The organism is Paraburkholderia sp. BGA-UO-ETr-F21 (assembly GCF_059567925.1).
Map to the genome: position 1 here is coordinate 1 of NZ_JCAQOY010000002.1, position 49130 is coordinate 49130.

The 49130-nt window shown below is 59.9% G+C and carries 39 protein-coding genes and 5 pseudogenes; 25 read left to right on the top strand and 19 right to left on the bottom strand.

Annotated elements, in window-relative coordinates; all coding sequences use genetic code 11:
- Nucleotides 1-684 precede the first annotated feature (684 nt).
- Entirely contained in the window at nucleotides 685-1536 is an 852-nt protein-coding gene (locus AC57B1_RS00395) for a LysR substrate-binding domain-containing protein (RefSeq protein ID WP_046565351.1), read from the top strand.
- 89 nt (nucleotides 1537-1625) lie between these two features.
- Here AC57B1_RS00395 and AC57B1_RS00400 read toward each other — a convergent pair whose 3' ends face one another.
- Entirely contained in the window at nucleotides 1626-1919 is a 294-nt protein-coding gene (locus tag AC57B1_RS00400) for an MFS transporter (RefSeq protein ID WP_496416258.1), read from the bottom strand.
- Between AC57B1_RS00400 and AC57B1_RS00405 the strand changes: the two are divergent.
- The 11 genes and pseudogenes from AC57B1_RS00405 to AC57B1_RS00455 form a co-directional block, all read left to right on the top strand.
- Nucleotides 1893-2573, top strand: a pseudogene (locus tag AC57B1_RS00405) (M24 family metallopeptidase); the annotation flags it as partial. The gene AC57B1_RS00400 and the pseudogene AC57B1_RS00405 sit on opposite strands and share 27 nt — an antisense overlap.
- A gap of 69 nt (nucleotides 2574-2642) precedes the next feature.
- Complete coding sequence (gene glyA, locus AC57B1_RS00410) at nucleotides 2643-3902, top strand: serine hydroxymethyltransferase (protein WP_183804539.1); 1260 nt, start codon at nucleotides 2643-2645, stop codon at nucleotides 3900-3902.
- Nucleotides 3903-3912: 10 nt separating this feature from the next.
- Nucleotides 3913-5289: an L-serine ammonia-lyase gene (locus tag AC57B1_RS00415; protein WP_183804537.1), complete on the top strand. Its 1377-nt coding sequence runs from the start codon at nucleotides 3913-3915 to the stop codon at nucleotides 5287-5289.
- Nucleotides 5290-5300: 11 nt separating this feature from the next.
- Nucleotides 5301-6545 (top strand): sarcosine oxidase subunit beta family protein, encoded by a 1245-nt coding sequence (locus AC57B1_RS00420; protein ID WP_183804543.1) that lies wholly within the window; start codon nucleotides 5301-5303, stop codon nucleotides 6543-6545.
- Nucleotides 6546-6559: 14 nt separating this feature from the next.
- The gene (locus tag AC57B1_RS00425; protein ID WP_183804534.1) at nucleotides 6560-6841 is read left to right on the top strand and encodes a sarcosine oxidase subunit delta; all 282 of its coding nucleotides are present in this window, start codon (nucleotides 6560-6562) and stop codon (nucleotides 6839-6841) included.
- Nucleotides 6838-9834 (top strand): sarcosine oxidase subunit alpha family protein, encoded by a 2997-nt coding sequence (locus AC57B1_RS00430; RefSeq protein WP_183804531.1) that lies wholly within the window; start codon nucleotides 6838-6840, stop codon nucleotides 9832-9834. The genes AC57B1_RS00425 and AC57B1_RS00430 overlap by 4 nt, the downstream gene beginning before the upstream one ends.
- On the top strand, nucleotides 9824-10411 hold the full coding sequence (locus tag AC57B1_RS00435; RefSeq protein WP_183804527.1) for a sarcosine oxidase subunit gamma: 588 nt from the start codon (nucleotides 9824-9826) through the stop codon (nucleotides 10409-10411). Before AC57B1_RS00430 ends, AC57B1_RS00435 begins: the two co-directional genes overlap by 11 nt.
- A 43-nt stretch (nucleotides 10412-10454) precedes the next feature.
- On the top strand, nucleotides 10455-10898 hold the full coding sequence (locus AC57B1_RS00440; RefSeq protein WP_088176927.1) for a dihydroneopterin aldolase: 444 nt from the start codon (nucleotides 10455-10457) through the stop codon (nucleotides 10896-10898).
- A complete protein-coding gene (gene purU / locus AC57B1_RS00445; RefSeq protein ID WP_088176928.1) occupies nucleotides 10895-11782 on the top strand; it encodes a formyltetrahydrofolate deformylase in 888 nt (295 codons plus the stop codon). The genes AC57B1_RS00440 and purU overlap by 4 nt, the downstream gene beginning before the upstream one ends.
- Before the next feature lie 215 nt (nucleotides 11783-11997).
- Entirely contained in the window at nucleotides 11998-13239 is a 1242-nt protein-coding gene (locus AC57B1_RS00450) for an MFS transporter (RefSeq protein ID WP_311733186.1), read from the top strand.
- Nucleotides 13240-13429: 190 nt separating this feature from the next.
- A pseudogene (locus AC57B1_RS00455) lies at nucleotides 13430-13655 on the top strand (IS6 family transposase); the annotation flags it as partial.
- A 68-nt stretch (nucleotides 13656-13723) separates the two neighbouring features.
- Here AC57B1_RS00455 and AC57B1_RS00460 read toward each other — a convergent pair.
- The 9 genes from AC57B1_RS00460 to AC57B1_RS00500 form a co-directional block, all read right to left on the bottom strand.
- Entirely contained in the window at nucleotides 13724-14455 is a 732-nt protein-coding gene (locus AC57B1_RS00460) for an IS6 family transposase (RefSeq protein ID WP_088176930.1), read from the bottom strand.
- Nucleotides 14456-15263: 808 nt separating this feature from the next.
- Entirely contained in the window at nucleotides 15264-16487 is a 1224-nt protein-coding gene (locus AC57B1_RS00465) for a site-specific integrase (RefSeq protein ID WP_183804515.1), read from the bottom strand.
- Between the two features lie 974 nt (nucleotides 16488-17461).
- Nucleotides 17462-18196, bottom strand: a complete 735-nt coding sequence (locus tag AC57B1_RS00470) for an IS6 family transposase (RefSeq protein ID WP_046565325.1) — start codon at nucleotides 18194-18196, stop codon at nucleotides 17462-17464.
- Nucleotides 18197-18287: 91 nt separating this feature from the next.
- Nucleotides 18288-19127 (bottom strand): class II aldolase/adducin family protein, encoded by an 840-nt coding sequence (locus AC57B1_RS00475; RefSeq protein WP_496416259.1) that lies wholly within the window; start codon nucleotides 19125-19127, stop codon nucleotides 18288-18290.
- A gap of 77 nt (nucleotides 19128-19204) precedes the next feature.
- A complete protein-coding gene (locus AC57B1_RS00480) occupies nucleotides 19205-20269 on the bottom strand; it encodes a porin (protein WP_046565327.1) in 1065 nt (354 codons plus the stop codon).
- Between the two features lie 81 nt (nucleotides 20270-20350).
- A complete protein-coding gene (locus AC57B1_RS00485; protein ID WP_046565329.1) occupies nucleotides 20351-21757 on the bottom strand; it encodes an MFS transporter in 1407 nt (468 codons plus the stop codon).
- 255 nt (nucleotides 21758-22012) lie between these two features.
- A complete protein-coding gene (locus AC57B1_RS00490) occupies nucleotides 22013-22813 on the bottom strand; it encodes an alpha/beta fold hydrolase (RefSeq protein ID WP_046565330.1) in 801 nt (266 codons plus the stop codon).
- 23 nt (nucleotides 22814-22836) lie between these two features.
- On the bottom strand, nucleotides 22837-23721 hold the full coding sequence (locus AC57B1_RS00495; RefSeq protein WP_052719582.1) for a fumarylacetoacetate hydrolase family protein: 885 nt from the start codon (nucleotides 23719-23721) through the stop codon (nucleotides 22837-22839).
- A 26-nt stretch (nucleotides 23722-23747) separates the two neighbouring features.
- Entirely contained in the window at nucleotides 23748-24986 is a 1239-nt protein-coding gene (locus AC57B1_RS00500) for an FAD-dependent monooxygenase (RefSeq protein ID WP_046565331.1), read from the bottom strand.
- 435 nt (nucleotides 24987-25421) lie between these two features.
- Here AC57B1_RS00500 and AC57B1_RS00505 point away from each other — a divergent pair, with 435 nt between their 5' ends.
- Nucleotides 25422-26387, top strand: a complete 966-nt coding sequence (locus AC57B1_RS00505; protein WP_046565333.1) for a LysR substrate-binding domain-containing protein — start codon at nucleotides 25422-25424, stop codon at nucleotides 26385-26387.
- A gap of 113 nt (nucleotides 26388-26500) precedes the next feature.
- Here AC57B1_RS00505 and AC57B1_RS00510 read toward each other — a convergent pair whose 3' ends face one another.
- From AC57B1_RS00510 to AC57B1_RS00525, 4 genes and pseudogenes are all read right to left on the bottom strand, one after another.
- Nucleotides 26501-27406, bottom strand: a complete 906-nt coding sequence (locus tag AC57B1_RS00510) for a VOC family protein (RefSeq protein ID WP_046565335.1) — start codon at nucleotides 27404-27406, stop codon at nucleotides 26501-26503.
- Between the two features lie 205 nt (nucleotides 27407-27611).
- Nucleotides 27612-28013 (bottom strand): annotated as a pseudogene (locus AC57B1_RS00515) (ABC transporter substrate-binding protein); the annotation flags it as partial.
- Between the two features lie 447 nt (nucleotides 28014-28460).
- On the bottom strand, nucleotides 28461-29267 hold the full coding sequence (locus AC57B1_RS00520) for an alpha/beta fold hydrolase (protein WP_046565337.1): 807 nt from the start codon (nucleotides 29265-29267) through the stop codon (nucleotides 28461-28463).
- Nucleotides 29268-29388: 121 nt separating this feature from the next.
- Entirely contained in the window at nucleotides 29389-30786 is a 1398-nt protein-coding gene (locus tag AC57B1_RS00525) for an MmgE/PrpD family protein (protein ID WP_046565339.1), read from the bottom strand.
- Between the two features lie 289 nt (nucleotides 30787-31075).
- Between AC57B1_RS00525 and AC57B1_RS00530 the strand changes: the two genes are divergently transcribed.
- The 12 genes and pseudogenes from AC57B1_RS00530 to AC57B1_RS00585 all read left to right on the top strand — a co-directional run bounded on the left by AC57B1_RS00530 (nucleotide 31076) and on the right by AC57B1_RS00585 (nucleotide 42980).
- Nucleotides 31076-32140 carry a CapA family protein gene (locus AC57B1_RS00530; RefSeq protein WP_052719583.1) on the top strand — a complete coding sequence of 355 codons (1065 nt, stop codon included), beginning with the start codon at nucleotides 31076-31078 and terminating at the stop codon, nucleotides 32138-32140.
- Nucleotides 32141-32152: 12 nt separating this feature from the next.
- Nucleotides 32153-33496 (top strand): MmgE/PrpD family protein, encoded by a 1344-nt coding sequence (locus AC57B1_RS00535; protein WP_046565340.1) that lies wholly within the window; start codon nucleotides 32153-32155, stop codon nucleotides 33494-33496.
- A 38-nt stretch (nucleotides 33497-33534) separates the two neighbouring features.
- Nucleotides 33535-35259, top strand: a complete 1725-nt coding sequence (locus tag AC57B1_RS00540; protein WP_082094234.1) for an FAD-dependent monooxygenase — start codon at nucleotides 33535-33537, stop codon at nucleotides 35257-35259.
- Between the two features lie 210 nt (nucleotides 35260-35469).
- Nucleotides 35470-36909 carry an MFS transporter gene (locus AC57B1_RS00545; RefSeq protein ID WP_046565342.1) on the top strand — a complete coding sequence of 480 codons (1440 nt, stop codon included), beginning with the start codon at nucleotides 35470-35472 and terminating at the stop codon, nucleotides 36907-36909.
- Between the two features lie 130 nt (nucleotides 36910-37039).
- A pseudogene (locus AC57B1_RS00550) lies at nucleotides 37040-37303 on the top strand (dimethylsulfonioproprionate lyase family protein); the annotation flags it as partial.
- A 229-nt stretch (nucleotides 37304-37532) separates the two neighbouring features.
- The gene (locus AC57B1_RS00555) at nucleotides 37533-37826 is read left to right on the top strand and encodes a response regulator (protein WP_496416260.1); all 294 of its coding nucleotides are present in this window, start codon (nucleotides 37533-37535) and stop codon (nucleotides 37824-37826) included.
- 729 nt (nucleotides 37827-38555) lie between these two features.
- On the top strand, nucleotides 38556-40058 hold the full coding sequence (istA, locus tag AC57B1_RS00560; protein ID WP_496416261.1) for an IS21 family transposase: 1503 nt from the start codon (nucleotides 38556-38558) through the stop codon (nucleotides 40056-40058).
- Nucleotides 40045-40812 (top strand): IS21-like element helper ATPase IstB, encoded by a 768-nt coding sequence (gene istB / locus AC57B1_RS00565; protein WP_496416262.1) that lies wholly within the window; start codon nucleotides 40045-40047, stop codon nucleotides 40810-40812. Before istA ends, istB begins: the two co-directional genes overlap by 14 nt.
- Nucleotides 40809-41027 carry a hypothetical protein gene (locus tag AC57B1_RS00570; RefSeq protein WP_496416263.1) on the top strand — a complete coding sequence of 73 codons (219 nt, stop codon included), beginning with the start codon at nucleotides 40809-40811 and terminating at the stop codon, nucleotides 41025-41027. Before istB ends, AC57B1_RS00570 begins: the two co-directional genes overlap by 4 nt.
- A gap of 96 nt (nucleotides 41028-41123) precedes the next feature.
- Nucleotides 41124-41315: pseudogene (locus AC57B1_RS00575) on the top strand (response regulator); the annotation flags it as partial.
- A 430-nt stretch (nucleotides 41316-41745) separates the two neighbouring features.
- Nucleotides 41746-42597 carry a LysR substrate-binding domain-containing protein gene (locus tag AC57B1_RS00580; RefSeq protein ID WP_046565346.1) on the top strand — a complete coding sequence of 284 codons (852 nt, stop codon included), beginning with the start codon at nucleotides 41746-41748 and terminating at the stop codon, nucleotides 42595-42597.
- A gap of 134 nt (nucleotides 42598-42731) precedes the next feature.
- Nucleotides 42732-42980: a DUF4148 domain-containing protein gene (locus tag AC57B1_RS00585; protein WP_046565348.1), complete on the top strand. Its 249-nt coding sequence runs from the start codon at nucleotides 42732-42734 to the stop codon at nucleotides 42978-42980.
- 340 nt (nucleotides 42981-43320) lie between these two features.
- Here AC57B1_RS00585 and AC57B1_RS00590 read toward each other — a convergent pair whose 3' ends face one another.
- From AC57B1_RS00590 to AC57B1_RS00610, 5 genes are all read right to left on the bottom strand, one after another.
- Nucleotides 43321-43503, bottom strand: a complete 183-nt coding sequence (locus AC57B1_RS00590; protein ID WP_496416264.1) for a hypothetical protein — start codon at nucleotides 43501-43503, stop codon at nucleotides 43321-43323.
- Between the two features lie 52 nt (nucleotides 43504-43555).
- Nucleotides 43556-44998 (bottom strand): MFS transporter, encoded by a 1443-nt coding sequence (locus AC57B1_RS00595; RefSeq protein WP_046565353.1) that lies wholly within the window; start codon nucleotides 44996-44998, stop codon nucleotides 43556-43558.
- A gap of 328 nt (nucleotides 44999-45326) precedes the next feature.
- Nucleotides 45327-46646 (bottom strand): substrate-binding domain-containing protein, encoded by a 1320-nt coding sequence (locus AC57B1_RS00600; protein WP_496416265.1) that lies wholly within the window; start codon nucleotides 46644-46646, stop codon nucleotides 45327-45329.
- Nucleotides 46647-46765: 119 nt separating this feature from the next.
- Nucleotides 46766-47956 carry a 2-methylaconitate cis-trans isomerase PrpF gene (gene prpF / locus AC57B1_RS00605; protein WP_046565355.1) on the bottom strand — a complete coding sequence of 397 codons (1191 nt, stop codon included), beginning with the start codon at nucleotides 47954-47956 and terminating at the stop codon, nucleotides 46766-46768.
- A 39-nt stretch (nucleotides 47957-47995) separates the two neighbouring features.
- Nucleotides 47996-48883: a VOC family protein gene (locus AC57B1_RS00610; protein WP_046565357.1), complete on the bottom strand. Its 888-nt coding sequence runs from the start codon at nucleotides 48881-48883 to the stop codon at nucleotides 47996-47998.
- Between the last annotated feature and the right edge of the window lie 247 nt (nucleotides 48884-49130).

Genomic DNA, 49130 nt, shown 5'->3' on the forward strand with positions numbered 1-49130 from the left:
CCGCGGTGGCATTCATACCCAGCGAGTGACGCGTGATCATGAAGCGTTCACCCGGCAGGCGCACGCTGATATGGCCGAAGCCTTCGATGAAGCCGCGGCGGTACAGGAACCGCCATGCCTTCAGTGTGTTTGTGATCAGATCCGACATAGGTTGTCCTCGCTGCGTCAATGCAATGGAAGCAGCATGGTGTTGTCCGTGGTATGCGTTGACCGATGTGTCGACCGATGCGTCAGCCGGTCGCCGTGCCCGCCAGCCCGCCGCCAACGATCGCTATGCGGCATTTCGTGCTCATGCATGTCTCCATTAGTAACGCTACGTATTTCTGTCTGCCCCAAGCAGTGCCAATCAAGGCGCTTCATCGGTCCTCGATCGATTCTTCACGGCGTGGATGACTTCTCAGCGCAGGGAAACTATAGTTTCCGAGTCACATCGCAAACAATCCAACAATTCGGAGAAATCCATTAGGGACGTTTATGTTTTTCAGGTCCCGCTTAGCAAGTACGGCAACGCGATTCGCGCTAACCTTCTGACATTGGGATAGACCCCAGGTAGGACATCGCTACCCCGATGCAATGCCATACCGAAAGCGCAATGACACGCGCGGCCGGGTTCCTTTTCGCGAATCAGTGCGTGGCTGAAGCGACGCGTGGAGGTCCCGCCGCACCACACCTGAAATAGTGCAAATGAGCATCGTCAATCTGGATATGGAATTGCTGCGGACCTTCGTCGCGATCGTCGAGCGCGAATCGTTCGCGGCCGCGGCGGAGTCGGTACACCGGACGCAATCGGCCGTGACGCAGCAAATGCAAAGACTGGAAACGCAGACCGGCCGCACGCTGTTTCGCAAGCACGGCAGGGAGAAGAGACTCACCGACGACGGCCTGAAGCTGCTCGAATACGCGCGGCGAATGCTCACGCTCAATGACGAAGCGTGCTCGGCGATTGCGGGGTCGTCGCTGACCGGTGAAGTGAGATTGGGCGCGCCCGTCGACGTGGCCGACACGATCCTGCCGAATCTGTTGCAGCGCTTCTCGAAATCTTTTCCGAGCCTGCGCATGACGATCGATGTCGGCCGCAGTCCGTTTCTGATCGAGGCGATGAAAGCCGGAGAGCTCGACATGACCCTCTCTCCGCGCGAGCAGCCGGAGCTGCGTCGCGTGACGCTGCGCACGTCGCCGACCGTGTGGATTTGCGCGGCCGACTACCGTTACGACCGCTCGCAGCCGCTCGATCTGATCATCGCGGACGAGCCGAGCATGTTTCGCCGGATGGCGCTCGAGCATCTGGAGCGTGCGGGGATTGCATGGCGCGTGACGTACGTGGCGCCGACGTTGCCGGGTATTCGCGCGGCGGTGCGCGCCGGGCTCGGCGTCACGGCACGGTCGATCGAGATGATGGGTCCGGACTTCCGGGTGCTCGGCGAATCGGACGGGCTGCCACGCCTGCCTGACGTCCAGTACCACCTTTATCTCGGCTCGGCACCTAACTTGCCGGCGCGGCAGCTGTTCGACTCACTCGGCTCTTTGCGAATCTAGCGGCGCGTGCAGCCATGCGCTTCATCTGTACTTGTGGAGCGCGTGACCGCAAGGCGGCAGTCGCTTCGACGTAGCGGCGACGCGGCTCGCTAGCCCGTGACTTCTTCCAGTGTCTTCTGCCGCGAATCGACCTTGATGGTCAGCACCAGAATCACCGCGGCAATCACGAGTGGCATCGTGAAGTAGTAGATGATCTGATGGATCATCGTGCCCAGCGTGAGCAGCCAGCCCAGCACGAATGGCCCCGCGATCGAGCCCACCCGCGCGCACGCCACCACCAGCCCCGAGGCGAGCGAGCGCACCCGTGTCGGAAACAACTCGCTGCTCAGCGTATAGAAGATCGGCACCACGCCACCGGAGAANCGCTCGCCGCCGCCGTTCATGAAGGTGTGCCCGAACACGAGGTCGCGCTCGCATCGACCCAGGCGATGGTACGCGAGATCGCACGTCGCTTTCCCGACTCCGAACTGATGGACACGTGGACGTGGTTCCAGTCAGGGATCAACACCGACGGTGCTCACAATCCGGTCACCACGCGCAAGGTGCAGAAGGGCGACATCCTGAGCCTGAACTGCTTCTCGATGATTGCGGGCTACTACACAGCGCTCGAGCGCACGATGTTCTTCGACCACTGCTCCGACGAGCACCTGCGTCTGTGGAAGGTCAACGTCGAAGTGCATGAGGCTGGACTGAAACTGATCAAGCCGGGCGCGCGCTGCAGTGATATCGCGCACGAGCTCAACAGGATCTACGCGGAGTACGGCCTGCTGCAATACCGCACGTTTGGCTACGGCCACTCGTTCGGCGTGCTCTCGCATTACTACGGCCGCGAAGCGGGGCTTGAACTGCGCGAAGACATCGACACGGTGCTTGAGCCGAACATGGTGATCTCGATGGAACCGATGATCATGCTGCCGCAAGGTTTGCCTGGCGCGGGCGGTTATCGTGAGCACGACATCCTGGTGGTGGGCGAGAAAGATGCCACCAACATCACCGGATTCAGGTACGGCCCGGAGCACAACATCATCAAGGCCTGAGCCGCCCTCGTTCGAATCACCCTGCGGCTACGGCCGCAGGCACCCCAGGATGTTGCAGGAGACGTTTCAATGTTTTCAAAGGAACAAACCATTGCCGGGTTCGATCCGGAACTGTCCGACGCGATGCGCCTTGAGCGCCAGCGTCAGGAAGATCACATCGAGCTGATCGCGTCGGAAAACTATACCAGTCCCCGCGTGCTTGAGGCACAGGGCTCGGTCCTCACTAACAAATACGCCGAAGGTTATCCAGGCAAGCGCTACTACGGTGGCTGCGAACATGTCGACGTGGTGGAGTCGCTGGCGATTGCGCGTGCGAAGGAGCTCTTCGGGGCGGACTTTGCGAACGTCCAGCCGCATAGTGGCTCTCAGGCGAACGCCGCGGTCTATCTGGCGTTGCTGACGCCTGGCGATACGATTCTCGGCATGAGCCTCGCGCACGGTGGCCACCTGACGCATGGCGCGAAGGTGTCATTTTCCGGCAAGCTCTATAACGCGGTTCAGTATGGCGTCGATACGCAAACCGGCCTGATCGATTACGACGAAGTCGAGCGCCTCGCCGTCGAGCACAAGCCAAAAATGATTGTGGCGGGTTTCTCAGCCTATTCGCGCGTGCTTGATTTTGCACGCTTCCGGCAGATTGCGGACTGCGTCAGCGCTTATCTGTTTGTCGACATGGCGCACGTGGCGGGACTCGTTGCGGCAGGCCTCTATCCGAACCCGGTGCCCGTTGCCGACATCGTCACGACGACCACCCACAAGACGCTGCGTGGCCCACGTGGAGGGCTGATTCTCGCCAAAGCCAACACCGAGATCGAAAAGAAGCTTAATTCGATGGTCTTTCCAGGTACGCAGGGCGGCCCGTTGATGCACGTCATCGCGGCGAAGGCAGTCGCGTTCAGAGAAGCGCTCGGCTCCGACTTTGTCGAGTACCAGAAACAGACGCTGGCGAATGCGCGCGCAATGGTCTCGGTATTCGTTGAGCGTGGCTACGACGTAGTGTCCGGCGGCACGGACGACCACCTGTTTCTTGTCGACCTGGTAGCGAAGGGGATTACCGGTAAGGACGCGGACGCTGCATTGGGTCGTGCGCACATCACGGTGAACAAAAATGCGGTGCCGAATGATCCGCAATCACCGTTCGTGACGAGCGGGATCCGCATCGGCACACCGGCCATCACGACACGTGGATTCAGGGAGGCTGATGCCGTGCTGACCGCCGCGCTCATCTGCGACGTGCTGGACAACCTCGGTGATGTCCAGGTCGAGGAACGTGCGCGCGAACAGGTGGCGAAGTTGTGTGCGCGCCTGCCGGTATACGCTGGACTTTAACGAGAAAGCCATGAACGTCAGCACCTTCGATCTCTTCAAGATCGGCATTGGGCCCTCGAGTTCTCACACCGTCGGGCCGATGATCGCGGCTTGCCGGTTCGCTACCCGCATGCGCGACGCCGGAAAGCTGGGCGACGTGAGCGCGATCCGGGCGGACCTGTACGGCTCACTCGGCGCCACCGGCAAGGGACACGGCACCGACAAGGCTGTGCTACTGGGGCTCGAAGGGAATCTCCCCGATGCGATCGATCCCGACTACGTGGAAACCCGGTTGGCTCATATTCGCTCAACGAAATCGATCGAAGTCGCTGGAGTCCATCAGATTGCCTTCGACGAGAAGACGCAGATGGCGTTCCTGCGCCGCGAGGTGCTGCCGTTCCACTCCAATGGGATGCGGTTCACCGCGTTGGACGCAAACGGTGAGATGGTCGACGAGCAGGCCTATTTTTCAGTTGGGGGCGGCTTTGTTGTTGACGATGCAGGGGAACGCCTCAACGGTCAGGAAGGTGCCACGCAGGTTCCTTATCCCTTCAGGACGGGCGTTGACCTATTGCGCATGTGCGGGGAAAGCGGTCTGTCTATCGCGGGATTGATGCTTGCCAACGAAGCAACCTGGCGCACGCCCGAAGCAGTGCGGCAAGGATTGCTGAGAATCATGGACGTGATGTCGGCCGCGATCGCACGCGGCTGCTCGATGGAAGGGCACCTGCCGGGGCCCATGAAGGTCAGGCGACGAGCAGCCGAACTCTTTCAACAGCTGAAAGCGCAGTCGGAAGAAAGCCTGCGCGACCCTCTGTCGATGATCGACTGGATCAATCTGTACGCGATGGCGGTGAACGAGGAGAACGCCGCCGGTGGGCGCATCGTGACCGCGCCGACCAACGGCGCTGCGGGGATCATCCCTGCGGTATTGCAGTACTACATGAAGTTCGTCCCAGGGTCGAGCGACGATGGCGTCGTCACCTTCCTGCTGACTGCGGCTGCGATCGGCCTGCTCTACAAGGAAAACGCATCGATCTCCGGCGCGGAAGTCGGTTGTCAGGGCGAAGTTGGTGTGGCGTGCTCGATGGCCGCGGCGGCGCTTGCAGCCGTGATGGGTGGCTCGCCCGAACAGGTCGAAAACGCCGCTGAAATTGGCATGGAACACAACCTGGGAATGACCTGCGATCCGGTGGGCGGCCTCGTTCAGATTCCCTGCATCGAGCGTAACGCGATGGGCGCAGTCAAGGCTGTGAACGCCGCACGCATGGCACTGCGCGGCAATGGAAAACACTACGTGTCGCTGGATAAGGTCATCAAGACGATGCGTGAGACGGGCGCCGATATGAAGACCAAGTACAAGGAAACGTCGCGCGGGGGCCTCGCGGTCAACGTGATCGAGTGTTGAGGAGACAGATGATGAACCGGTATTCGATATTCAGTTTGTTGCGCAACGGATTGTCGTATCACGAGAACTGGGAGCGCGCATGGAAGAGCCCCGAGCCGAAGAAGGAATACGACGTGGTGATCGTCGGCGGCGGAGGCCATGGTCTCGCCACCGCGTACTACCTCGCGAAAGAACTTGGCGTGCGCAACATTGCGGTCCTTGAAAAGGGCTGGATTGGCGGCGGCAATACCGCGCGCAATACAACGATCGTACGGTCGAACTATCTGTGGGACGAGTCGGCTGCGCTCTACGAAAAGGCTCTGCAACTGTGGGAAGGCCTGTCGCAGGACATCAACTACAACGTGATGTTCAGCCAGCGAGGTGTGATGAATCTTGCGCACACGCTGCAGGACGTGCGCGACACCGAGCGTCGCGTGAATGCGAACCGGCTCAATGGCGTCGATGCTGAATTCCTGACACCCGAGCAGATCAAGGAGATCGTGCCGGTGATCAACCTGCATAGCCGCTATCCGGTGCTGGGTGCCTCATTCCAGCGCCGCGCCGGTGTGGCCCGGCACGATGCGGTCGCCTGGGGCTATGCGCGCGGTGCGGACCAGCATGGCGTCGACATTCTGCAGAACTGTGGCGTGACCGGCATTCGCCGCGCCAATGGCGCAGTGGTCGGTGTCGATACCGTCAAAGGATTCATCAAGGCGAAGAAGGTCGCGGTGGTCGCGGCCGGCAACAGTAGCGTACTCGCGGAGATGGCGGGAATCCGCCTGCCGCTTGAAAGCCATCCGTTGCAGGCACTCGTCTCGGAGCCGATCAAACCGATCGTCAATACGGTGATCATGTCCAACGCAGTGCATGCGTATATCAGTCAGTCCGACAAGGGTGACCTTGTGATCGGAGCCGGTGTGGACCAGTACACCGGCTATGGCCAACGCGGTAGTTTTCACACCATCGAAGGCACGCTCCAGGCGATTGTCGAAATGTTCCCGGTGTTTTCCCGCGTGCGGATGAACCGGCAGTGGGGCGGGATCGTCGATGTGTCCCCGGATGCATGCCCGATTGTGAGCAAGACGGACATAAAAGGGTTGTATTTCAACTGCGGCTGGGGCACGGGTGGCTTCAAGGCCACGCCGGGTTCCGGGTGGGCCTTCGCACACACCATCGCCAACGATGCGCCGCATCCGCTGAACGCACCGTTCTCGCTGGACCGGTTCTACACCGGCCATCTGATCGACGAACACGGCGCGGCAGCGGTCGCGCACTAACCAGGGAGAGATCCATGTTGCTCATTCAATGCCCCTGGTGCGGGCCGCGCGCCGAGTCCGAATTCTCGTACGGCGGCGAAGCCGAGATCGTGCGTCCGCTCGACACCGAGAAGCTTACCGACAGGGAATGGGGCGAGTACCTGTTCATGCGCAAAAACACGCGTGGCCTGCACCGTGAACAGTGGAACCATGCGCAGGGATGCCGTCGCTGGTTCAATGCCGAGCGCGATACCGTGACGTACGCATTCAAGTCAGTCAGCAAGATCGGCGGTGCGAAAGAAGGAGAATCAGCATGACCCAGCAGAACCGTTTGCCATCGGGCGGGCGCATCAATCGCGCTATTCCGCTGACGTTTGCCTTCAACGGGCGGATCTATCAGGGCTTCCAGGGCGACACGCTGGCGTCTGCGCTGCTTGCCAACGACGTACATTTCGTTGCACGCAGTTTCAAGTATCACCGTCCGCGTGGCATCGTCACCGCAGGCGTTGAGGAGCCGAATGCGCTGGTGCAACTGGAGCGCGGCGCCCACACGATTCCGAATGCGCGTGCAACGGAGGTCGAGCTTTACCAGGGGCTCGACGCGACAAGCGTGAACACGGAGCCGAGTCTCGAACACGATCGCATGGCGATCAACCAGAAGTTTGCCCGCTTCATGCCGGCTGGCTTCTATTACAAGACTTTCATGTGGCCGCGCAGCTTCTGGCCGAAGTATGAGGAACACATTCGCCACGCCGCGGGTCTGGGCAAGTCGCCGGAGGTGAACGATCCGAGCCGCTACGACAAGCGCTTTGCCCACTGTGACGTGCTGATCGTCGGTGCGGGTCCAGCGGGGCTGGCTGCGGCACGAACGGCAGGCGCGAGCGGGGCGCGGGTCATTTTGGTTGACGACCAGCCCGAACTGGGCGGAAGTCTGCTGTCGGGCACAGAAAAGATTGACGGCAAGCCTGCGGGCGACTGGGTACGCGCGATCGAGGCCGAGCTTTCGTCTATGCCGGACGTGACAGTCCTGAGCCGTAGTACTGCGTTTGGCTATCAGGACCACAACCTCGTCACAGTCACACAACGTCTGACTGACCATTTGCCCGTTTCAACGCGCAGCGGCACGCGCGAGCGGTTGTGGAAGATCCGCGCGAAGAAGGTGATTCTCGCAACCGGCGCGCACGAGCGGCCGCTGGTCTTTGGCAACAACGACCTGCCCGGCATTATGCTGGCGTCGGCGATCTCGACGTATATCAATCGGTATGGTCTGCTGCCGGGCCGGCGTGCGGTGATCTTCACAAACAACGACGAAGGTTATCGCGCCGCACTCGATCTCAAGATGCACGCGGCAGACGTGACGGTTGTGGATCCTCGCGGCGCTAGCGTGGGGGCGCTGCCGCAACAGGCAGCGCGCAGCGGGGTTGCCATCGTCAACAACGCCGTTGTGATCGACGCAGTCGGCAAGGAACGCGTACGCAACGTCACCGTTGCCCGCTATGCACAGGGGCGCGTGGGTCAACGCATCGCGACCCTTGGCTGTGACCTGGTGGGCATGTCGGGCGGCTGGAATCCCGTGCTGCACCTTTTTGCGCAGTCGGGCGGCAAGGCGCTCTGGAACGACGACAAGGCGTGCTTCATTCCGGGCGCGGGGGTCCAGGAAGAATGCAGCATCGGTGCCGCGCGCGGTGCATTCCAGTTGCCGGAGACACTCGATGATGGCGTCAAGGCTGGCCGACGGGCTGCCCAGTTCGCGGGCTTGCCTGATCCCGCCGTGCAGCAGTGGCAGGCCAACGTCTCGAATGAACAACCGCTGATGCCGCTTTGGCTTGTTGCGAACCTTGGTGAAGCATCGCGCGGTCCCAAGCGGTTCGTTGATTTTCAGAACGACGTGTCGGCATCTGACATCCTGCTCGCCGCACGCGAGGGCTATCACTCCGTCGAGCACGTCAAACGCTACACGGCGATGGGTTTCGGCACCGATCAGGGCAAGCTTGGCAACATCAACGGGATGGCGATCCTGGCCCAGGCACTGGGCAAGACGATTCCCGAGACGGGTACCACAACGTTCCGGCCGAACTACACGCCGGTGACGTTCGGCACCATTGCCGGGCGCGAACTCGGGGATTTCCTCGATCCGATCCGCAAGACCTGTGTCCATCCATGGCACGAAGCACATGGTGCGCAATTCGAAGACGTCGGTAACTGGAAGCGGCCGTGGTACTACCCGAAAAACGGCGAGGACCTGCACGCGGCGGTCGCGCGCGAATGCCTTGCGGTACGCAACAGCGTCGGCATTCTGGATGCGTCGACGCTCGGCAAGATCGACATTCAGGGCCCGGATGCAGCGACGCTGCTCAACTGGCTCTACACGAATCCATGGAGCAAACTGGAAGTCGGTAAGTGCCGCTATGGACTAATGCTCGACGAGAACGGCATGGTCTTCGATGATGGTGTGACGGTGCGCCTTGGCGAACAGCACTACATGATGACCACGACCACGGGTGGCGCCGCGCGCGTGCTGAACTGGATGGAGCGCTGGCTGCAGACGGAATGGCCGCATCTGAACGTGCACCTGAGCTCTGTGACAGATCACTGGGCGACCTTCGCGGTGGTCGGGCCGAACAGCCGCAAGGTGCTGCAGAAGGTGTGTAAGGACATCGACTTCGCGAATGCAGCATTCCCGTTCATGACGTATCGCAACGGCACCGTTGCCCGCGCATCTGCACGGATCATGCGAATCAGCTTCTCTGGCGAGCTGGCGTACGAAGTCAACGTGCCAGCGAACTTCGGGCGTGGTGTGTGGGAGGCGTTGATGAGCGCAGGACGGGAGTTCGAGATCACGCCTTATGGCACCGAAACCATGCACGTTCTGCGTGCGGAGAAGGGCTACATCATCGTCGGCCAGGACACGGACGGATCGGTCACGCCGTTTGATCTTGGCATGGGTGGCATGGTCGCGAAGAAGGACTGCCTCGGCAAGCGCTCGCTGTCGCGCTCGGATACACAGAGTGCGGGACGCAAACAGCTCGTTGGCCTGAAGCCGGTGGACCCCCGCGTCACGCTGACCGAAGGCGCACAGATCGTAACTACACCTGTGGCACAGGGCATCACGCCAATGCTCGGCCATGTAACGTCGAGCTATATGAGTCCGATCCTGAAGCGGTCGATTGCGCTGGCGGTCGTCAGCGGCGGCCTCGACAGGATGGGGCAACGCGTCTTTGTGTCGATGTCTGCTACACGCTGTGTCGAGGCCGAGGTGTGCAGTCCTGTTTTTTACGATCCGGAAGGAGTACGTCAGCATGTTGAATGATCTGATTCAGGAGTCACCGCTGGTCGGCATCGAAGCTCGAATTGCCGCAGCATCGGGTGGCTCAACGAAGCGCTTTCGGTTCACCGAGAGGCCGTTCATGACGCTTCTCACGTTGCGCGGCACCGGTACGGCGTTTGATGTCGCCGTGCAGCGTGTGCTGGGCTTCGCGTTGCCGCAGCAATCCGGTGGCCGCGTGACGGCAGGTGAGCGCGCATTGTGGTGGATGGGGCCGGACGAGTGGCTGATCCAGTCCACCCAGGATATGGCGGCTGAACTCGAACACGCCTTGCGCGAAACGCTCGACGGACAACACTGCGCGGTGGTCGACGTGAGTAGCGGTTACACCGTCATCGACATTTCGGGGAGCCACGTGCGAGACGTGCTGGCGAGCGGCTGCCCGCTCGATCTGCATCGCCGCGCTTTCGCAGACGGGCAATGCGCCAGTTCGCACTTCTTCAAGGCGGGCATCACGCTGTGTCGTGACGGGGATGACCGGTTCCAGATCATCGTGCGGCGCAGCTTTGCCGAATATTTCTGCCTGATGCTGCTCGACGCGGCACAGCCGTATCTTGCATAACGCACGCGGCGGCTGTTCCACGTCGTACAGAGGAGATCCTTCGATGAAACATCCGGAAGCGGGACCACCGGTCGAATGGGATGTCGTGATTGACCAGTTACGGGCTCAGACGCGAATCGGGATCCACAATCATGAACGCGTAGCCCAGCCGGTGTTGATTGATGCGGTACTGCATTGTCGAAGTCAGGCGCTCCCGGAGGAGATCAGCGAATGCCTTGATTACGATGCGTTCTGCCGGATGCTGTGCGCCTACCTCGATGCGCAGACACACACAGACCTGGTCGAGCAACTCGCCGCCGATCTGCTGGCGCTGGCGTTCGACCGTTTCGCGATGCTCGACGACGCCACGCTCACGCTCTACAAGCCGCATGCGGTGCGCTCGGCAGCGCAGGTGGGCGTGCGCCTGCGCTGGAGCCGCCACGATTTTGTGCGCCGGTGTGCCCACCTGGCTGCCGCACGCCTTGCCGAAACTATGGAGTCGCCATGACTGAAACCACGACGAAGCGCACGGATCGGGCGCACCAGTTCGCGCTGACCGTCACCTGTCCCAGCGCGCCGGGGCAGGTCGCTGCGCTGGTCCGATTTCTCGATGAGCGCGGATGCTATATCGACGAGTTCGATGTATTTGATGATGAGTTCACTGCCCGTTTCTTCGTGCGATGCATCTTTCATGCGGCATCGATACAGCGGCTGGACGTTTCGTCGTTGCGTGAGGAATTTGCGAATGTCGCCAAGCGGTTCGATATGGCGTGGACGATCCACGACATGTCAGTGAAACTGAAGGTACTGATCATGGTGTCGAAGCTCGATCATTGCCTGGCCGACCTGCTGTTCCGCTGGCGCATGGACGAACTGAAGATGGACATCGTGGGGGTGGCCTCGAATCATCCCGATCTCGAACCTGTTGCGGCTGCGAACGGCATCCCTTTCCACCATCTACCGCTGACAGGCGACACGAAGCCGCAACAGGAGGCGCAGGTACTGGCACTGGTAGAGCGGACCGGTGCTGAACTTGTCGTCCTCGCGCGTTACATGCAGGTGTTGTCCGCCGGACTGAGCGCATCGCTCGCGGGGCGCGCAATCAACATTCATCACTCGTTCCTGCCCGGCTTCAAGGGCGCAAAACCTTATCACCAGGCGCATGCGCGCGGGGTGAAGCTGATCGGTGCAACAGCCCATTTCGTGACCGATGATCTCGACGAAGGGCCGATCATCGAACAGGTCGTAGAACGCGTCACTCACGCGTACGGACCCGACCGTCTACTTGCGACCGGGCGTGATATGGAGTGCCTCGCGCTGGCGCGCGCCGTCAAGCTTTTTATCGAGCATCGAATTTTTATCAACGGTAACCGAACCGTCGTACTTCAGTAGCAACTCGCAGGTGAAGCGGACTCAAGAGCCGCAGCCGAAAACGCAGCAATCTTATGATTCATGTTTGGAGACAACAAATGAGTAGCAGGAAAGCGGTTTCAGGGCGGCAGGCGGCAGCTGGCGTCATCTCACAGGTCGGCGTGCCATCTCCGTACGCTTCAGATAACCGTCAGGCCGCCCCGGTGCCAGACGGGCGTCTGCTTAAGCGCGCTGCGATGGCCAGTTTCATCGGCAATTTTGTCGAATGGTTCGATTACGCGTCCTATGGCTATCTCGCGACCATCATTGCGGTTGTCTTCTTCCCCAAGACGGACGCTGCGACGGGACTGCTCGCCGCTTACGCCGTATTTGCGATCTCGTTTATCGTTCGGCCCATCGGCGGCATCGTCTGGGGCCACTTCGGCGACAAGATCGGGCGCCGGACAGCGCTGTCGTTGTCGATCCTGATCATGTCGGCGTCGACCTTCGTGATCGCTTTCCTGCCAACCTACGCGCAGGTTGGCGTCATGGCACCGATTCTTTTGCTACTGGTTCGACTTATCCAGGGGTTCTCGGCCTCCGGTGAGTATGCCGGGGCATCGGCATTCCTCGCCGAATATGCCCCGGAGGGCAAGCGGGGTGTCTATACCAGCATTGTGCCGGCCAGCACGGCTGCGGGTCTGCTGTTTGGTTCGATCTTCGTCGCGGTGCTGCATGCCGTGCTCACCACCGAGCAGATCCAGTCGTTCGGGTGGCGGTTGCCGTTCCTGCTGGCTGCGCCGTTCGGGCTGATTGGCCGATACATCCGGGTGCGCCTGGAAGATACGCCAAAGTTCAAGGCACTTGAGATGTCTCACCATGTCGCACGCGCGCCGGTCACGGAACTGCTGACCGTGCATCGCGGCAAGATGTTGATCGCCTTTGGGGTAACGTGCCTGAACGCGGTGGCGTTCTATCTGGTGCTGAGTTACATGCCCACCTACCTGTCGACCGAGATGGGGATGGGTGAAACACAATCCTTTATTGCGGCCACCATCTCTCTTGCCGCCTATATTGGCTTCATCTTCATCATGGGGGCGCTGTCGGACCGCGTTGGTCGCAAGACGATGCTGATCGGTGCATCGGTCCTGTTCGCCGTGTTGACGGTACCGCTTTTCAAGGCGCTCGTCGGTGCCAGCTTCATGACGATTGTGCTGATCCAGATCGCGTTCGGCGCGCTGCTGACGATGAACGACGGCACGCTGCCGTGCTTCCTGTCAGAGATTTTTCCGACGCGCGTGCGCTATAGCGGCTTTGCATTCAGCTTCAACGCGGCGAATGCGCTGTTCGGCGGTACGGCGCCGTTTATTGCGACCTGGTTGATCCATGCGACCGGCAGCAAGTTGGCCCCGGCTTGGTATATGGTCGGCGCGGCAGGCGTCGCTCTGATAGCCATGCTCGCGAGTCGTGAGACATCGCGCGGGCCGCTCGCCGACTGAATGCCATCGGACTGAAGTCAGGCCCCGCTCGCGTCAATTGGCTCTGCCTGAGCGGATCGAAGCGAGCGGGGCCGTTGCGTCGCAGGAGTGGGCGGTAGAATTCCGAAGAAAAAATCGTTACAAATGATATGTTGAGGACACTGAACCGGCGCTGGTCACGCTATTGTGACGCTCGCGCTATCCGCACGAGGTGACATTGACCTGCATGCGCCGATATGTCGCTTACCCGCTGAGTTTGCTGCACCCTCTGGGAGAGGATGGCCGAGCGCGGTGTGTCGGTCGATCGTTCGATAATGCGCCGCTGGGTGATCAAAAGGCTGCCCATACCTGACAAGCTGTTCTGTTGCCGCATCCGAGCAGTCGGCAGGAGCTGGCGGATGCACGAAGCGCATATCAAGGACAGGGGAGAGCTGAAATAGCTCTACATAAGGCTTTGTCACGTTAAATTGTTCGCGTCGCGGTAGTGTCACGAACGGAGCTTTCCTTAAAAGCTGGACGGATTTTGGGTAAGCTCGGTGAAACGACACCACGCGTCAAAACGTTGAGCGAGCTGTTTGCGGTAGAGAGAAGCGCGCAGCAAATGTCGCTTGAGCGCGAAGTGCTGCCGGATCGGTCCGAAGCTCGAGAGAAACGCCTGGGTGCGCTTTGGGTCGCGAAATCCGCGCAAGCGCCGCTCACGTTCACGCGTTGGTTGATGGCTATTTTCGGCCCTATTGTTCACGCGGGCTGCAGCCTTGACGAACACGTGTTTGACGTTTGCCAGCGCGGGGATCCTGGACTTCGCGGCCGGGTAACTGCGCAACTGGTCGGTGACGATCTTGCGCGGCACCGGGCACGAACGAAGCACGCGCCTGAAGAATCGCTCGGCTGCGGCCGTGTCGCGCCGCTTCTGCAGTAGGATATCGAGTTCGGCGCCGTGCTCGTCGACGGCTCGCCACAGCACATAAGGGTCACCGCGCAGCGTCACGAACAACTCATCGAGATGCCACGTATTGCCCGGCTTTCGCCGGACAGCCTTGACCCGATGCGCGAACCCGGCGCCGAATTTATCGCACCAGCGGCGCACGGTTTCATAACTCACCACGATGCCGCGCTCGAACAGCAACTCTTCGATGTCTCGCAAGCTCAACTGAAACCGAAAGTACCAGCGAACGGCACAACTGATGACCGCCGCTGGAAAGCGATGTCCGTGATAGAGCGATCTAGAATTTTTCATCCCAAGAATTCTACGCGACCACCTCGGTAACGTGACAAAGCCGTCGTGCCAGATACGGACATTGCGCATTTGCAGTTTCGCGATCTGAACGGGGCGCATGCCAAACTGGTAGGCACACAGCACCATGGCTGCCTCGTCCAATGCAGAAGGTAACGCTCCCGCTGCGTTTCCGGATTCCGTGGCAACCTGATCGGCAATGCTGTCCAGGTAGCGAACAATGCACGCTTCCTCTTCGACCGAGAGAAACACGTCTCCGGATCGAACGCCTGCATGGGCGTCCCGTGCAGGCCACGGGAGCCCGCTCAGGAACTCCAGATACGATTCGGACCAGCCGTTCAACCGATGGCGACATAGCATGCGGAGAACCGTCTTGACACACGAATAGGCCGTCATAGGCAGGTCCCGCGAGCGCAGGATCATCCACTGCCGGAGAATTCCGGTTGGCGTTGCGCTCAGCACCGACGCCATCTCATCGCGACTGATATGCAAGCCACCGGTTACAGTATGAAGACCCGTGGATATGCTGAAGTCCTCGCCGAGCACAAATGCGAAGACGTGTTTCAGAAGTAACCCGTAGGTCGTTCCAAACCGGGCAAAGTCAAATGCCCCTTTCGCGCCGTCGTACACGTATTCGAAGGAACCGGAGTCTTCGGGATCGGATATTGATCTCACACAGTCATCGAAATCATCGTAGTAGCGGATGACAGGAGGCAGAATGGGCAGGGCAGCCAGTACCTTCTCAATAGGGTCGTCCTGCGCCGCGTCCAGAGAGCGAAACAGGTCGCTCGGCATCTGCGATCCGCTCATGTCAACGCCCCTTTGGAAGGGCGCGCAGGACCGCAACCCGATCATCAAAGGCGTCGTTCCAGACATTCGCAAGCCGATCCTCGAATACGGCACGGGCGTAGCGCGAAGGCATGACCGATTTACTTGACCAGCCGAAGAAGGTCCGCATTTTCTGCAGTGCCTCGTCCATTGAATCGCCTTGCTCGAGCAACTGATGAAGTCGAACGACCACACACGTGTGGCGTAGACTGTGCGGTGTTATGGATTCCTTACCCGTCCGATCCTGCAGCTCATTTAATACGTGAGACGGCAGGCAACGCGACACCTGGGCAAACGCCTTTGTCAGCGTTTCGGTGGCGAGCGGCATATTGGATTGAGCATTCAGCAGGAACGGGTGATCGGGCCACCCGCGATAGTTTCCTACATAGGTCTCTACTATGGTGGCCGTTAGCTGACTGACGGGCACCTGACGGACGGAGTGTACGGTTTTGATCGAAGGTTTCGAATACCGAGGGTCACCATCGTCATCTTCATACTCGTTTTCCTGAACGTTGAGCCAGTATCGAGTCCTTTTCTGCTTCTGGTCGTAGGCGCTTTTCACTGCGTCCGCAGGAAGCAGCAGAACCTCGCCGCGCCGCAGCCCCTGATGCAACATCAGCACAAATGCGACGTAGACACGCCAGCGCGTTTTCATGCGTAGAAATGGATTTTGCGGGCATTCCGGATCAAGTACGGCGTACAGCGCTTCGACGGTACTCGCTGGAAGCGATCGGACCGCGTCCACTGCAGCGCGCCTGCGAACGTGCAATTGGCTGTAAAGCGACGACAGCCGGTGCAATCGCTGTTCTATGTGTCTGAGCCGATCATCGGCGCTCCCGGCGCTGGAAAGCCAGGTGATGACGTCGGTTACAAACCCGAGGCCAGTCTGCCAGCGATTTTCGTCCGCACTGGTTACCGCCGGCTGATTGCGGATCGAGATGAACCACGATTCGAGAATCGCCGCCAGTGCTTCGTCGTCAAATCCACTCAGCGCATCATCAAGTGCGCCGGTGCCAATCAGGTTGTCCGCATGCTGATACAGGTTTTCAACGTACCGAAGCTTCTGCGTGAGCGTTGAACCGGCCAGCTGTGCTATCGACGTCGCCGACCAGATCGCAGCCCAGTACCGCGGCAGGCCATATTGATCGACCAACACCGGGCCACGAAGTGCTGCAGGCACAAGGTTGCTGTTGAGTTGACGAAACACGGGCCGCTCGCGACGAATACGCAACGGCCAAATTTACCATTCGCTGTGTGTCAGGTTGCTGACTCGGTGCGCTTTCATGCAACACTTTCAAACTGACCACATATGTTGATAATTTCTTTTATGTCAAATTCAGTAGTCCTAATGGTCTATCACGCCAGCGCGCCGTTGATCTGCATAAAACTGTTCCCGCGTTTTGCAGAATCGTTTCCCCCGTACCCAAGACCGTGACGATCGGCGATCGCTTGCGCAGCCAAACTTCCCGTCTAAATATAGGGGTCTCCTGACCGGATCGGACACCAACAAATCTATGCAAACCGTCGACTGCATGTCCAGCCGATGGATTTTGCCTCTGGAATTTCCTCGTGCAATAAGGTAGCTAATAGATAACAAAAGGCTACCAATTAGCTACCAATTTCGGCCGGACATTCATTCCGCTACTTCCGCGCCTCGATGTTCGTCGGCGCGATTCCGGTGGCGCCCTCTTTTCATCACCCAATCCTGATAAATAGCAATTATCAGGATTGGAAGGGCGCAAAAAAACGGCCCGCACGTCGCGGACCCGGTGATGGCGGAGCAAGGACGGGCGGCCAGTCACCCGCCAGCCCCGCCCTTGCTCCGTTTGCGGTCACCGTGTCGCTGGCACGGACCACCTCTACAGGATAGTCGCGGCGCGGGTGCGCGGCCGGAATTTTTCAGGCCCGCCGTGCCGTGGGCGGCGCAAATGGTGGTTCAGCAGATTGTGGCTGTCCGGCCTCCGTTGCCGGACACCGTTCGCACGGGCGCGTGCTGACTTCGCGCGGCACCCGGCGCATGCGCCAGTGGGCACGAGCCGCTTGTCGGCGGGCGCAGGTGCCGCTCGAGGTGGCCACCGCGCACCCGTGCCGTCCGGGAAGTCGCAGTAACGCCAGCTTTCCTGTCCACGGCATTGTCAAGTTACCGAGAGTGAGACGGCGCGACGGCAGGTGTGACGAGTATCAGAAAGCGGTCGACGGATTTTGGGCGAGTTCGGCGAATTCGCGCCATTCAACGAACCGGGCTGCGAGTTGTGTGCGATAGAGTGAAGCGCGCAGCAAATGCCGCTTGAGCGCGAAATGTTGCCTGATCGGTCCGAAGCACGAGAGAAATTTCTGGGTGCGTTTCGGGTCGCGAAAGCCGCGCATGCGACGCTCGCGCTCACGTGTCGGTTGGTGGCTATTCTCTGCGCGGTTGTTCAGCCGAGCTGCCGCTTTGACAAACACGTGCTTCACGTTTGCAAGTTCCGGGATCTCGGCTTTTGCCGCCGGATAGCTGCGCAACTGATCGGTGACGATCCTGCGCGGTACCGGGCTCGAACGCAGCACACGCTTGAAGAAGCGTTTGGCAGCGGCTTTGTCGCGCCGCTTTTGCAGCAGGATGTCGAGTTCGGCGCCATGCTCGTCGACCGCACGCCACAGCAGGCACGGGTCGCCACGAAGCGTGACGAACATCTCGTCGAGGTGCCACGTGCTACCCGGCTTGCGTCGCACCGCTTTCACCCGATGAGCAAAGCCCTTACCAAACTTGTCACACCAGCATCGGATCGTCTCGTATGTCACGATCACGCCGCGCTCGAAAAGCAGTTCCTCGATGTCGCGCAGGCTCAACTGGAAGCGGAAATACCATCGAACAGCGCAGCTGATGACACCAGCCGGGAAACGGTGACCGTGATATAGCGATTTCGATTTCTTCATCGCGCCATCTTATCCGACGAGTCACGCAACCTGACAACGCCCGAACAAAGACATACCGATCTCCCGTTCCGGTGACAGAGGTGTTCGAAGATTACTGCTTCTTCTGCGTCTGTTCGAGGCCGAATTGCGAATGGTCGATCTTCGCAATTTCATCGGGCGTCATGGTTTTGGACAGCATGTACTGCCACGGACGGTTGATGTCGAAGTCCTTTTCGGAGAAGAGTTCCGCCTTGTCCATCGTCACGATGTTCTTCGACAGAAGCATCGCTTGCATCTGCATGCGGGCATCGACATCGACGTAGGTGGCAAACACGACGGCCTGCTTGAGCGACCGGCCAACCACCGTGTCGCCGTGACCACGCATCAAGATCACGGGATCGTTGCCGAGTTCATTCGCCAGTGCGGCACCGCGTTTCATGTCCGTGACTTGCATACCCGTGCCATCCTTACCTTGGACATCACGAATTTCAAATGTTTTGGTTTCCAGCGGCAGGAAGCCGGCTTGCGCGATCACCGGCTTGAGCGGGATATCGGTCAGGCTGAGCGGGATGACCGCTTGCGAGTGCGAGTGAATCACCGCGTTGATGTTCGGGTGTGCCTTGTAGATCTCACCGTGGATATAGCGCTCGCCATTGAGCTTGCGGCCACGCGGATCGACCGGCTGGCTGTCGGACACGCGCACTTCAAGAATGTCGTCCTTGGTGACTAGCGAAGGCGGCATTGCACGCGGCATCAAAAATATGTTCGGGTCTTTCGCTGAACGCACACTGACATGGCCGAAACCGTCGAGCACATGTTCGTGAACCAGAATCTTGTACGCCAGAACGAGCTGGTCCTTCAGCGCATCGTCGGGGTCAGCCGGTTGCTGTGCGTAGGCGACTCCGACAATACCGAAAAGTATTAGCGACGCGAATTTCCATACACGAATCATTTATCGTCTCCTTATCTGCATTTCAATTCACACGTCCGGTCGTTGCTCACCGGACGTGTTACCGGAGCTAACCGATATTAGAAGCGGTGTCTCACACCCATCATCACACCCGTCTGCAATGCGCCTTCCGTAGCGGTGTTATACCCGGCAAGGCCGAGGCTGCTATTCGACTTGTTCGCGACCATCGCGACGTTCAGATAGATGTCCGTTTGCTTGGACAGCAGATAGCTTCCGATGATAGACACCATCACCGGCTTCCCATGACCCGTGTTGCGATCGTCCACGTAGTACACGGCCGCATCGACGTTCGCGAATGGCGTTACGAGATAACGTGCAGCCAGCCAGTAGAGCGCTTCCGACGTATTGACCGCGGCGCGCTGCGTATAGAGACGATATGCGGCGATCAGTTGAATCGGCTTGAAGTCATACGAGAGACCCACGCCATAACGCGAGACTCGGTTATTCCGTGCCGCCACCGTATTGCCGTTCTGCGCGTCGTAAAGCAGACCGATGTTCGCCGCGCCGTAATCGTAGGTCAGCATCAGGCTTTCTTCCTTGCCGATCTTGTAGTCGCCGGCAACTGGGCCCGCACCCGCGACCGTATCGTATCCGAAGCTGTACAGGTTCTTGATGCCGAGCTTGCCGCCACCAATCTTGAAGCTACCCTCGTAGTTCACAGCGTTGTCTGCACGACCTACGATTGCCGAATCGAGAACGGAAGCCGACCAGGTAGCAGGCCCCACGGCGTCATACAGAACACCGAACTCGTATACCGCCGTCTTGATACGACCGAATGTCAATTGACCGTATGTCTTGGACTTCAGGCCGACGTATGCAGAACGACCGAAAAGACGCCCCCCATTATTGATCGTGCCTTTCGTGGCGTCGAACCCGTTTTCGAGGTTCGCAACTGCCGCCATACCACCGCCGAGATCCTCGCGAATCAGAAGGCCCCAACGCGACGTCGAAGCGCCGCCCGATTCGACCGCAAACGTCGATGCACCGCCGCCCTTACTCGTCAGATTGTGATTCGTCCATTGAACACCCGCATCGACGATGCCATACAGCGTCACGCTGCTCTGTGCCATCGCGGCGGTGCTCACCAACGACGCCGCCGCGATGGCGATCAGGGTCTTTTTCATTTTCTGTCTCCAAACTTCTGTTTATAAGAAATACCGGGAAGTGCCGCGAATACACTGCAACACCTCCTGGACACCGTTCTTTTAGTGTCCGAGGGGCACATCATCAAGCGACTTCTGGCGACTATCACCCCGGATCACGAACAGGAGGATGATTGCCGCAGCCAGCAACGGCATCGAGAAGTAGTAGATGATCTGGTGGATCTCGGTTCCAAGCATCAGCAACCAACCCAGAACGAGCGGGCCCGTAATCGATCCGCAACGGGCGCCTGCGAGAATGAGTGCTGCCGACAGCGCACGAATCCGTGTGTCGTACAGCTCATTGCTCATCGTAAAGAAGACCGGCATTACAGCGCCCGAGAAGAACGAGTAGCCGATGTTGAAGCCGAGGATCACCGGGACCGGAGCCTTATATTCGAACGACAGGCCAAAGCCGACGAAGCAGACCGCGCTCAGCGCCGAGAACAGCAGGATTGCCCACTTACGTGGCATTCTGTCCTGAAGCCACATGCCTAGCACCTGACCGATCGGCGTAGCGACCAGCACGATCATGGTGAATCTGAAGCTCTTCGTCAGCGTGAAACCCTGCTTCACGAAAATCGACGGCAGCCAATGACCCACGCCGGTCACCTGAACGTTGTTTGCAAGCTGGAACAGTGCGAACACCGCGATGGTGACGGCCGAAAGACGCAGCAGCGAAAATTGCCGACGCCAGGTGATTCTTTCTGCCTTGGCCGTGGCAGGCGGCGCCACGAGTTCGATATCTCGATAGCCGGATATGTCGGCAAGTCGCCGAACGATCTGACCGGCCTCCTCCGTGCGGCCTTGCGAGAGCAGAAAGCGCACCGATTCCGGGATATATCGACGAACGAAAAAGATCATCAACGCGGGAAGGACGCCGACCCACAGAAGCGCACGCCAGCCAGATGCCGGAATGACGAGTGTCGCGACGATTGCGCACACGGTCCAGCCCGACGCATACGCGATCGATCCGCAACCGACGAAAATATGGCGAAGTCGCCGCGGGGCCATTTCAGACAACAGTGCGAATGCAGCCGGAAATTCCGCGGCCATGCCCAGACCGGCGATGAAACGTGCGCAAAGCAGCGTGTTATAGGTTGGAGCAAGCGCGGCAAGCATAGTGCCGAACGCATAGAAAAAGATTGCCCATTGCAGGATCGGTTTGCGGCCGATCTTGTCCGCCCACGGCGCGACCAGCAATGCACCGAAGAACAGTCCGAGATTCGTCACCGAGCCAATCACGCCAGCCTGCAAATGATCGATGGCGAACTCTTTGGAGAGCAGCGGAAGCGCAAACGAGATCGTTTGATTCTCGAAGCCATCCAGTATCTGCGCGACCATACAGCCAATGAGCAAAACCCACAGCATCGGGTTCATCGGCGATTCGTCGATGAATTCGATGTAGTTCATGCGTGTCGCCGCAGAGAGCCGCGTCACGCTTTTGTCCTTCTCTATCGACAGACTTGCCATCTATGTCTCCTGGTGGTCTATTCTTAGTAAACCTTTATGTAGTGAATGGAATCCGATCCACGTGTTTCCTTGCGATATCTCCCCCGCAAGAATGGCTTCGCCCTATGTGCTAATGACCCGTTCGCGAAAGGATGTATCGACGAGGCACTTGAGGCGGGTTTTTGCAACGGCTATCCTCAATTCCTCATACGCGATGTGTGCGAAGCCCGGCACCGGCAGCAGTTCGCTCAATGGCTGTAATGCCATGGAGATGTCTTATCGCTTGACATGGGCGAGCCACGCCACGAGCACCCGATTAAATGCTTCGGATTGCTCCACGTTAGGAATGTGCCTGGCGCCCTCGAATCCCTCGTAACACCCGGTGGGAAACAGGCTTGCCATGTAACGACTTTCTTCCGGGGTCGCCCTCGGGTCTTCGGTTCCACATGCAACGAGAACTGGCGTCTGCACGGTATGCAAACGATCGGTGAAGGTGAAATTGCCGATGGCCCGAACACAACCGATGTAGCCCATCGGCGTACAACACGCCACGGTGTCGCGAATCTGCTTCCAGCGGCCCGGATTTGCCGCCTGATAACCAGCGGTGAGCCATCGCGCCATCGTCTTGTCGGCGATCGGCTCCAGTGACCCGGCCGCATTGATCGCCTCGATCATCGGGTCCCAGAACGTGGCTGCATCCGCCGGAGACTCCGACTGGGTATCGGAGAGCAACAGCGAATGCAAGCGATCCCCATGTCGCAGGCCCAGCGACTGTCCGATCATCCCGCCGATCGACAGGCCGACGAAATGAATGCGCTCGATTTTCGTTGCGTCGAGGACTTCAATGATGTCATCCGCCAACAAGTCGATCGAATAAGGGGCCGGCGTCGCAGAACTACCACCGTGTCCACGCAGATCCGTACGCAAGACGCGATAACCCGCGGCCAGCAGTGCCGGGACTTGTTCCGCCCAGAGCCCCATATCGGCCGCAAGCGGGTGACATAGCATGGCCACCGGTCGGTCTTCCGGACCGACAAGGTCATAGCTGGTAACGCGGTCACGCGAACGAAGTAGCATGGCGTTTAACCTTGAAAAGCGTGTTAGCTGGCGTCGACGACGTCGAGTTCCATCGTTCCGACCTTGGAAATCGTGCCCTTCAGCTTGTCGCCGTGGAACAACTGCGACACGCCTGCGGACGTCCCGGTCGTGATCACTGTGCCTGCCTTCAGCGTACGGTCCATGGTCAGGAAGCGGATCAGGTCGCGAACGCCGTTGATCATGTCGGCCGTGTGCGCATGCATCACCTGCTTGCCGTTCTGATCCACGTCGATCAACAGATCCTGCGGCTCGCCCACTTCATCCTTGGTCACAAACCACGGCCCGAGGCCGCAGAACGTATCGAAGCCCTTGCGGATGTTGCGTGTGTTGTGAACGCCATGACCCCACGGATCACGCGTGCTGATGTCCCAGCACATCGTGTAGGCATACACGTAGTCGAGTGCGCATTCGGCACTGACATTCTTCGCATCGCGGCCGATGATGAGAGCGAGCTCGCATTCGTAGTCGACATGCCTGGCGACTTTCGGCAGGACCACCGTGCCCCCGGGGCCGACGAGCGACGACGCCGGCTTCAGAAACACTTCGGCCATCAATTCATCGGCCGTCAGCTTCGACCGGTCATAGGCCTGCACGCGGCCGGTCATTTCAGTTTGGTGCGAGCGGTAGTTCGCCGCTGCCGCCCAGATCGCCGGTGGATTGTCCGTAGGCGCCAGCAGCTTCACCTCCGACAACGGCACGGATTCACCTCGACGCGCGATGCCGAGTGCAACCTCTGCTTCCGGATTGTTTGCAAGTGCCTCGATGATCTCGCTCATCGATGCGCCTCGGCGCGTGACACCCGCAGTCGCGAGGGCTTCGCTCAGCGGATAAACGACGCCACCTTCGATCAGGCCTGCTTGGCCATCGTTATAACGGCAGATTTTCATATCGGGTAGTCAGGTTCGGATTAGGCTCAGACTTTCCATTCGGTCTCGGCATTCGGGCCATCGGCGTACAACTCGTTGACGTAAGGCGTTTGATCCCATTGCGTCACCGGATCGAAGCCGTACAGCCAGTCGTTCTTGGCGTATTGGTGCGAGGAGCCGTGTTGATCGACTTGAGCTTTCTGCGCTTGCGTGTCCTTCATGTGCTTGAATCGCAGGTTGGTCAGCGAGAAACGTTGCACGCCGTGCACACGCGGAATGCGAACGCGACGGAAGTTCTCAAATGCTTCCTCGACCGAGCAACCCGACGACAGCCAGCGACCGAGAATGTAGGCATCTTCGAATGCCTGGCAGGCGCCCTGGCCCGCGTTCGGCACCATGGCGTGCGCGGAATCGCCGATCAGCTGGACACGGCCGAAGCCCCAGTTGTCGTTGATCGGGCGTGCGAACAGGCCCCACTTCATGCAGTCGGTCACGAGGTCGAGCAGCCGCTTCAGGCGCGGCTCCGGATTCGGGAAGCTGGCACGCATATCGTCCGGATTGCCCTTGCCGTTCCACGTTTCTTCAACCCAATCGCCGGTATCCTGCTGCGTGACGATGTTGACCATCGTCTTGTTGCGGATGTAGTACGCGCGAATATGAGCGCCCGGCCCGACCCATTCGACGTGGCCGTTCGGCGCCAGGATGTCTTCCGGCACGATGCTCGCGTTGAGCAGCGCACGCCATGCCATCTGGCCGGTATAGGTCGGTTTGTCGTCGCCGTAGAGCGTCTGGCGAAGCACCGATTTCACGCCGTCTGCACCGATCACATATTCCGCTTCCACCACGTTGCCGTTCTCGAACTTGAGTACGACGCAGTCTTCGCGCACTTCAGCGCTCACCAGACGATGACCGAGATGGATGTGTGATTTGTCCACGGTCGATGCGAGTGCGTCGAGCAGATCGGCACGGTGGAACGAGTAATAAGGCGCGCCCCACTTTTCGGCGAGCTTGAAGCGGTCACGCGATTGAATGAACTCACCCGTTTGCATCTGAAGCATATATTCGCCAGGCGAACGGTGACCCACTGCATCCACTGCCTCCTTGGCGCCCAGACCCCACAGTGCCTTGACCGCTTGCGGGCTGCAGCTCACCGCTGCGCCAATTTCTCCCAATGCGGGCGCTGCTTCGAAAAGATCGGCATCGATGCCGAAGGTCTTCAGTGCATTTGCAGTTGCAGTTCCCGCAAGTCCGCCACCGACAATTGCGATGCGGCATTTCGTTAGCATGGCTTTTCCTTCCAGAGACGTCGTTAAAAATGTGAGATGACTATATGGCGCCAACGACAACGCAACAATTCAACAATTCAGCCGAAAACTTTAGCCGCGCTGATACATTCATATAAGAAATCGAGAGCCGAAAGAAAATGGTGCGCGTACCGCGTCCATAGCACGTGCGACGCCATTTTCCGCACGCCAGTGCGTCGAGAAAATTCGCCGTAAAAGCCCGGATTTCCTCGGGTTTTCCCGCACCGGAATAGCGCCAAAACTGAGGGGAGATTGACCGTGCGGCGTTATTTGTCGATTTACATTCGGGCATACCCGATATAAGTACAAGTCCCTACCTTGTCCAAAACGTCTTCCACGGAGAGAAAATTGTTGATGTTGCGACCTTCGAGTGGCGCAAGTTAAACTCAAGCGCGATTAACTATCTCGTGAACCGTTATGCCGACACAGCTCGACTGGTATCTTCACCTCAATCTGAAGACTCGCCATCTCAGGTTATTGGTCATGCTGGACGATCTCGGAAGCTTGAAAAGAGTCGCCGAGGCAACCCACGTAACATTGCCGGCGGTGTCGAGATCGCTAGCCGAGCTTGAAAGGGGATTGGGTCTCGATCTTTTCGTCCGTACCTCTCAAGGCATACGCGCAACCGCGTATGGTGAGTGTCTGATTCGACACGCACGCAACATACTGACCGACGTACAGCAGGTGCGCGACGAACTCAATTCGCTGTACAACGGCTCGGGCGGAAAAATTAATATCGGCGTGTATCCGGCATCGAGTTCTGTGCTCGTCCCCAGGGCATTACGCCTGTTGAAGCAACGCTCGCCGAACACGAACGCCCAGGTTATCGAAGGCACTCGCCCGCTTCTGCTGCCACAATTGTGGGAGGGGAAAATCGACCTGATAGTCGGCCGCTTGCCAGCCGTTCCCCCGTCGAGTGGCTTCGATGAGAAGCCCCTGCTGGAAGAACGACTGGTAATCGTCACGGGCCCTCATCATCCTCTGGCGAAACGCAAACATCTTCAATGGTCCGATTTGCAGCCGTATCCATGGGTATTGCCTTCCTATGCCTCGCAAATGCGTGAACCCTTTGAGCGCATCCTTGAGATGCAAGGACTCGAATTCCCGAAGAACTACATTGAGACGATGTCGGTTCAGGTTGCACGTTCGTATCTCTATTGCAGCGATGCGGTTTCGGTACTCGCGATTACAGCTGCGCGAGATAAATTTCAGCCGCTCGCTGTCCTGCCCCTGACGCTTCCTCCGATGTTGCGAGCGACCGGCATGATGTGGAACCGGAATCGTCCTTTTAGCGCGGCAACAGAATTGATGATGGACTGCCTTGAAGGCGCAGCCAAACAGATAAGTGAGGCGGAGCGTTCGCAAGCCAATCCGGTGTTTTAAGTGGCTCGGCGTTGAACGCCGGTCTGCGGAAACTTCAACAGGCCGAACCTGGCATCAGATTCGGTCCCACGTATTCATGGCACCGGGCGGAGCCCAGCAGGTGCTCGTCCGTTCTATTTCAGGAACAGCGCCGTTGAGAAAGGCACGCTCGTTTCAGGGGCATGGAACGCCGGCGTGGGGCGTGCCAGGCCCCATTGATCGCGACGCCCTTTCGGAAAACCCCACTCGTCCGGACCCTTGAACTTGTAGGTCTCGTCAACCTGCTCGACTTCAGCCGTGTATTCGACGATAAAGCCGCCCGGTCCGACGAAATAACAGAAGACGTTATCGCAAGGACCATGGCGGCCGACGCCCCAGCCGATTGCGTGACCGGCTTCCGTCATGCTTCCGGCGGCGGACATCACCGAATTGATATCCTGCATTTCGAATGCCAGGTGGTTGTACGAGCTCGACTTCGAAATGAACAGCGCGAGACTGTGATGGTCCGAATTGCAGTTCAGGAATGTAATGGTTTTGCTTTGGTCGATGACGCGGAAGCCGAGTTTCTCGACAAAGAATTTTGCCTCACGATCAGGACTATTCAGCACAATGTGCGACACCTTGCCCGGACGATCGGCCTGGGTTGCGTAGTCAGCATGTTGCTTCGGTTGCGCAACGACCCGAAAAACGCGGCCTTCGTCCGGGTCACGGAACGAAAACCCATAGCCGCCGCCGATGTCATCGAGGGGACCGACCGTGTCCGTCGTTTCCACGCCCGAATCCCGGAGTGATGCGAAGAGCGCATCGGCCTGTTCCTTCGATTCGATCGTGAGATCGATGCGCAGCAATTGGGGCGCCGGAAACCGATGAAGCGCCAGCGTATAGAAGTCCCGCCCCGTGCCCCGCAGATAAACGCTATCGGGCGAAGCCGATACTACCTTGAGACCCCAATCCTGTTCGTAAAAGCGCGCGGCTTCTTCGAGATTCGGCAATCCGAAGTGGACACTACGAACGCCGTTGATGCCTGTTCTCGTCGGCATTGTCTTACCTCCATTGTAAAAGTCGGGAGTCGGCCCCGGTGTTTCGGCGGCCATCCTGCCTCTCCCATCACATCACTGCTTTACTTGACGCCGCGAGTTGTCCATCTATCAATAGATAGTATGTCAACTGCAACGGCGTCCGACTATTGAGAAAAACTTTCTAACGCTTGCGAGATCGGTTAACTGGGCGGGAAGCTCGAGCGCATCAGGAACGGTCAGGGTCGACAAACATCTCCGCGATCGACAAACGACGCGGCGTAAGACCTTGCTTGAACGTCGTGGCTTCGAGCGCTTCGATGGTCCTGATGTTTTCCCTGATACCGTACGGCAGCGGGTCGTGCCCGACGACTTTGCGCAATTCGGAATACCGCTTATCGGTTGCGTCTTGTGCCGGATCTGCGTCCAGACGTTCAAGCCATTCTTTTTTGGCTTGCGCGAACGCATCGTAGAGCGACATGGCAATCCACGGATGCTCGGCCAGCACCGAATCCTTAAGCACGATCGTGCCATGCATCGGATAAATGCCGGTGCACGCGTAGTAGTCGGCTTCGAGTTCGGCAGCGTTCGGGAACAGGTCTGGATAGTCCGCCTCGACTTCTCGCCAGCCACGCCCTTGCTTCAGTGCAAACGTATTCGGATAGTCCACCATATTTGTGCGCATTGTTAATTGCATACTCTAAACCCGGTTATAACTTCCGTTGGGGATCGCCCATCGCTCGCGTCGCATGACTTCGTGAACGAAATATTTCATGCCCGATATGATGCCGCCAAACACGGGCCCCACGATTGAGTAATACCCCCTCCAAGGTTAGGAGATGCTGTTAACCGGGTGTCCAATGCTTCAACCGTGAGCGTGGCGAGATCAATTGATCCGGAAACCGGACTTTATTGACGATACCCGGCGATATATCGGTGCTTCGGCCATGGACGTCAAAGCGAGGAGTCGCATCTTCGGCGGCGACACGCGAAGGGTTCACCGCGGGTTTCCCCGGGTCTTTCTGAAATGATCAATAGTGCCGAAGCGCAGTACCGTGTGCACTTCAGCCTTGGACCGTTAAGCGGCTTTCCGCGCGTCCTCTAGCCAGTTCAGAAGCACTTGATTGAATGCATCGCCCTGTTCGACGTTCGGAATGTGCTTGGCACCGGTAAATTCTTCGAAACGGCCGTTGACGAACAGAGACGCGATCTTGCGACTTGCTTTGGGTGTCGCGCTAAGATCTTCGCTGCCACAACCGACGAGCACCGGCAACTTCACTTCGCCGAGACGCGGGGTGTAGTTGAAGTTGGCGAGCGCTTGCGCGCAGCCGATATAGCCCGCCACCGTGCAGCCCGCGACGGTCGCGCGGATCTGATTCCAGCGCAGCTGGTGCTTGCCACGATACTCCGACGTCAGCCAACGGCCCATCGTGTCATCGGCAAGCCCTTCTACGTCGCCGGCCTGCTTGAGCTTCTCGATTCGATTGCCCCAATGCGTCGCCGCATCTGGGAAGCTTTCGCTTTGCGTATCACAGAGAAATGCCGAATACAGACGATTCGGATAGCGCAGTGCCAATGACTGGCCGATCGCGCCGCCGATCGACAGACCAACGAAGTGAAACCGCTCGACGCCCAAGGCGTCTGTGACTGCGATCACATCATCCGCGAGTGCGTCCATGGTATAGGGCCCATCGGCTGCACGGCTGCCACCATGACCCCGCAAATCCGTACGAAGCACCCGATAACCCGCGGCCAACAAAGCCGGCACCTGTTCTGCCCACAGACCCATGTCTGCGGCCAGTGAATGCATGAACATCACAACCGGTCCATCTTCTGGACCGACGAAATCGTAGCTGATGGTGCGATCGACAAGCGGGAGCAGCATTGTATTTCCCTCCTTGATTCAATTTCGGCGACGCGTTGTCCGCCGACAGTGTAGTTCTCAATCTGAAAAAGCCAGCTAGAGATGATCTAGCTGGCATGGTGTGGCCGAAAGCTACGGGCACTTACCTGGCCGCGAGCAGATCCGGCAGCTCGGCCACGCTGGCCTGTTGATCGACGTTCAGAATGAACTCTACGAGACGCTTTGCCTGCTCTTCCGGGATCGCCTGCTTCGAAAGCTTCATGAACTTGGCGATGACTTCTTCTTCGCTCGCGAAGTCCTTTTCGTTGCCCCGGCCCGCTTCGACCGTGCGCTTGAGAGTCGTGCCGTCCTTGAGCAAGACTTCGACATGCACCATATGACGGGACTTCGAACCGCGCGCCGTGATGTCCGCGTCGTGGCGCACTTCGACCTTTTCGGCAATACGCATACGATCGGGGTCGGCCACCTTGTCTTCGGTGAACTGCGCAACGAAAACGTCGCCATCGAGAAGCAGCGTCGCAACGCAGTACGGCAGGTTGAGCTGCGCCGACGTCAGGCCTTGCGGCACGTATTTCCAGCCGACGTGATCCATCGTGACTTGCGAACCGCGCACGATGACCTTCTCGACGTCTTCCGCATCGAACGGACGTTCCGCCTGCATCAGCCGGATTGCATCGAGCGTCGTGTGGTTGCTGGCCACGCACGAATAGAACTTCAGTGCGATGCCCATCGTTTGCCACACCTGGCCGAGGCCCGCGGTCAATTGTTCCTTGTCGAAACGATCGGTCGAGCGGGAGAGCGTCGTGCAGAAGCCGCCATATTCGCTTTCGAGAACGTTGATGATCCCGGTAAAGCCCTTCGCGGCAAACAACGCGCCGTAGAGACCGCTTTGCGAAGCACGACCGGCGTGCATCCGCTTGACCATCGCACCGTACTGGGCCGCCATCAGGCCGGATGCCTGGGTACCGGCGATGCCGAGTGCGTGGACGGTCTGCTCGGCGCTCAGACCGAGCGCACGGGCGGCGCCTGAAGCGGACGAGAACACGCCGACGGTCGCACCCGAGTGCCAGCCTTGGGCGATGTGCTCCGGACCCATACAAATGCCAACGCGCGGGCCGATTTCGTAACCGGCGACAGCGGCAGCCAGGAAGTCACGGCCGGTAATGCCGCGCTTGCCTTCGGCGACCGCGATCAATGCGGGCAGAACGACGGCACCCACGTGCAACACGCCCTGGCGATGCACGTCGTCCAATTCGAAGCCTTGCACTTGCGAACCGTTGACAAGAGCAGCATGCGGTGCCGACAACCGCTGATTCGTACCCCATACGCGACTTCCCTTCGATGTATCGACGGCCGCCAGACTCTCTTGAAGAATGCGGCTCCACGGCAGCGACGCAGCATAGAGTGCGCAACCCGCGGAATCCAGAATCAGGAGCTTGATTCGCCGGATGACTTCCTGGGGAATCTGCTCATACTGAAGCGAAGAGACGAATTCTGCGATTCGGCGCGTTTGCGGATTGTCGTGGGTGGTATCGGTCATTCTAGTATCGAATCCTTGAAGTGCGCTGGAGCACGGGGCTATTGAAACTGAGACCGTGACATCGTGCCAGCAACGCTTGCGCAAAGCGATTGAGTAATGCGGTACCCACACTAAAACACCTTGTTAATGTCCTCATGAACCGGCGTCCTGCCGATGGCCGGTCCTCGCGCCCATCGTTAACCAAAGCGTGTACCGCAAGCTCGCTATTCGTCAATCGACATCTCGTAGCCGCGAAGGGCATCATGCGACGGTCACTTTTCCCATAGCTCAATGAATCGGATATCCGGACATGGCCGTAAAAATTCTATTGACTGGCGACATCAATCTCATGAATGTCGCCGATCCCTCGGTTCCCTTTCGTCAGGTCACTGCAGATCTCAAGGCAGCCGATTTCGTTTTCAGCAATCTCGAATGCTGCCTGTACGCGCCCGATCACGGCGTAGCCGTCGACCTCAATCGTACCAATGAAGGTTTCTTCGCGGACCCGGCAGCCGGTGTGGCTCTGCGCGACGGCGGTATCCAGGCTGTGGGTATCGCGAACAACGTCAACTACGGCGCCACAGCGATACTCTCCTCGATCGACAACCTCGCAAAACTCGGCATCCCTCGCACAGGTGCGGGCCGGAATGCCGATGACGCATGCGCGCCTGTGATCGTCGAACGTAACGGCCAACGCATTGGTGTCATTCAACGCACTGCCGTCTATTGGCCGACGAACCACGAAGCCTCGGCGGTGACGCCCGGCGTCGCGGCCCTGAAAGGTCATACGTCTTATCAGATCGCCTTCCATCGTCTTGGACCGGATCAACCGACGCCCAATCGCCCCGGAGTGCCTCCGGTCATCCATACGTATGTCGATCCGAAATATCTACAAATCCTCAAAGACCAGGTCGCCGAGCTGCGCAAGCAAGTCGATATCGCGATCGTTTCGCTTCACTGGGGTCTGGACAAGGAAATCCTCGAATACATGACCGAATTGGCTCATGTATCGATCGATGCGGGTGCCGATCTCGTGATTGGCCACGGGCCTCACTATTCGCTACCGGTGGAAATCTACCAGGAACGGCCGATTTTCTACGGGCTCGGAAGTTTTTCGTTCCACACGGGCCACGCCGGCAAGAGGCATGGCGATTGGGTCGGCATGATGGCCAATTTCACCGTCGATAAAAAAGCCGGTCCGCGTACGAGTTTCCGGTTTGTTCGCCATAACGACGACAACGAAACCTACCTGTGCGATCCGAAGGCTGAAACGGAAGTCCTCGAAGAATTGCGCGCCCGAAGCGCAAAGCTTGGCGCAGGCCTCGAAATCGAAGGTCAGGACGTCATTCTTACTCGCCTGACCCAAGTATCCTGAACTGGAATCGCCATGGCACTCACCGCTTCACAGACATTGGCGTCTTTCGCGGTCGACTTTCGTGATCGACCGATTCGCGATCATGTACTGACCTACGCGAAATACTGTCTGATCGATACCGTCGCCGCCGCCACCTATGGGGCGGAATTCCCGTGGAGCAAGGCCGTGATGGCATACGCTGCACGCTATGGCGTTGGCGGCACGAGCACGGTGCTTGGAAACGCCTCGATGCGTGTGCATGCTCCCATGGCTGCATTGGCCAACGGCGCACTGGCGCACGCGTTCGAAATGGACGGCATTCGCGAGCCGAGCGCCGGCGTTCATGCGGGTGCCACGATTGCGCCCGCAGCGTTAGCCGTTGGCGAAGAATCCGAGGCGGACGGTCTTTCGGTCTTGAAGGCGTTCATCCTGGGTACGGAAGTCGCATCGCGCATTGGTGTGGCCAGCCATCACAGCCCCGAGAAGATCGGTTTCCACGCACCTGGCATGACCGGTCCCTTCGGTTCAGCGATTGCCGCCGGTCTGTTGATGGGACTCGATGCCGAAGGACTCACCAACGCGTTGGGCATCGCGGGCTCGCTGACCTCCGGCCTGATGACGTTCAGCAAGGCCAGGCACGGTTCGATGGTCAAACGTCTGCATCCGGGTCGTGCTGCAGAATCCGGTGTCCTCGCTGCACGTCTGGCCGCTTCCGGGTTCGAAGGGCCCGAGAGTATTCTCGATGGAAAGTTCGGATTTCTCGACGCCTACTGCCGCGACCTACCGCAGGAAATGAGTGCATTGACCGCCGATCTGGGCGAGGATTGGGAAACGTTGCGTACGGGTCTTAAGCGATACGCCTGTCACGCGAATGCCCAGACCGCGACTCAGTCGGCGTGCGATCTTCAAGGACGGCACAAATTCGATCCGCGCGAAGTTCATCACATCACCATCGAAGGCAATGAACGCCTGATCGGGCGGCATGACAATACGGAACCGCTCGATATCATGCAGGGGCAGTACAGCGTGCCCTTCTGTGTCGCACTGGCGCTGTATCGCGATCCGAACGATCCGCGGTCGTTCAGCAGCGAATCAGTCAATGATCAGGAAATCCGTGCGCTGGCCCGTAAGGTCCGGGTCACGACCATGCCGACCAAATCGGTTCGCCATACGCGCATGACGGTCCAGCTTCTCGACGGATCCGTATTGATCAACGATTGCGCAGAATACAAGGGCATGCCGACCAATCCCGTCTCGCTCGACGATATCACGATCAAGTTCAAGAACCTGACGCGCTCACTCGGTGAACGACGTTCGGATGTTCTGTTCGACCGTCTGGTCACACTGGAAAGACAGGATCGCCTGCCGTTCGGGTGAGTCACGACTCTTTCCGAAAGGAATAAAGGAGCTCATTGATGAGGATTTCCGAAACATCCAGGAAGCGTGATGTGCAAGTACTCATTGTCGGCGCCGGGCCGGTCGGCCTGACGCTGGCAATCGATCTGGGACAACGCGGCATACACGTTCTGATCGTCGAGAAGCAGCTTCGCGCCTCCGGGCTGCCGAAGATGGAACGCTGCCATCCGCGAACCATGGAGATATGCTCCCGGCTCGGGATTGCCGATCGTGTGAGGGCCATCGGCTATCGCCCCGATGACCCCCTCGATGCGTTCTTCGTCAAAACGCTCGCAGAGCCTCCGATCGCCAGCATCCCCCGGCCTTCTGTCAATCAGGTACGTCGGCAAACGGCCATGGCGAACGATGGCTCGGCGGCGGCCGAGCCCTACCAGATCGTGTCGCAATACGCGATCGAACCACTGCTGAGGGAAGTCGCCGAATCGACGCCCGGCGTTCGCGTTGCATTCGGTTGCGAGCTGATATCCTTCACCGAAGGCGAGAACGCCGTTACGGCTGAACTGCGCCACGCGTCAGGCGAACAGGAAATCGTCCCGGCAACCTATATGGTCGGCACGGATGGGGGTGCCAGTACGGTTCGTCAAGCACTCGGCATTGAACTCCGGGGCGAGCCCAACGTTCATCGCTTCATTCAAGCGCAGTTCCGCTGCGAAGGACTCTTCGAACGCATTCCGAAGGGCGCCCACTACTATCGCGCCGATGGCCGATGGGGTTTTCTCATCACGCAGGGCGACTGCACGCAATTCACGCTCCACGCAGAAGCCGAGGACGTGAGTGAGATGCCTAGGCTTTTCGAGGAGCTGGTTGGATTCCCCGTCAAATACGAAATGCTTTATGCCGGCCCCTGGACGATGCGTCTTATGTTGGCCGAGCGTTACGCTTCCCGTCGAACTTTCCTTGCCGGCGATTCCGCACATCTGGTAACGCCGATCGGCGGCCTTGGCATGAACACGGGCATTGGCGATGCTATCGACATCAGCTGGAAATTGGCCGCCGTGCTGAAGGGATGGGGCGGAAAGCATCTTCTCGAAACCTATGAAGCTGAGCGTCGCCCAATCGGCTGGCGCAATGTGAAGACTTCAGAACGCGGTTATGTGGTCCGGCGTGGCTGGAGCGAACACTGCCGCGAAGTGCTTTCCAACGGAGCCATCTCCCCGGAGGATTATCAGGCCTTGGGCGAATACTGGAAGGCCGAGCATCGCAAAGGCAGTTTGAATCTGCTTGGCATCTCACAGGGCTACCGATACCTCAATTCGACGATTCTTTGGCAAGATCCGGTGGACGACGAATCGGACCAGGCCGAATTCGGCTACGTGCCGACGACACTGCCGGGCGCCCGCATTCCCAATATTCGCCTGAACGACGGCCGCGCCTTGCAGAATCTGATTCAGGGTGACTTCACGCTGTTGTGCCGCAAAACCCCGACGGCGGGGCCGGATGCGTTTGCCAAGGCTTTCGGTGACCGTGGCGCGACGTTCTCGGTACTCGAGTTGGGTGATGCCATGGACAACGTCGCCGTCTATGACCGCGATTTCTATCTGATTCGGCCGGACTTGCACATCTGCTGGCGTGGCGACGAGATGCCGGGTTTCACGACTGCGCTCGTTGAAAAGGTCTGTGGCGACAATGCATTCGAACCCGAACGCAGCGGCCGATTCGAGATCACGCTCGGAGACGACGCCAGAACGCGCGCGGCGACGGCGACTATGTCCTTCATAGACTGACACGGCCTCCCTATCACCGCCGAAACGGGATCGATACATTAAGAAAGCCCGCAGTTTCGTGGGCTTTTTTTAATTAGTCTTTCACCCGAGCCGCAACCTAAGATCGACGAGACCCGTCGTGGAGAGGCCGACCGGACCGGCGCCGTCCATGCACGCATCTGGCGAGACGCATCGCTGCAGTTTTCACTACATTGGATTACCAGGACGTATATGAGTGCCGTCACGTCAGATTCGATCGGGAGCAAAATACAATTAATTCCGATGATCATCGCCATACCGATGTTCCTTCAGGCGGTCGACACCTCGGTATTAGGCACGGCACTGCCCTCGATGGCCATATCTCTGCGCACGGAGATTCTCCACCTCAACATGGCCGTCACCTCCTACCTGTTGAGCCTGGCCGTTTTCCTGCCCGCCAGCGGGTGGATGGCGGATCGATGGGGCGCCCGGCGTATGTTCTGTTGGGCGATCGGCATCTTTTCTCTGGCCAGCGCCTTGTGCGGACTGGCAACGTCGCTCGAGCAGATCGTCGCGTTCCGGATCTTGCAAGGCCTGGGTGGCGCCATGATGATGCCCGTGGGACGTTTGATTCTCCTTCGAAGTGTCCCTCCGGCCCAGATGGTCGCGGCCATGGCCTGGTTCACGATTCCCGGCGCTGCTGGCCGCGTCTCAGGACCGCTGATCGGCGGCATCCTCGCCACCTTCACCTCCTGGCGATGGATTTTCTATCTCAACATCCCGTTTGGCTTATTGGGTATTTTTCTGTCGCTCAAATATGTTCCGCCAATCAAGGAAGATGTCGAAGAAAGATTCGACATATCGGGGTTCCTGTTGATGGGCTTGTCCCTGGCCGGAATCATATGCGGCCTCGAAACGGTCGGCCGAAATTTCGTTTCCGTATCCGTTACATGGGCAATGATTGGCGTGGGCTTTCTTTCGTTCACGGCTTATGTGATACACAACCGCCGCGATGCAACCAATGCGATTATTCCGCTCGGCATCTTCAAGATCAAAACGTTTTCCCTAATGACGTTGGGCGGTATGCCGGTCCGGATCGCGGTAGGCTCGACGCCGATTCTGATTCCGTTGTGGATGCAGATTGGATGTGGAATGTCACCGGTCGAGTCGGGATTGATGGGTGCCGGGCTTTCGGTTGGGTTGTTCGGCGTCCGGATGGTGATGGAACGATCTGCCAAGGCGATTGGATTCCGCTCGATCATGCTGACTTCAACCGTGCTGATGGCGGCCATGTTTGCCGGTTACGGCCTGTTCACGGGGCAGACGTCGCATTGGATCACGTTCGTCATCTTCTGCATCAGCGGCATATTTCAGTCCATGACGATGATCTCGATCAATACGCTCACGTTTACGGACGTTCCCAAGCATTTCTCCAGCAAGGCCACGGCGCTCTCGACCATGCTGCAACAAGTGTCGATGAGTTTCGGCGTGGCCTTCGCGTCACTGTGCATGACGTTCACGGCACGGTTTCACGGCCACTCGCCGCAGCATCTGGCGACCGCCGACTTCCCGCCTACCTTCTTCATCATGGGTGCATTCACGCTCGTCGCGTTGCTTTCTTTTAGGCGCCTTGATCGCAGGAAGGGCAGAGAATTCGCACAATCGACGCACGAGCCGCAGATCGAAGAATAATCCTATGCAAAGGAAAGCCCGTGCGATGCGGGCGGAATAGGCCAGAAAATGCGCTGCGGTGAAGATTGCCAAAAATCCAATCTCCCGATCGAGCGCAACGTGACGAAGCGCCCCGAACACGTCGAGACGCATGATTTGCGGACCAGGCGGCACCGAAAGCCGGCATGACGTGCAGTTGGGTTTTTCCGTCATGGCGCCCCATGTTCGGTACCCGGCCCATAGTCATCCTCCCGAAGACGCGTACATGCTTTTTACGGCCGGCGAGTTCCGTCAGAGAGGCGGGGACTGGTTTGACCCCGGCATCGGCGGCGGCATACATAATCCGCCGGGAAGCCCGCATGCAATGAGGTCCGGGGCAGCCCCCTTCCTCGCTGTCTGGTGTCTCCTGATTTGAGCGACGCAGGCCGTTCGGCGATGTATTCAACTCCCACGCAGACAAGTACAATTTTCCGATACTCCGTCGCTACTCAACGGCATACCGCATAGCACCTCCTTTTCTTACCTCCCTCACGACCGCAGACTCGTCCAGCCCGAGACTGACAGCGCAGAACGATCGCCAATCGTGAACTTTGCCCCGCATCCGCCAGACGAATGAGAAATGGTGGACATCGAGCATTCGTTGTATGGCAAGCGTACTGTTGGTAGACGATGATGCGGAGGTGCTGGCAGCGAGGAGGGCCATTTGCGCCGCTGACGGCTTTGAGGTGCGGAGCGCAAGCAACGGCCAGTCCGCGCTCGACTCATTTATCGAATCTCCGGTCGACGTGGTGGTCGCCGACTGGCGCATGCCCGAAATGTCGGGCAGCGAACTCTGTCACCGTTTGCGCGCCCTTGTGAACGGCGGTCAGAATCCGACACCAGATGGCGGCGTCGATCAGAAACGGGAAGCGGGTCTGATGTTCGGAGCTGCTTCGTGATGACTAGTGCGGGCCCCGATGGGCGGTACCGGGTGCGTCGGAAGGAGCCCGAAGGGCGAGTGCAGGCGCACCCGGCGCGGCTCGCTTCAGGAAGGGGTGACGCAGGAGTCTGGATGCGGTAGAAGAAGGTTTACCTACCGCCGAAGAAACAGGCCCGACACCGGCACAAACCGCCAAGTTCACTCCGGTGTCGAGCCCAACACGCGCACGACAGGGTACGGGTGCCCGCCAAGTATGGCACCCCCCGTCAGCCCTGTCGATATCGCATCGGCATTGACGGGGATTGCCGATGCCGGCCACAGGCCGCCTCTTTGTGTGCGCCCGCTGCCGGGCGCAGGTCTTCGTTTGCCGCCGTTGCGACCGCGGCCAGATTTACTGCGACGGCGACTGCTCGATGGCCTCACGTCAGGCCAGCATGCGCGTGGCCGGCCAGCGCTATCAGCGCAGTCGCCACGGCCGCTTTGCACATGCCGAACGAATGCGCCGCTATCGTAGTCGCCAGAATAAAGTGACGCATCAGGGTTCCGCCGTGCCTGCCGCCGATGCTCTACTGGCACCGACTTCGACGACGTCGGCGGCCAGAGTGGCGGTACCCGCCACCGCCCCGTTTGTGCCTGAGCATTGCCACTTCTGCCACCGCGTCTGTTCGGGCTTCGTGCGCCTCGGGCCACTGCGCCGTCGGGTCTTCCGTGATGTTCGTACTGTTACTCACTGCACAGGACACGACCCATGACCATCGGAGTTGAACTCGAAGCGCAGATCCTGCGCTACTACCATGTCGAGAAGTGGCGCTGCGGCACCATCGCGCGCCAGTTACACGTACACCGCGGCACCGTCCAGCGCGTACTGGCGCAGGCCGGACTGCCCAGAGTCGGCGCGGTGCTGCGGCCCTCGCAGATCGATGCCTACCTGCCGTTCATCCATGAGACGCTGAAGAAGTTTCCGTCACTCACAGCCAGCCGTCTGTATGCGATGGTCTATGAGCGTGGCTACCGGGGCAGTCATCATCACTTCAGGCACCTGGTCTCGCTCCATCGTCCGCGTCCGGCGGCCGAGGCGTACCTACGACTTCGCACCTTGCCTGGAGAAGAAGGCCAATGTGACTGGGCGCACTTCGATCATCTCCAGATCGGACGTGCGCGCCGGCCACTGATGGCCTTCGTGATGGTGCTATCGTGGTCCAGGCAGATCTATCTGCGCTTCTTCCTCGATGCGCGCATGGACAGCTTTCTGGCCGGTCACGCCGGTGCCTGGGCGGCATGGTCCGGGTTGCCACGTATCGTCCTGTACGACAATCTTAAAAGTGCAGTGCTCGAACGTCAGGGCGACGCGATCCGCTTCAACCCGACGCTGCTCGCGTTCGCCGCGCATCATCGTTACGAACCCCGTCCTGTGGCCGTGTGCAGGGGGAACGAGAAGGGTCGTGTCGAAAGAGCAATCAGGTTTGTACGCGAGAACTTCTTTGCCGCGCGCAAATTCGCTGACCTCGACGACCTTAATGCTCAGGCCGCACTCTGGTGCGCGGGTTCCGCCGCCGATCGTCCCTGCCGGGAAGAGCCCACGATCACCGTGCGCGAAGCCTTCGCCCGTGAACAGCCCAGCCTGCTCGCCTTGCCAGAGAATCCGTACCCGTGCGAACTGCAGCTGGCCGTGAAGGTTGGCAAGCAGCCGTACGTGCGTTTCGACCTGAACGACTACACGATCCCGCATACGCACGTGCGGCGCATGCTCACGGTGCGGGCCGATCCGCACCAGGTGCGCATTCTCGATGGTGCCGATCTGCTCGCCACCCATGTGCGCAGTTACGACCGCGGCGCACAGATCGAGATTGCCGCGCACATCGACGCCCTCGTCGAGCACAAACGCGAAGCCCGTCACCATCGCGGCCTCGACCATCTGGCCCGCGCGGCGCCGGCCAGCCAGGCGTTGATGCTGCGCGCCGCTGAACTCGGCGGCAATCTCGGCAACATCACAGCCAATCTGCTGCGCCTGCTGGACCGCTATGGCGCCGCCGAACTGCAGGCGGCCATCGAGGAGACCCTCGCCAGTGGCGCGGCGCCTCATCCGAATCCGGTCCGTCTGGCACTGGAGCGCCGGCGCGAGGCGCGCAAGCTGCCTCCGCCGCTGGCCGTCCCAATGCCCGAACACGTGCGCAAGAAGGACACGCTGGTAACACCCCACCGCCTCGACATTTACGACCAGATCGCGGGAGACACCGATGAGCGCGCCTGACGATCTGCAAAACCGCGCGCACGCGTTGCGCCTGTACGGACTGCTCGCACATTGGCCCGATGTGGTAGCCCAGCCGTGGCTCGCGCCATTGCTGCAATGGGAAGAGGACGAGCGCGGACGCCGTTCTCTGGAGCGACGTATCCGCGAAGCCCATCTGGGCAACTTCAAACCGCTGTGCGACTTCGACTGGGCCTGGCCCCGGCGGTGCGATCGCGCTGTCGTCGAAGAGTTGATGTCGCTTGAGTTCGTCAAGGACACTGCGAACGTCGTGCTGATCGGTCCGAACGGCGTCGGCAAATCGACACTGGCGCTTAATCTCGCCTATCAGGCAATCGTACATGGCCACACGGCCTTGTTCACTACCGCCGGCCAGATGCTCGGCGAACTGGCCGCGCTCGACAGCGATTCGGCCTTGCGCCGCCGGCTGAACCGCTATGCCTCACCCGACGTCCTGGTGGTCGATGAAGTCGGCTACCTCTCGTACTCGAACCGCCACGCTGATCTGCTGTTCGAACTCGTCAGCCGGAGGTACGGGGTCGCGTCGACAGTGGTGACGACAAACAGACCATTTGGAGAATGGCATGAGGTGTTTCCCAACGCCGCCTGCGTCGTCTCGCTTGTTGACCGACTGGTGCATCGCGCCGAGGTCGTCGTGATCGAGGGCGAGTCCTACCGTGTGAAGGAGGCGCGTGAACGTGCTGAGCAACGCACGAAGAAACGTAGCGCAGCTAAAGCCGAAAAGAAGACGTCATGACGCGCAGTCACCTACCTTCCGGAACCACGCAAGGGCTGGACTTCCTGATCTCAGACAACTGGTCGGCCGACCAGGCACTTGCCGTCGTTGAACTCCTCGACGATCTACGCGAGCGTATCGCCGCGCACTACCAGATTCCGCTCAATGAACTGCTGCACGAACAGCGCGCGCCTCCCGACAATCCTCACCCTCGCGACATCGACGATCCATTCTGATGACCATCGCCCAACAACAGCGGGCCATAACCGCCCCTGTTGTTGACGCTTTTACTCAACCTTGCGCCGCCGTTTAGTGCCGGGTTTGCACCGCCGCTAACAGCCCTCCCCGGTCTGGCCGATGTTGCTTTTATCCTGATCTCAGGAGAGCCGACCCCACCCGCCTTCGTCAGCTACGACGGATTTCTTCGCAAGCCCGTAGACGCGAAGGTGCTGCTCGCCACGATGCACCGTCTACTGGTGGAGCACGTGACGCACCGGGAAATCCGGAGTGGCAACGTAGGCTAGTCGAAGGCCCGGTTCGTGCGAAATGCCGCTGCAGGTAAAGTATCGCGACCGTTCGAGCGAGGGCCGTCGAGCCTGGCATGAGCAGTCTCCACGTCTGTCGGCATCGCGTGAGTCGCGGCAAAATCCGGACCTCACGACGATGGATCACACGCCCGCTTTGCGCACGAACCCTCCACTCGACGCGACCTGCTAACGCCACCAATCAGCAGCAACGCAGCGCCGCGGCCTAATCACGCTGCTCCCCAAAGTCATCCGCACAATCAATTCCCCGGGGCGGCGATCCGACCACACTCAATTTGCAAAAGACACAGCATCCGGCGCAAATGCATTAGCATGCTTAATGCATCCAACCGGCACGCGACGATCGTTACGACGCACGTTGAAGTCAGACTGACCGGTTCAAATCAATCAATATGCGGAGACCGCGCCGATGAGCGTTGTAAATCTCGACCTGGATTTGTTGCGTACTTTCGTTGCCATCGTCGAACGGGAATCTTTCGGCGCGGCTGCGGACTCCGTCCATCGCACTCAATCCGCTGTCACCCAACAGATGCAACGCCTCGAGTCGCAGTTGGACAAGCCGCTGTTCCTGAAGCGCGGACGGGAAAAGCGGCTCACGGAACATGGACTGAAATTGCTCGAATATTCGCGCCGCCTGCTCGCCCTCAATGACGAAGCGTGTTCCGCGATCGCCGGCGCGACCTTGACGGGCGAAGTGAGATTGGGCGCGCCCGCTGACGTTGCAGACTCCATGTTGCCGAACCTGTTGCAACGGTTCTCGAAGGCTTTCCCGAGTCTGCGCATGACCATCGACACCGGACGCACGGCTTTTCTGATTCAGGCCATGAAGCGAGGCGAGATAGACATGACGATCTCGGCGCGCGCGCATCCGGAGTTCCGGCACGTGACGCTGCGCACCTCCCCAACCGTCTGGATCTGCGCGGCCGACTACCACTACGACCGGCATCAACCGCTCGAACTCATCACATCGGATGAGCCGAGCCTGTTCCGTACGATGGCGCTCGATCATCTCGAGCGCTCCGGCGTCTCCTGGCGCATCAGGTACGTCGCGCCGACGCTGCCGGGCATACGAGCGGCACTGCGCGCGGGGCTCGGCGTGACCGCGCGCTCGGTCGAGGTGATGGGCCCGGATTTCCGCGTGCTCGGCGAAACCGATGGACTGCCACGGCTTCCCGATGTCACCTACAACCTCTATCTCGGCTCGTCACCCAACCCGGCCGCGCGTCGGTTATTCGATTCTCTGGGCGCGGTACGAATTTAGACGCCGCGCCCCTGCAACCGCGTAGCGTAGTCGTTCCACGGATACCGACGGGCACTGACAATGCGGGAAAGCCCTATAATCGTTGAGCAGCGCCAGTATCTCCGCCCATCCCTTACGATCCAGTTGGGGCAACTATGAAATCATCCACCCTGGCGACTTTGGTCGCACTTACGATCGGCACATCGGCCGCCTCGCATGCTCAGACGAATCAACCCAGCACGCGTGCACAGGTCCGCGCCGAACTCGTCGCGCTGGAGAAGTACGGCTACCAGCCCAATCGCGACGATTACCCGAAAACGCTGCTACGCGCGCAGCGACTGCTCTCCGAAAACCGCGACTCCAAACCGGGCTCTAACCCGGCTTCTAGCGGAACCACGCAATAGAACGAAACGGCTGGCACTTCGGTCGTCATGGCGCGTATACGCCACTGGGATCGGGTGAGTCCTAACCCAACCCCGTTTCCGCTGAACAGACCAGCAATAGCGGCAGCAGCCAATCTCCGGGCAGCGCACTCAGAGGAGATCGCCTTTTTCCGCTCGTCCAGGCTGCTTTCGCATCACGCGAGCCTGGGTTGCTAGCGCGTATGCCGGCAAAACTGCTCGACATCACAAGCGGCTCTTCAGCGTTCACGATGCGTGGAGCCGGCGCATCGATCGATAACAACGCGACCGGACCACCCTGTTCAAAGTCTGCGTCAGCTCTGCGGATATGGCTGGAGCGATGTCATTCGACTGGCTCCCCGGTGACTTCTTCCAGTGTCTTCTGCCGCGAATCGACCTTGATGGTCAGCACCAGAATCACCGCGGCAATCACGAGTGGCATCGTGAAGTAGTAGATGATCTGATGGATCATCGTGCCCAGCGTGAGCAGCCAGCCCAGCACGAATGGCCCCGCGATCGAGCCCACCCGCGCGCACGCCACCACCAGCCCCGANTCGACGTAGCGGCGACGCGGCTCGCTAGCCCGTGACTTCTTCCAGTGTCTTCTGCCGCGAATCGACCTTGATGGTCAGCACCAGAATCACCGCGGCAATCACGAGTGGCATCGTGAAGTAGTAGATGATCTGATGGATCATCGTGCCCAGCGTGAGCAGCCAGCCCAGCACGAATGGCCCCGCGATCGAGCCCACCCGCGCGCACGCCACCACCAGCCCCGAGGCGAGCGAGCGCACCCGTGTCGGAAACAACTCGCTGCTCAGCGTATAGAAGATCGGCACCACGCCACCGGAGAAGAACTGGTAACCCACGTTACACGCCACGATGATCTCGATCGGCAGCTTGTATTCGAACGACAGACCGAAGCCGAAGAAGCACAGTGCGCTCAGGCCCGAGAGCAGCAGCATCGCCCACTTGCGCGGCATGCGGTCCTGCAGCCACATGCCGAAGATCTGACCGAGCGGCGTGGTTGCCAGCACGATCATCGTGAAGGTGAAGCTGCGCGTGAGCGTGAAGCCCTGGCGGATGAAGATCGACGGCAGCCACGTCCCGAAGCCCACCACCTGGATGTTGTTGGCCAGCTGGAACAGCCCCAGCACCGCGATGACCAGCGCCGAGAAACGCAGCACGGAGAACTGCTCGCGAAGCCGCGGACGGGCCGTGACCTTCGCCTCGCCATGCGACGCCGGCGGCACCAGTTCGAGCGTGGCGAAGCCCGCGCGATCGGCGATCCGTCGCACCACCCGGCCCGCCTCTTCGACCCGGCCCTGCTGCAACAGGAAGCGCACCGACTCCGGCATGAAGCGGCGCACGTAGATGATCATCAGCGCTGGGCTCACGCCGACCCAGAACAGCGCTCGCCAGCCCAGTCGCGGCACGATCAGCGTGGCCACCACCGCGCAGACGAACCAGCCGGCCGAGTAACCGATCGCGCCCGAGCCGATGAAGATGTGCCGCAGCCGTTTCGGCGAATACTCCGCGAGCAGCGAGAACGCCACCGGAAACTCCGCGGCAATGCCCATCCCCGTGATGAAACGCGCGATCAGCAGGACCTTGTAGTCCGGTGCGATCGCACTGAGAAAAGTACCGAACGCATAAGCGAACAGCGCCAGTTGGAAGATCGGCCGGCGCCCGATCCGGTCGGCAAGCGGCGCGAACAGCAGCGCGCCGAGCAGCAGGCCGAAGTTGGTCACCGAGCCGATCGCGCCGGCCTGGGTCGCGCTGATGTGGAATTCCTTGATGATCAGCGGCAGCGCGAACGAGGTCGACTGGAAGTCGAACCCGTCGAGCACCTGCGCGACGATGCAGCCCAGCAGCAGCATCCATAGAAAACCGTTCATCGGGCACTGATCGAGGAAGTCCGTATAGCTCATCTTCCCCGCACCCGCTAGCGGCACCGCCGCTGCCTGCGCTGCCTGCGCGGAGGCATCCGTGAAGTCCCTCCGGCCTTGCACCAGCTCTGCCATCTCTGTCTCCTTCCGGTTTTCGTCACATGNAGTCGAACCCGTCGAGCACCTGCGCGACGATGCAGCCCAGCAGCAGCATCCATAGAAAACCGTTCATCGGGCACTGATCGAGGAAGTCCGTATAGCTCATCTTCCCCGCACCCGCTAGCGGCACCGCCGCTGCCTGCGCTGCCTGCGCGGAGGCATCCGTCAAGTCGCTCCGACCTTGCACCAGCTCTGCCATCTCTGTCTCCTTCCGGTCCGCGTCGTGCGGACGTGATGCAACGGATTACTGTTGTTCCGTTGTTTATTTATGTGTTGCGGCGGCCGGTTGCCCGCCGTATGAGACTTACCTTGCCGCCTGACCCGAGCGCGACTCGAAGCTCGACGCCGGCCGTTGAACCGGCATCGCCGCGCCCGTGTCCATCACGGCGGCAAGCACGGGCTGCACCGTCTGTGCACCGCTGCCGAGCGGCTCGAGTCCGCTTTCGACGATCGCATCGGCCGATGCCGCCGATTCGAGATAGCGGATCACGCAACGCGCGAGCCCCTCGTTGCGGCTCCAGGCCGGAATGCCGACCGCGACCCGCGTGGCCAGTTGAAGATCGGCGGGAAGAGGTGTGATATGAGCGATGCCCGCAACAGGCCGCAACTCACTGACCTGCTGAAAGGCGAGATCGGCTTCGCCGCGAGCGACAATCGCGCCGGTACGCTCACCACCGCCCACGAAGCGGCTCTTCGGCAGACACTGCTCGGCGATTCCGAGCTTCTGATAGAGCTGCGTCGTGAGGTATCTGCCGCTCGCACTCGCCGAGTAAGCGATCGTGCGGGCCGCGAGAAACGTACGTCTCAACGCTTCGGCGCAACTGACGTCGGGCGCCGGCGCGCCGTCTCGCACGGCCACAGCGACCGTGGACTGGGCAATCAGTCTGCTGCTGTCGGACAGCACGTATCCGGCATCCAGAAACTGTTGCATGTTCGGCTCGGCAACGATCACGAGATCGACGGGTTCGAAGCGTTCGAGCCGGTTGGGAATCGACTCCGCGCCGGTGCCGATCGAGGTCGTGACGGTCACGACTTTCTTGCCCGTCAGCGCTTCGAGCGCCGGCACCAGTGCCAGGTATGCTGCGGTGAACACGCCCGAGGTCATGACACGGAACGTGTCTGCGTCGTCGGTTTCGGAGGACTGCGCCGCTGCCGATCTTGCAGCCGGTGCAGCCAGCGAAGGCGTGCGGACGTCGATCAGTTCGGTCTGCGCGTCCTCGGCTTCGACCAGTGCCCAGACCCGGCGAAACGGCCCGCGCGTCTTGATCAGCTCGGTTCCCGCGGACACCGCCGTTTCATCGTCGATCCACACCGGTGCGCCGAGCGTCGCGCTGACGCATGCACGATGCGCGTTCTCTTCGAACAGAAACGCGCTCGCCACCGCTTCTTCGACGCTTGCGCCCGNCGGCAGCGCGAACGAGGTCGACTGGAAGTCGAACCCGTCGAGCACCTGCGCGACGATGCAGCCCAGCAGCAGCATCCATAGAAAACCGTTCATCGGGCACTGATCGAGGAAGTCCGTATAGCTCATCTTCCCCGCACCCGCTAGCGGCACCGCCGCTGCCTGCGCTGCCTGCGCGGAGGCATCCGTGAAGTCCCTCCGGCCTTGCACCAGCTCTGCCATCTCTGTCTCCTTCCGGTTTTCGTCACATGTCGTGCGCCCGGATTGTCTTGATGTAGGTCATTCAAACTACTTCGCGCTAGCGACGCCCTCCTGCGTCGCGCGGCTGACGCGCTCGCGCTTTAATAGCCGTCGTCCGGCACACGCACGAAGCCTTCCATCAGGATGCGCGCACTGCGACTCATGACGGCCTTCGTCACCGTCCATTGCCCATCTGCTTCCTGCGCCACCGCGCCGACCCGCAGCGTGCCCGAGGGATGCCCGAAGCGGACCGCCTCGCGCGCACCGCCACCCGCGGCCAGATTGACGAGCGTGCCTGGTATCGCCGCGGCGGTCGCGATCGCGACCGAGGCGGTACCCATCATCGCGTGATGCAGCTTGCCCATCGAGATCGCGCGCACCAGCAGATCGACGTCGCTGGCGCGGACCGGCTTGCCGCTCGACGCCGTGTAGTCGGCCGGCGGCGCAACAAAAGCAATCTTCGGTGTGTGCTGGCGCTGCTTGGCTTCCTCTGGATCACGAATCAATCCCATCCGCAATGCACCGGCCACGCGGATCGATTCGAAGGTCGCGAGGCGCCTGGGGTCGCCATTGAGCGCCTCCTGCAACTCGGTCCCAGTCAGACCGAGTGCGCACGCGTCGACGAAGATGGCCGGAATACCCGAGTTGATCATCGAGGCCTTCAACGTACCCACACCGGGCACCTGCAATTCATCGACGACGTTGCCGGTGGGCAGCATCGCTCCGCCCTCCTCTCCCTCGTCGGCCGGCTCCATGAACTCCAGCACGATTTCAGCGGCGGGGAAGGTCACCCCGTCGAGTTCGAAATCACCGGTTTCCTGCACTTCGCCGTTCGTCACGGGCACGTGCGCGATGATCGTTTTGCCGATGTTGGCTTGCCAGATTCGCACGACGCACACGCCGTTATCCGGAATCCGACGCGGGTCGACCAGGCCCGCATGCATCGCGAACGCGCCGACCGCGGCCGACAGATTGCCGCAGTTGCCCGACCAGTCCACGAAGGCCGGATCGATCGATACCTGACCGAACAGATAGTCGACGTCGTGCTCCGGCCGCCTGCTTCGGGCCAGGATCACGCATTTGCTCGTGCTGGAGCTGGCGCCGCCCATGCCATCGATCTGCTTGCCGTACGGATCCGGACTGCCGACGACGCGCATCATCAGACGGTCGCGCGCGTCGCCGGGTTGCTGACACGAGGCCGGCAGATCATCGAGGCGGAAAAAAACGCCTTTGCTGGTGCCACCACGCATATAGGTGGCAGGGATACTGATTTGGGGTGCTTGAGGACGCATGCGAGTTCTATGACGAGATGAGGTGAGCGCGCGGGCCGATCAACGGGCTGTCAACGGCTGAAAAGGAAAAGTCGCGCTCGACGCCGACATCGCATCCATGTCGCGACTGAAAATGCCCCACTGGTCGTTCCGCCCATTCGGGAATTTCCAGAACTCCGGCGTACCGGTCACGTAGCTGTCGTCCACGCGCTGGATTTCGGCGGTGTACTCGATGCACGCACCGAACGGGCCGACGAAGTACGCAAAGACGTTGTCGCCCGGACCATGCCGCCCGGGGCCCCACACCGTGCCCCAACCCGCGTCCTTCAGACGCCCCATGCCGCGCAGCACCGCATCGGTATCCTGCATCTCGAACGCCACGTGGTTGAGCGTGGGCTGTTTCGAGTCGGCATACGCGATCACGTGATGCAGCTCGTCGCAACGCAGAAAGCTCATGAAGCCCGTGCGATCGCTGAGCCGGAATCCGAAAACATCGGTCAGCACGCGCGACGCGGCTTCACGATCCGACGTGTTGAAAACGACGTGGGCGATGCGCAAGGGGTGCGCACGGTCGGTCGGCAACGCCGGCGGAGCCGGCTCGGCTTCCACGACGAAGCGGTACGGCTCGCCTTCGAGACCCGACACGTAAAAGCCGCTGCCTTGACCCGGTTCGTCGAAACGGTCGATCCACTCGCTGTGCCGCAAGCCCGCTTCGCGCACGCGCCGATAGACGCCGTCGAGTTCCTCGCGGCTGCCTGTCAGCGTCGCGGACAACAACGCACGTTCGGGGCCTTTGGTAATCGCGACCGAATAGTGTTGCGCGGCGCTACAACGCAGCCACGTGGTCGAGCCGCGCGTAGCCACTTCGGTCATGCCCCAGGGCTCGGTGAGAAAATCGACTGCTGCGCCGCGATCCGGCATCTGAAATTCAATACTGCGCAAATGCATGCTGCGTCTCCGGATGTCTTAAGGAGGAGTCTGGCGTCCAAGCGTCGCCACTGCGCCTGTCGGGCATCGCCCGTTATGTGTCAAGCCCGGCCGGTTTCGCCAACGTTGGCTGAGTGCTGTTCGTCTTCGGCTTCGACCAGTGCCCAGACCCGGCGAAACGGCCCGCGCGTCTTGATCAGCTCGGTTCCCGCGGACACCGCCGTTTCATCGTCGATCCACACCGGTGCGCCGAGCGTCGCGCTGACGC

Excerpts from the sequence above, each read along its gene's own strand:
- AC57B1_RS00395 (WP_046565351.1), top strand. The coding sequence starts at position 685 with ATGAGCATCGTCAATCTGGATATGGAATTGCTGCGGACCTTCGTCGCG.
- glyA (WP_183804539.1), top strand. The coding sequence starts at position 2,643 with ATGTTTTCAAAGGAACAAACCATTGCCGGGTTCGATCCGGAACTGTCC.
- AC57B1_RS00415 (WP_183804537.1), top strand. The coding sequence starts at position 3,913 with ATGAACGTCAGCACCTTCGATCTCTTCAAGATCGGCATTGGGCCCTCG.
- AC57B1_RS00420 (WP_183804543.1), top strand. The coding sequence starts at position 5,301 with ATGAACCGGTATTCGATATTCAGTTTGTTGCGCAACGGATTGTCGTAT.
- AC57B1_RS00425 (WP_183804534.1), top strand. The coding sequence starts at position 6,560 with ATGTTGCTCATTCAATGCCCCTGGTGCGGGCCGCGCGCCGAGTCCGAA.
- AC57B1_RS00430 (WP_183804531.1), top strand. The coding sequence starts at position 6,838 with ATGACCCAGCAGAACCGTTTGCCATCGGGCGGGCGCATCAATCGCGCT.
- AC57B1_RS00435 (WP_183804527.1), top strand. The coding sequence starts at position 9,824 with ATGTTGAATGATCTGATTCAGGAGTCACCGCTGGTCGGCATCGAAGCT.
- AC57B1_RS00440 (WP_088176927.1), top strand. The coding sequence starts at position 10,455 with ATGAAACATCCGGAAGCGGGACCACCGGTCGAATGGGATGTCGTGATT.
- purU (WP_088176928.1), top strand. The coding sequence starts at position 10,895 with ATGACTGAAACCACGACGAAGCGCACGGATCGGGCGCACCAGTTCGCG.
- AC57B1_RS00450 (WP_311733186.1), top strand. The coding sequence starts at position 11,998 with ATGGCCAGTTTCATCGGCAATTTTGTCGAATGGTTCGATTACGCGTCC.
- AC57B1_RS00460 (WP_088176930.1), bottom strand. The coding sequence starts at position 14,455 with ATGAAAAATTCTAGATCGCTCTATCACGGACATCGCTTTCCAGCGGCG.
- AC57B1_RS00470 (WP_046565325.1), bottom strand. The coding sequence starts at position 18,196 with ATGAAGAAATCGAAATCGCTATATCACGGTCACCGTTTCCCGGCTGGT.
- AC57B1_RS00475 (WP_496416259.1), bottom strand. The coding sequence starts at position 19,127 with ATGATTCGTGTATGGAAATTCGCGTCGCTAATACTTTTCGGTATTGTC.
- AC57B1_RS00480 (WP_046565327.1), bottom strand. The coding sequence starts at position 20,269 with ATGAAAAAGACCCTGATCGCCATCGCGGCGGCGTCGTTGGTGAGCACC.
- AC57B1_RS00485 (WP_046565329.1), bottom strand. The coding sequence starts at position 21,757 with ATGGCAAGTCTGTCGATAGAGAAGGACAAAAGCGTGACGCGGCTCTCT.
- AC57B1_RS00490 (WP_046565330.1), bottom strand. The coding sequence starts at position 22,813 with ATGCTACTTCGTTCGCGTGACCGCGTTACCAGCTATGACCTTGTCGGT.
- AC57B1_RS00495 (WP_052719582.1), bottom strand. The coding sequence starts at position 23,721 with ATGAAAATCTGCCGTTATAACGATGGCCAAGCAGGCCTGATCGAAGGT.
- AC57B1_RS00500 (WP_046565331.1), bottom strand. The coding sequence starts at position 24,986 with ATGCTAACGAAATGCCGCATCGCAATTGTCGGTGGCGGACTTGCGGGA.
- AC57B1_RS00505 (WP_046565333.1), top strand. The coding sequence starts at position 25,422 with ATGCCGACACAGCTCGACTGGTATCTTCACCTCAATCTGAAGACTCGC.
- AC57B1_RS00510 (WP_046565335.1), bottom strand. The coding sequence starts at position 27,406 with ATGCCGACGAGAACAGGCATCAACGGCGTTCGTAGTGTCCACTTCGGA.
- AC57B1_RS00520 (WP_046565337.1), bottom strand. The coding sequence starts at position 29,267 with ATGCTGCTCCCGCTTGTCGATCGCACCATCAGCTACGATTTCGTCGGT.
- AC57B1_RS00525 (WP_046565339.1), bottom strand. The coding sequence starts at position 30,786 with ATGACCGATACCACCCACGACAATCCGCAAACGCGCCGAATCGCAGAA.
- AC57B1_RS00530 (WP_052719583.1), top strand. The coding sequence starts at position 31,076 with ATGGCCGTAAAAATTCTATTGACTGGCGACATCAATCTCATGAATGTC.
- AC57B1_RS00535 (WP_046565340.1), top strand. The coding sequence starts at position 32,153 with ATGGCACTCACCGCTTCACAGACATTGGCGTCTTTCGCGGTCGACTTT.
- AC57B1_RS00540 (WP_082094234.1), top strand. The coding sequence starts at position 33,535 with ATGAGGATTTCCGAAACATCCAGGAAGCGTGATGTGCAAGTACTCATT.
- AC57B1_RS00545 (WP_046565342.1), top strand. The coding sequence starts at position 35,470 with ATGAGTGCCGTCACGTCAGATTCGATCGGGAGCAAAATACAATTAATT.
- AC57B1_RS00555 (WP_496416260.1), top strand. The coding sequence starts at position 37,533 with ATGGCAAGCGTACTGTTGGTAGACGATGATGCGGAGGTGCTGGCAGCG.
- istA (WP_496416261.1), top strand. The coding sequence starts at position 38,556 with ATGACCATCGGAGTTGAACTCGAAGCGCAGATCCTGCGCTACTACCAT.
- istB (WP_496416262.1), top strand. The coding sequence starts at position 40,045 with ATGAGCGCGCCTGACGATCTGCAAAACCGCGCGCACGCGTTGCGCCTG.
- AC57B1_RS00570 (WP_496416263.1), top strand. The coding sequence starts at position 40,809 with ATGACGCGCAGTCACCTACCTTCCGGAACCACGCAAGGGCTGGACTTC.
- AC57B1_RS00580 (WP_046565346.1), top strand. The coding sequence starts at position 41,746 with ATGAGCGTTGTAAATCTCGACCTGGATTTGTTGCGTACTTTCGTTGCC.
- AC57B1_RS00585 (WP_046565348.1), top strand. The coding sequence starts at position 42,732 with ATGAAATCATCCACCCTGGCGACTTTGGTCGCACTTACGATCGGCACA.
- AC57B1_RS00595 (WP_046565353.1), bottom strand. The coding sequence starts at position 44,998 with ATGGCAGAGCTGGTGCAAGGCCGGAGGGACTTCACGGATGCCTCCGCG.
- prpF (WP_046565355.1), bottom strand. The coding sequence starts at position 47,956 with ATGCGTCCTCAAGCACCCCAAATCAGTATCCCTGCCACCTATATGCGT.
- AC57B1_RS00610 (WP_046565357.1), bottom strand. The coding sequence starts at position 48,883 with ATGCATTTGCGCAGTATTGAATTTCAGATGCCGGATCGCGGCGCAGCA.